The sequence below is a fragment of the Acidovorax sp. GW101-11A03 genome, assembly GCF_059424825.1.
This window is the reverse complement of record NZ_JBWKZU010000027.1, coordinates 1-57,671: the sequence shown is the minus strand read 5'-3', so window position 1 is coordinate 57,671 and position 57,671 is coordinate 1. Positions and strand designations below refer to the sequence as shown.

The window sequence follows — 57,671 nt, the reverse complement described above, 5'->3', positions numbered from 1 at the left end:
ACGCCCAGGCGCTCAATGTGTCTGGCTACTCGCCCGACCTGATCCGAGTGAACTTCTTCCTGCCGCCCGACCTGTTCGGCTGGCGCCAGAAGGGCATTCCGGTGGACCTGCGCTATCGCTACACGCCGCGCCCCAATGCCGACAAGTCCACGCTCAACATCAACGTGAACCAGCAGTTCCTGCGCTCACTGCCCCTGCGGGCCGTGAACCATGAAGAACAAGGCACGCTGGACCGCTGGTTCACCAAGGTGATGCCCGCAGGCGAAACGGTGCCCGAGCGCGAGAAGCTCCACATCCCGCTGTTCAAGCTGCCCGCCCAGTCGCAGCTGCAAATGCACTACTACTACGACGTGGTCAAGCAGGGCGCCTGCAAGGACGTGCCGCTCGACAACGTGCGGGGCTCGGTGGAGGCCGACTCCACCATCGACATCTCTGGCTTCCCCCACTTCATCGCCATGCCGGACCTGGCCGCGTTCGGCAACGCCGGTTTTCCGTTCACGCGCATGGCTGACCTGTCGGAGTCGGCCGTGGTCATGCCCGACAAGGCGGGCGTGCAGGAGCTGGGCACCTACCTGGGGCTCATGGGCCTCATGGGCCGTGTCACTGGGTTCCCCGCATTGGGCGTGACGGTGGCGCAGGCGCAGCAGGTTGATCGCCTGGGTGACAAGGACCTGCTGGTCATCTCCTCGGGCGGTGGCAACCAGCCCCTGCTCAAGCAGTGGGCCAGCGCCATCCCGGCGGCGCTGCAAGGCGATGCCAAGAGCTTCCAGCTCGCGGACCTGGCCCAGCGGATGCTGCGCTGGTGGGGCTTCGAGGATGAATCGGGCACCCGCGCGCACCGCAGCCAGGTGGCGTTTTCCAGCAGCAGCACCGACGCGTTCATTGCGGGGTTTGAATCGCCCCTGCGCAGCGGCCGCAGCGTAGTGCTGGTGGCCAGCAACCAGCCTGCGGGCCTGGCCCAGGTGATGGATGCGCTGCTGGATGCCGACGCGGTCACCAAGGTGCAGGGGAGCACCACGGTGATCCGTGGCAAGCAGGTGGACAGCCTGGTGGCCGAGAAAAACTACCATGTGGGCCAGCTGGGACCGCTGCTGTACGCGCAGTGGTATCTCTCGCGCAATCCGCTGCTGCTGATCCTGCTGGGGGTCTCGGCGGCGGTGCTGGTGGCCATCATCATGTACCTGTCGCTGCGGGCCCGGGCCCGCGCCCGGTTGAAACAGCAAAAGAAGGGCTGAGGCCGTGCGTGGCACGCCCCGCTGATTCGGAATCACGCAACACCCTCCCGGCCCTGGCGGCCGGGAGACTCGCAGGGAGAAGGTAGGCATGTCCTCCAAACGTCGTCGTCACCACCACACACTCGCCATGGGCCTGCTGGCCTCGCTGATGGCACCCACTGCCGCCTGGGCTCAAACTGGGGCCGAGCAGACCTTGCTGGACCAGGGGCAGTATTGGCAGGAACGCGGTGATACCGAACGCGCTGGTGAAGCCTGGCAGAAGCTGCTGCGCCTGAACCCGCAGAACGCCCAGGCGCTGTATGGCATGGCGCTGGTCGAACTGAACGCACAGCGCCCCGAAGGCGCGCAGCGCTACCTGACGCAGCTGCAGGCGGCGCACCCGCGCAGCCCGCTGGTGAGCCGTTTGCAGGAATCCATCCGCACCGGGCGCAGCGCACCCCAGATCGAGACCGCACGCCAGCAGGCCCGCAGCGGCCAGGCCAGCCAGGCGCTGAGCACCTACCAGGCCGCGCTGGGCGAGCGCCCCCCCACCGGGCCGCTGGCGCTGGAGTACTACCAGACCCTGGGCGCTACGGCCGGAGGCTGGGACGAAGCCCGCCGGGGCCTCAGCCGCCTGGCGCAGGAATCCCCCGAAGACCCGCAGATCGCGCTGGCCCTGGCCCAGCACCTGACCTACCGCGAATCCACCCGCCGCGATGGCATCGCGCAGCTGGCACGCCTGGCGGGCCGCCCCGATGTGGGCAAGGCTGCCACCGAGAGCTGGCGCAAGGCGCTGGCCTGGACGGGCAACCGCTCGGCCGACATCCCGCTGTACCAGGAGTTCCTGCGCGCAAACCCCGGCGACTCCGCCGTGCAGACACGCCTGGCCCAGGCCCAGAACCTGCAAAAGCAGAGCCAGGTGGCCAGCCGCCCTGTGGCGACAGACCCGCTGCGCCTGCGCACCACGGCCGGGTTCCAGGCGCTGGAGGATGGCGAGCTGGACGCGGCAGAAGCTGCGTTCCTGCAGGTGCTCGAAACGCGCCCCAGCGACGGCGATGCCCTGGGTGGCCTGGGCATCCTGCGGCTGCGCCAGGAGCGGTTTGCCGATGCCCGGGGGCTGCTGGAGCGCGCCTCGCGCGCCGGCTCGGCCGCGCGCTGGAAGCAGGCGCTGGACAGTGCCACCTACTGGAGCCTGGTCGAACAGGCCACCAGCGAGCGCGAGCGGGGCGACACCGCTGCCGCACGCCGCACGCTGGAACAGGCCGTGCGCCTCAACCCCGCAGAAGTGACGGCCGAGACCGACCTGGCCGACCTGCTGGTGGAAGCTGGTCAGTACGACGCAGCCGAGGCGGCTTATCGCCGGGTGCTGGCGCGGCAGGCCGACAACCCTGATGCCGTGCGGGGCCTGGTGGGCGTGCTCGCCCAGAACAACAAGGCCGTCGAGGCGCTGGCTCTGGTCGAGAAGCTCTCGCCCTCGCAGCAGGAAAAGGTGGGAGCCCTGGGGCGTCTGCGCGCTGCGCAGGCCCTGGGCCAGGCCCGGGCCGCCACGGAGCGTGGTGACCTCGCGGCCGCGCGCGCGGCGCTGGAAGACGCGCTGCTGAATGACCCGGCCAGCCCTTGGGTGCGCCTGGACCTCGCCCGCCTGTACCTGCGGCTGGGCGCCGTGGCCGAGGCCCGGGGCGTGATGGACGGCTTGCTGCTCTCCAACCCCAACATGCCCGAGGCGCTCTATGCCAGCGCGCTGCTGGCGTCCGAAGCCAGCGACTGGCCGGGCGCCCTGGCGCTGCTCGACCGCATTCCTGAAAAACACCGCACCCGCGACATCGCCGCACTGCAAAAGCGCGTCTGGGTCCATGTGCAGGCGGCTGCCGCATCGGCGCTGGCGGCCGAGGGCCGGCAGTCCGAAGCCCTGGCCACCCTGGCCCAGGCCGAATCGTTTGCCACGCAGGACACCGAACTGCTGGGCGCACTGGCCCTGGCCTACGCCGATGCGGGTGAGCCGCAGCGTGCGCTGGGCATGGTGCGCCAGGTGCTGGCGCGCACGCCCCGGCCCGATGTGGGGCTGCGGCTGCAGTACGCGGCCACGCTGCTCAAGACGCAGCAGGACGTGGAGCTGTCAGGCATCCTGCGCCAGCTGCAGAACGCCCCCATGAGCGAGCGCGAGCGCCGCAGTTTCGCCGACATCCGCCGCGCCTACATCGTGCGCCAGGCCGATGGCCTGCGCGAGGCGGGCGACCTGGTGGCCGCCTACGACACCATCGCCCCGCTGCTGGCCGAGCAACCGGACGACCCCCTGGCCATGGCGGCCCTGGCCCGCATGTATGCGGCCAACAACGACTACGCACCTGCCCAGGCGCTGTACGCGCGGCTGCTGGAACGCTCGCCCACCGACGTGCCCCTGCTGCTGCAGACCGCAGCCATGGCCACCGGTGCGAAGGACTACGCCTATGCCGAGTCGCTGCTGTCCGTGGCGCTGGCACGCGCACCGCGCGACCCCGAGGTGCTGACGGCGGCTGGGCGCCTGTACCGTGCGCAGGGCAAGAACACCAAGGCCACCGAATTCTTCACCGCCGCCGTGGCCGCTGAAAACGCCCAGCGCGACGCCGTGCTGGCCGCCAGCGGCGTGGCAGCAGGGCCCGGGCGCTCGGGCAACCCCTTTGCCCAACGTGCCGGGCTGCAGCCACAGCGTGTGGGTGGCGGGCTGACCGTACCGGGCGCTGCCGCCGTGGCGCGCTCCCCGGTGGGCTACACGCCCATGCAGTACGCGCCACAACCCGTGGCACGCAGCAATGCAACGGCGGGGCTCTACATCCCCGATCCGGCCGGGGCCAGCCGGTTTGCTCCCGCTCCGCAGATGGCGGTCGCGCCGCCCCTGACCCCGGCCAACTATTACCCGGAAGTGGCCAGCGAGGCCCCCGCCGCCGAGAAGGCGGCTTCATCTTCGTCCGCGGAAGCGCGGCGCAGTAGCACGGCAGCGACGCCTACGGTTACCCGCGCGGCCGTGGCCCCGACGCGGCGGCAAGCACCTGTGTCATCGGCCTCCTCAGCGACCGCCACGGGCGGCACCGGGGCGGCCATCGTGCCTGCCTATGCGCCTGTGCATACCCCCGGTGCAGTGCCAGCGCAGCAGAATGCCGCTGCAGGCTACATTCCTCCCGCGCAAGGCTATGCGGGCTACCCGGGCATGCAGCCCTCTGCACAACTGCAGATGCAGCGGGCGCCTGCGACGGCCCAGCCGTCCGTGTGGTCCAGCGCAGGCACAGTGAATGCCGTGCCGGACCCCGCGCGCCCGCGTACCGCGCGCGATGAGCTGCGCGAGGTGCAGCAAAGCCAGATCAGCAGCTTCTCCGTGGGGGCTACGGCCCGCGCCCGGCAGGGCGAGGCGGGTATGAGCCAGCTTTCCGAGATCGAAGCGCCGGTACAGCTCAAGATGAGCGTGGGCGATGGACACCTCATCCTGGGTGTGACGCCGACGGGCGCGAGCGCCGGCTCGCCGGGCTCGCCGTACGGGACGATCAGTCGATTCGGGGGCGGGCCAGTCACGGCCCTGGACATGCCCGAGCGCGCTCCAGGCTCTCAGAGCGACAGTGGGATTGGGCTGAGCGTGGGTTATGAATCCGGAAACTTCAAGGCTGACATCGGTACCACGCCGCTGGGCTTTGGCCAGGCGGACGTGACAGGTGGCGTGCGCTATCGCATGCCCATCAACAACGAGTTGACCATGGCCGTGGATCTGTCCCGACGCCCTGTGACCGACAGCCTGCTGTCCTTCGCTGGCGCCCGCGATGCTCGCACCGGCGACCGCTGGGGCGGCGTGTCTGCCACCGGTGGCCGTGTGGACCTGACCTGGGACGACGGCGAACTGGGCGTGTACGGATACGGCTCGTTGCACGGGCTGACTGGTACCCGCGTGCGCAGCAACGCACGCGTAGAAGCCGGCGGTGGCATGTACTGGCACGTGCATCGCACGCCCAACGCAGATCTGACCGCTGGCCTGAGTTTCACGGGGCTGTCGTACCAGCGCAATCTGCGTTACTTCACGGTGGGCCATGGCGGGTACTTCAGTCCGCAACAGTTCCTCTCATTCGGTATCCCCATCGAGTGGGCCCAGCGCAATGGTCGCCTGTCCTACCAGCTCAAGGGTTCAGTAGGCGTGCAGTATTTCAAGGAGGACGCAGCCCCCTACTTCCCCAACAGCCCCTCGCGCCAAGCTGCAGCGGTTGCGGCGGCCAGCGATGCGCTGGCGTTCGGTGAAACCGGCGCCACCGCCATCTACCCTGGCCAGTCCCGCACGGGCCTGGGCTACAACCTGGGGGCTGCCATGGAGTACCAGATGCACCCGCAGGTGTTCCTGGGGGGGCACCTGGCGCTCAACAACGCACGCAACTACCGCGAGTTCGCCGGTGGCCTGTATGTGCGCTATGCCTTCCAGCCCTACAACGGCCTACAGGCTTTCCCGGTGAATCCGCTACGCTCTCCATACGCGAACTGAGCACTAGACGCTGCCCGGGCCGGTCCTGGTGGTGGCCTGTCGGCTGTGCGGACAGATAGGCGCATTGCAAAGCCCCTCAGTGCCAGAGGTATCGGGGGGCTTTTTTTGGTGCTGTGTGCGGCGCAGTGGCCTGGGGCAAGATGTCTCAGCGTCTCCTCCTTCAGCGTGTACCGATGAAGATCGTCTGGAAGCGCTGGCCCGTCAAGGTGCGCGCAGCGGTGAGCACGCGCAGGCCCGTCACAACCTGGCCCGCAGCGTCGAAGCGGGCGGATGCGACACCCGACTGGTTGGGCGAGCTGTTGAACGCGCAGCCGCCACCGGTATAGGCCAGGTTCTGCACGCGGTAGAGGTTGTTGCCGCCGCCTTCGTACGGAACGACCATGCCGGTGAGTGCGCAGCCGCTGCTGGTGGTGCCCTTGATCTCACCCAGCGCGTTGAGCGTGAGGGTCATGCTCGTGCCGCCAAAGCCGATGGATGGGCTGCCGTAGGTGCCTGCCAGGCGTGCGACCGACGAGGACAGCAGCGCGTTGTACGGGAAGGTGGTGTCGGGCACCATCGAGAACGATGTCGCGGCGCTGCCCTGGGTGGGGTTGGCGTAGGTGCCGGCGAAGCTCACGCCAGTGCGCGCGTCACCGCTGAGCACCATCGACTCGGTGTACTGCGTTGCCAGCGGGTTCTGGTGGTTGAAGTAGGCTCCGTCGTTCGAGCTGACGAGACTGCTGCCGGCGGCCACCAGCAGCGTGCCGTACAGGGCGTCGTAGCCAGCGCCGATGGGGCGGTAGAAGAAGTAGCCGCCGTCGGGCAGCACGGCGGCAGACACCGACGTCGCACCCGCACCGCTGACCGTCCCGGTCCAGTTGCCTGCCGCGCTCTGGGCCGTGGGAGCGGGCGTCGGGTTGTTCGGGCCGTCAGCCTTGCCTTCCAGCACGAATGTGTTTGCCGGGCCGGTGGCGTTGCGGGTCATCATCCAGATGCCGCTGCGCTCTGTGGCACTCACGTCGAACTTGAGAACTGCCACGCCCGACTGCGTGGTGCCGGCGCCGGCGCACAGCGTTTCGTTGCCCGAGAGATTCATAGACACGCCGTACACGGCAGAGTCGCTGGCACGCGGAATCACTGTGCCGGTGACCGCGCAGGCGCCGACTGACCCGGTGAGCGCGCCTTGTGCGGTGATGGACAACACCCAGCTGCCCCCGAACACGCCGCCGCCTCGGTAGGTGCCTTCCATGAGTGACAGCCGCGCGGGGTGGTTGTTCAGATCGCTGTAGTTGAGCTTGAAGGTGGTCGTAGACCCGGTGGCTGCAGCCGTCGCGACGGGGTCGCTGTAGTTGCCGCTGATGGCATTGGTGCGTCCCGTGGTTGTGCTGGCCGATGCAGTGCCCCGCAGGGTCACGTTGGTTGCGAATTTGCCGTCCCGCACTGAGAAGTAGGTAACCCCAGTGGCCAGCACCGTGGTGAGGTCCACGTTCAGTCGCCCATAGAGCCCGTCGTATCCCGCAGAACTGGCTGCCTCACGGGCCAGGTAGAACTCGCCACCTGTTCCCTGCGGGCCTGGGTCGATGTAGCCGAACACTTGGCGCTGCAGGGCGCCTGTGCCCACCGTGCCCGACCAGACACCGCCCGGGTACTGCTGTACGCCGGGTGCCGGACCCACGTCCCCGCCATCGGAGGAGCCGCCACCGCAGCTGGCGAGCAAGGCTGCACAGGTCAAGGAAAGCCAGGAGTTTTTGCGCATAGTGGAAAGAACGAAGAAACTGGGAATAACAGGAGTTCGGGAATGGCGCCCTGAAGTGTGGGCGGGCAGGATGCTCGCCGCGCGAGCGCGGCCCGCACGGCTGGCCGCTGAGGAACGCGCCATTCAACCAGAGAGACCACCCGGCCCATGCACGAGTGCATGCACCAAGCCGCTGTATCTAATTGTGCCAGCTATGGGTCGGGAGGCCTTTGGAAAACGCTTCCAGGCATTGCGCGCACGCCTGTTGCGCCTGCTTTGACATACCCGCACCAACACTCCGGGACGGTGCGCCGAAAAGCTATGCAAGTAATGGCTACAAATAGATACACATCCAGCGACGCTGAGCACTTTGGCATGGGCATTGCGGCATGCCAAAGAAAAAGGCCGGACACTTTGCATGTGTCCGGCCTCATGGGGTCTGCAGGCTGCACTACCAAGGGCAGCAGCCTGTCAGATCAATCGTCGTTGGTCGCTAGGCTGATCAGGATGCGCAGCACATACCAGAGCATCAGCGCAATCGAGGCAAACAGGTGCAGCGCGGCACCGGCGGGGCGGTCGGCAGGGTAGTCGTGGATGATGCGCGAGGTGTCGTACAGCACGCAGGCGCCTGCAAACAGTACCATGATCCCCGAGAACCAGATGCCCAGCTTGAAGCCGAAGATGGCGCCCGCAATGATGGTGCCCAGCGCCACCAGGCCACCCACCTTCAGGATGCCGCCCAAAAAGGAAAAGTCCGTCTTGGTGCTGAACGCCGTCCAGGTGAGCGCGCCCACCAGCAGCAGCGTGATGAAGCCCGCCGCACCAATGGCGCCGGGCGCCACCAGCTGGGCGATGCCGAACATGGGCGCGAAGATCAGGCCCTCGGCCAGCACGTAGATGCCCAGGCCCATGAGCTGGGTCTGCGGGTTCTCGGCGTTGTCCGCCAGGTGGGAGGCCAACCAGCCCACCAGCATGAAAGCGCCCATCACGCCCAGCCAGATGAACTTGTTGCCGCTGGCCATCAGCATCTTGGCCGTGGTGTTCGAAAAGCCGCTGGCCATCAGCACGGCCGACAGCACGACAAAAGCCAGCATGGCCACGCCCAGGTGCTTGTAGGTCGAGACGATGAAGTCGCGGCGCTCCATGGGCGCGCCGGACGGGGTCTGCGGTGAAAGTGCATTGGGGTTCATGGTGATGTCCTCCTTTGGATCTGCGTGTGCAAAAAACTCAGGAGGAGCGCCACGTGGGCGCCCCTCCCTCCCTCTCTTTGTTATGGGGTGTGGCCGTCAGGCGGCGGCCAGTTGCTGGGCCTCGTCGGCGGCGCGCAGCTTGCGGTTGGACCAGACACCGGCGGCACCTACCAGCGTCAGCAGGATCGCCAGGACCCAGGTGCCCGCGCCGCTGAAGGACTTGGCCGACGATGTGGCTTCCGCTTGCAGGCGCTGCTTGGTGGTGTCGTAGCTGATCACGGGTGTGCCAGCTGCCGAGATTTCGTAGACCAGGTCGTGGTCGCTGCTGTCCACCAGGGCGGTGACCTTTTCATCGATCAGATTGCCCACCAGCTGCTGTGGCGTGCTGTAGTCGATGCGCAGCTTGCGCACCTCGGCACCGGCGGTGTCGGGCTGCACGCTGATTTCGTAGTACTTCTTGGTGGCGCGGCGCTTGCGCTTGACGGTGACTTCTGCGGCTTGTGTCACGGTGCCCGACACGGTCTGCAGGCTTTCGCGCGCCACATAGGCGTGGTCCCCCTCGGCCTTCCAGCCGCTGTACACCGACAGCCCGATCAGGCCGGGCCCGGCCAGCAGCAGCAGCCAGGCATAGCCGGTGATGAAAATCAGAATCTTGCGGACGAATCCAGGCATGGCAACCCTCTCTCTTCAGTTGGAATATTGATTTTTGGTAACTGCTTGCCGCCGGGCTTTGCGCCTCTTTGCGAGCAAGGCCGCGATGATCTGCGAAATTTCCGTATCGGATGTAAGAAGTTGTTGATCCGTGGCGGCGCTGTCGCACTGGACAAAACGGAGAAGCGGCGCGCCTGCGCCCCGTTGTAAAAGCACGCGGGCGGTGCATGGAGCACGCTGTTTTTCCGTGCCATGCGAAGTGATTCTTGTTGCGAGTTGCTACGTTTTGAAGTGCAGCGCCCAAAGAAAAAGGCCCACACCTTGCGGGTGTGGGCCTGGGAATCGACGCGTTGCCGGGGATCAGAACGGAATGTCGTCGTCCATGTCGTCAAAGCCGGACGCTGCGCGCGGGGCCTGCGCCACCGGTGCGGGGGCGGGGCGTGGCGCGGGCGCTGCCATGGGTCGGGGTGCGGGGGTCGCACGGCGCGGGGCCTGGTCGTAGCCACCCTGGTCGCCACCGTAGCCATCGTCGTAGCCGCCGCCCTGCTGGCCACCGCCACCCTGGCCACCACCGCCCATGCCCTGGCGGCTGCCCAGCATCTGCATCTGGTCGGCGCGGATCTCGGTGCTGTACTTTTCCACGCCGTTCTGGTCGGTCCACTTGCGTGTGCGCAGGCTGCCTTCCACATAGACCTGAGAACCCTTGCGCAGGTACTGACCGGCGATTTCGGCCAGGCGGCCATTGAAGACCACGCGGTGCCACTCGGTGGCTTCTTTCATTTCGCCGGTCTGCTTGTCTTTCCACTTGTCGGTGGTGGCAATCGTCACGTTGGCCACCTGGTCGCCACTGGGAAAAGTGCGCATTTCAGGGTCGCGGCCCAGGTTGCCGACGATGATGACTTTGTTTACGGATGCCATGGTGCTGTCTTTGCCTTAAAAGGAGAAAAGCGCCGGATTTGGAGAGGGATTCCGGGCGCCAAACGCGCCATTGTGCCGCAACCGAGGGGGAAAGGGGCACGCGCTGGCCGGGCGTGGGCGCCGGTGTCAGTGCCCGCCGCGCCCCACCGGGCGCAGCGGCCAGGTCAGCACCAGCCACAGGGCCGTGAGGGCGGCGGTGGCGGCAAACAGCCCCGGGGCCCCGGCCCATTTCACCAAGGCGCCGCCCAGCGCGCCCCCCGCGAACAGGCCCAGGGACTGCAGGGTGTTGTAGGTGCCCAGCGCCGCGCCGCGCAGCTGCTGCGGCGCCATGCGCGACACCAGGCTAGGCTGGCTGGCCTCCAGCGCATTGAAGCCACAGAAGAAAAGGAACAGCAGCGGCCCCAGAACCCACAGCGTGGCCGGCACCCCGCTGGCCGCGAGCAGCCCCAGACCCGCCTGCACCACCAGCACCAGGGCAATCGCCCCGAGCAGCGCAGCGCGCAGGCGCCCCGCGCGCTCCAGTGCAAACAGGCCGCCCATGGCCCCAAACGACAGCACCACTGCAGGCAGATAGACCTGCCAGTGCTGGTCCTTGGCCAGGCCCGCCTGCACCAGCAGCGCGGGCACGGCGACCCACATGGACAGCTGCACGGTGTGCAGCACAAACACGCCCAGGTTCAGGCGCAGCAGGTCGGGCTGGGTCCACACCTCGGCCAGCCGCCCCCGGGGGGCGTTCTGGTGCTGGGCGGGTTCGGGGGGCACCCACCACACCACCACCGCCACACCGGCCAGCGCCAGCGCGCAGGTCAGCCCAAACAGCCCGGCCAGTCCGACCTGGGCCGTGAGCACGGGGGCCAGCACCAGCGCCACGGCAAACATCAGGCCGATGCTGCCGCCCACCAGCGCCATGGCCTTGGTGCGCACGGCATCGCGGGTCTGGTCGGCCAGCAGGGCGGTTACGGCAGCCGACACCGCCCCTGCCCCCTGCAGCGCCCGCCCCACCAGCAGCCCGGTGAGCGAATCGGCCAGCGCGGCCAGCAGGCTGCCCGCCGCAAACACCAGCAGGCCCAGCACGATCACCCGCTTGCGGCCGAAACGGTCCGACGCGATGCCCAGTGGCAGTTGCAGCACTGCCTGCGTGAGGCCGTAGATGCCCATGGCCAGGCCCACCAGCGCCGGGTCGTCACCCCCAGGGTACTTGCGGGCTTCGAGCGCAAACACGGGCAGCACCAGGAACAGGCCCAGCATGCGCAGCGCAAAAATGAGGGCCAGGCTGACGCTGGAGCGGCGCTCCAGCGCGGTCATGGGGGTGGCAGGTGCAGAGGGCTGCGGGGCAGCTGCGGCTGGCAGGGAGGAAGAATCCGGCACGGTGTGCGCTAAGGCCCAAAAAAGCAAAAGCGGGATTTTCGCCCATTGGCCCCCGGGCTGCCTGTCAGAGCCGATCTGAGGGCTCCGGGCTTTCAGGTTTTGTCCCGCCTTGGGAGCGATCCATCCACAACACCCAGGCAGTAAGGACGGCCAGCAGCCCCAGCGCCCATGGGTTGTCGAAGGGGGTGGGAATGTGGGAGCCATCGTGGGATGTGGGGGCGCCGCTGGCATGGGGCCCCTGCGCCGGGGTGGGGCGGGGCTCCGGGGCCGCTTGCCCCCCCGGGGAGGCCAGCAGGGCCACGGTGGTGTTTTCAGGGGGTGGTGGTGGGGCTTCGGCCCGGGCCCCCGCCGACAGGGCCACGCCCAACGCCACCGCCGCAGCCCAGGCCTGGCGGGAGGTCGCGGTGTGGCGCGTGAGGCGTTTGCGGCGTGGCAGTGTAATGGCGGGGGGCATGGAGGCAGGTCAGCGGAGCAGGGCTGGGCCCATGCTAGGGGCGCCCCCCGGCGGTGGCTTGCCTCTGTGTTTGCGTTTTGTTGACCTTGTGTCCCACGCGCCTCCCCCGCCTCGGTGGGCGCGCAAAGGGAAATCAGCCGACCGTGGCGCCCGCCCCCTGCAGGCCGCGCACCCAGGCGGCGTATTCGGCAGAGCTGCCCTGCGCCGTGGGCAGGTGTGGCCCCGCAGCACCCGCGCCACCGGGCGTCCGCACGTCCGAGGGCGCGATGCCAAACGCCGTGCGGAACGCCCGGCTGAAATGCGCATTGCTGGCAAAACCTACCCGGCTGGCCACCTCGGCCACGCGCAGGCGGTGGTTGGCCGGGTTGGCCAGTGCCTGGTAGGCCGCCAGCAGGCGGCGCTGCTGCACGTGGTGGGCCACGCCGCCCAGAGGCTCAAACAGCCGGTACAGCGCACTGCGTGAGAGGCCAAAGGTGCGGCACAGGGCGTCGGCGCTCAGGTCGGCCCCCAGGTGGCGGTGGATGTGCTGCTGGATGCGCTGCAGCGTCACGCCCTCGATGGCACCCCGGGCGCCCTGCAGTGTGCGGGCGCTGGGCAACACGCAGGCCGCCAGCATCTGCACGCTGGCGCGTGCCACGGCGGGGGCGTCGTCCAGCGCAACACCGGGCAGGCGGCGCTGCAGCGACAGCAGGTGGTCACTCAGCAGGCCACCCAGTGCGGAGCCACCGCGCAGCACCGTGCCGTGCAGGTCCGAGTCACGCACCCCCAGGGCCTCGTGGAGCAGCTCGCGCGGCACGATCAGGGTCATCACATGCGAGGCGCGCGCAAAGGTGCGCAGGGTGCGGCCCAGGTCCAGGATGGCGATGTCGCCAGGGCGCACCTCGATGTCGGTGTCCCCGTCGCGCTGGCCCACAAAGCCGCCGGTGCGGTACCACTGCACCAGGTAATGGTCGAGCCCGTCGCGCACCACCCGGGGTTGGGCACGCAGGAACTGCTGCTCGGCAAAGTGCAGGTCGCCCACCAGCAAATGCCCCAGGTGGGTGGCATGCACGGTGGCCTGGAACGCCGCAATGCTTTGGGGCACGAGCGGCGCCACGTCAAACACCACCGAGATGCTCTGGCGCCACGCTTCAAAGCGCGCCTCCCCGGCCTGCTGGTCGGTGGTGAACAGGGTGGATGGCAGGGGCTGCGGGGTGGTCATGGCGCGCCCATTATGTGGGGACTGCGCACAAAGGGCGGGTGACCTATCATGGTGGGTTTTCCTGCACCGAGCCCGCCCGTGACCCCTCCCCCCGTTGCCGACGACCGATCCGCCGATGGTGTGTACCTCGCCCGTGCCCTGCGCGAGCAGCGCATCAGCATCCGGGGGGCGCGCACCCATAACCTCAAGAACATCGACCTGGACATCCCGCGCAACCAGCTGGTGGTGATCACTGGGCTGTCGGGCTCAGGCAAGTCGAGCCTGGCGTTCGACACGCTGTATGCCGAGGGCCAGCGGCGGTATGTGGAGAGCCTGTCAGCCTACGCACGGCAGTTCCTGGGGCGGCTGGACAAGCCCGATGTGGACCTGATCGAGGGCCTGTCGCCCGCCATCAGCATCGAGCAGAAGGCGACCAGCCACAACCCGCGCTCCACCGTGGGCACGGTGACCGAGATCCACGACTACCTGCGCCTGCTCTACGCCCGCGCGGGCACACCGTTCTGCCCGGACCATGGCCTGCCACTGGCGGCGCAGACGGTGAGCCAGATGGTGGACGCGGTGCTGGCGCTGCCCGAAGACACCAAGCTCATGATCCTCGCCCCCGTGGCGCGCGAGAAGAAGGGCGAGTTCACCGAGCTGTTTGCGCAGATGCAGGCGCTGGGCTACATCCGCTTTCGCGTGGACGGGCAGATCTACGAACACGAGAGCCTGCCCGCACTCAAGAAGACCGAGAAGCACGACATCGACGTGGTGATCGACCGCGTGAAGGTGCGCGCCGACCTGCAGCAGCGCCTGGCCGAGAGCATCGAGGCCGCCCTGCGCGTGGGCGGCCACGACGGCAACGGCCGCGTGCTCGCGCTGGAGATGGACACGGGGCAGGAGCACCTGTTCAGCAGCAAGTTCGCGTGCCCGGTGTGCAGCTACTCGCTGGCCGAGCTGGAGCCGCGCCTGTTCTCCTTCAACTCGCCCATGGGTGCGTGCCCGGCGTGTGACGGCATTGGCCAGCGCGAGGTGTTTGATGCGGCGCGTGTGGTGGCCTTCCCCACGCTCAGCCTGGCCAGTGGTGCCATCAAGGGCTGGGACCGGCGCAACGGCTACTACTTTGCGATGCTGGAGAGCCTGGCGCGGCACTACGGCTTTGATGTGGAGGCGCCCTTTGAGACGCTGCCGACCACCGTGCAGCATGCGGTGCTGCACGGCTCGGGCGAGGACGAGATCGCGTTCAGCTACATCCTGGACAGCGGCGCCAACAAGGGCAAGGTCTACACCAAGAAGCACCCGTTCGAAGGCATCCTGCCCAACATGGCGCGGCGCTACCGCGAGACCGACTCGGTGGTGGTGCGCGAAGACCTGGCCCGCTACCGCAGCACCCAGCCCTGCCCCGAATGCCATGGCGTGCGCCTGCGCCGCGAGGCCCGCCACGTGAAGGTGGGCGAAGGCCCACAGGCCCGCGCCATCTACGAAGTGAGCCACGCCACGCTGAGCGACGCCCATGCCTGGTTCAAGGCCCTGCAGCTCACCGGCGCCAAGGCCGAGATCGCCGACAAGGTAGTGCGCGAGATCGCCACGCGCCTGCAGTTCTTGAACGACGTGGGCCTGAGCTACCTGAGTCTGGACCGGAGCGCCGAAACACTCTCGGGCGGCGAGGCGCAGCGCATTCGCCTGGCATCGCAGATCGGCTCGGGCCTGACGGGCGTGATGTATGTGCTGGACGAGCCCAGCATTGGCCTGCACCAGCGCGACAACGACCGGCTGATCGCCACGCTGCAGCACCTGCGCGACATCGGCAACAGCGTGATCGTGGTGGAGCACGACGAGGACATGATGCGCGCCGCCGACCATGTGATCGATATGGGTCCCGGTGCGGGCGTGCACGGCGGGCGCGTGATGGCGCAGGGCACCTACGACGAGGTGCGCGCCAATGCGCAGTCGCTCACGGGCCAGTACCTGTCGGGCACGCGCACGATTGCCGTACCAAAGCGCCGCACGCCCTGGCTGCCGGTGCTGGACCAGCCCGCACCTGTGGTCGAGGCCAAAGCCAAGTCGCGCTTTCCGCAGACCGAGGCCAGCAAGCGCCGCGCCGAACGCATGGCCGAACACCACGCCCGCCAGGGCGCCGTGCAGGCGCTGCGCGTGGTGGGCGCCACGGGCAACAACCTCAAGGGCGTGACGGTGGACTTCCCCGTGGGGCTGCTCACCTGCGTGACGGGGGTGTCAGGCTCAGGCAAGAGCACGCTGGTGAACGACACGCTGTATGCCGCCGTGGCGCGGCAGGTCCACCGCGCGCACGAAGAGCCTGCCGCGCACGAAGAGATCGTGGGCATCGAGTATTTCGACAAGGTCATCAATGTGGACCAGAGCCCCATTGGCCGCACGCCGCGCAGCAACCCGGCCACCTACACCGGTCTGTTCACCCCCATCCGCGAGCTGATGGCCGAGACCAACACCGCCAAGGAGCGTGGCTACGGCCCCGGGCGCTTCAGCTTCAACGTGTCGCAGTCTTCGGGCGGTGGCCGCTGCGAGGCCTGCCAGGGCGACGGCGTGGTGAAGGTGGAGATGCACTTTTTGCCCGACGTGTACGTGCCCTGCGACATCTGCCACGGCCAGCGCTACAACCGCGAGACGCTCGAAGTGTTGTGGAAGGGCAAGAACATCGCCCAAATTTTGGAGCTGACGGTGGAAGACGCTGCGGCCTTCTTCAAGGACGTACCCACCATCGCCCGCAAGCTGCAGACGCTGCTGGATGTGGGCCTGTCGTACATCCGCCTGGGCCAGGCGGCGACCACGCTCTCGGGCGGCGAGGCGCAGCGCGTGAAGCTGGCGCAGGAGCTGAGCAAGCGCGACACGGGCCGCACGCTCTACATCCTGGACGAACCCACCACCGGCCTGCACTTTGCCGACATCGACCTGCTGCTGAAGGTGCTGCACCAGCTGCGTGATGCGGGCAACACCATCGTCATCATCGAGCACAACCTCGACGTGATCAAAACCGCCGACTGGCTCATCGACATGGGGCCCGAGGGCGGTGCGGGCGGTGGCACGGTGGTGGGTGTGGGCACACCCGAGGAGCTGGCGGTCAACCCGGCCAGCCACACAGGGCGGTATCTGGCGCCCTACCTGCAGTCAAAAATGAAGTAAAAAAGGCCGTTTGCGCGCGATGGACTTGCCTTTTAAGCTATCAAATTGGTAGTTATTGCGCAAGCCCTCACGGCAGGCGCCGCGCCACCTCGGCGTCCAGCGATCCCATGAAGGCCTCCACGGCCCGGGTGTAGGGGCTCTCCAGCCCCAGCTGGGCGTTGATTTCACCGTGGCTCAGGTCCTGCGGCAGCACCTCGGCGCGGCCGCCCAGGCTGTGCACATGGCGGGCCAGGGCCTCGGCCTGGTGGCAGGGCTGGTCTGCGCGTTCGGTGGAGCACACCATTTGCACTGGCGGGGCGCCCGCCGTCCACTGGTGCCAGGGCGACAGCAACCGCCAGTAGGCCGGGTCGGCGCCAAACGCGTCGTCGTACAGCGGCATGTGGGGCGCGCGCATATAGACGGGCACATTCATCACCGCGCTGTCGAGCACCACCGTGCCCAGCCAGGGCCAGGCGCCCTCGCGCAGGGCCTGCGGCGCGCGGGCGTTGAGCAGCGCCACCAGGTGGGCGCCGGCCGAGTGGCCCATGAGGATGAAGCGGCTGGGGTCGGCGCCCCAGGTGGTGGCGCGCTGCTGCGCGGCCATCAGCGCGGCCTGCACGTCGCGCTCCTGCTGGTCCGCGGGGGTGTCGGGCAAGAGCCGGTAGTTCACCGAGATCAGCACAAAACCCCGGGGCACCCAGCGCGCCACCTTCTCCTGCACCACGCGGCCCATGGCCTTGTCGCCATGGCGCCAGCCACCGCCATGCACCATGAAGACCACGGGCGCGCGCACGGCGCTGGCGGTGGAGGAGGAAGGGGTGGGCAGGTACACGTCCATGCGCTGGCGCGGGTCGCTGCCGTAAGGCACATCGGCAATGCGCTGCACGCCGGTGGGCAGGGCGGCGGCCTGGGCCTGGGCCTGTTTTTGGGTGATGAGCGCGCGCAGGCGCCCGCCGCCTTGCGCGCCTTCGGACGCAGGGGCCTGGGCCCACGCCGGGGCGGCCAGGGCGAGGGTGGCCACGGCCGTGAGGGTGAGGTGGGTGAAGCGGGTGAAGCGGGTGAAGCGGGTGAGCGTGCGACGGGCGGTGGGCATGGGAAAGACTCCTGCGATCGTGGCGGGGCTGCCGACGACTGACTGTCGCATCCACAGACCCGCCAATGGTTGCAGCACGGCGCCAAGTCATGACAAAGCATGACAAACGCGCAGGGGGTTGTCACAGGCTGTCATCACCGGGGCGCTGGAGTACGGGCGTGGCCCGGGTGGTGTGCGCCGTACCATCGGGACTGGGCCTGCACCTTGCCTGGCCACCAACCTTCGCCCCCATGACCGCCCCCCTCGCCAAGATCCTGGTCGCCGACGACGAGCCCGAGCTGCGCGCCCTGCTGCAGCGCTACCTGAGCGACCAGGGCTACACCGTGCGCACCGTCGAGGGCGCAGGCCCGCTCGATGCGCTGCTGCAGCGCGAGCGCTTTGATGTGCTGGTGCTCGACGTGATGATGCCGGGCGAGGATGGCCTGGCCATCTGTCGCCGCCTGCGTGCGCAGGGCGAGACCATTCCCATCCTGATGCTCACTGCGCGCGGCGACCCGGTGGACCGCATCGTGGGCCTGGAGATGGGCGCGGACGACTACCTGCCCAAGCCCTTCAACCCGCGCGAGCTGCTGGCACGCATCCAGGCCATGGTGCGGCGCCAGCGCCTGCTGGGTGCGCACACCGGGCCGCAGGGCGTGTTGAGCCGCCTGGCGTTTGGCGACTTTGTGCTGTGGCCTTCCGAACGGCGGCTGGAGCGCCGGGGGGAGGACATGCCCCTGACCACCGGCGAATTCGCGCTGCTGCTGGCCCTGGCGCAGAACCCCCACCGCCCCCTGGGCCGCGACCGGCTGCTGGCCCTGGCCTATGGGCCCGACCACGCCGCCACCGACCGCAGCATCGACGTGCAGATCATGCGGCTGCGCAAGATCATCGAGGCCGACCCGGCGCAGCCACGCCACATCCGCACCGTGTGGGGCGTGGGCTATGTGTTTGTGCCCGACGGCGCCGCGCCCGCAGGAGGGGCGCAGCCATGACGGCGCCCATCGCCACCGCCCGCCGGGGGCTCTGGCCGCGCAGCCTGCTCGGGCGCAACCTGCTGCTGATGGCCGCGCTCATCGTGCTGGGCCAACTGGTGGCCGCCGTGCTGGTGCGGCAGATGATCTTCCAGCCCCGCGTGGCGCTGGTGGCCGATGGCGTGGCCCGCAACGTGGCCGCGCTGCGTGCGGGGCTGCAGGCGCTGCCCCCGGCGCAGCGGGCGGCGTTTGTCGATGCGTTCAACCAGCAGGCCGTGGCGGCCACCCCGCCCGTGGCGCCCGAGAGCGCTGCGCGGCGCGCACTGCTCTCGCCCATGGAGCGGCAGTTTGTGCGGGCCGTGGCGCGCCGCCTGGGCGCAGACGATGCCGCCACCGCCCCCCAGCCCCTGTGGCGCCGCGACAGCGCCGGCATGCTGGCCCTGCGTGTGGAACACGCGGGTGCCGATGGCCCCGAGAGCTACTGGCTCAACCTGCCCAGCGTGTTCCCCACGCGCACCTTCACCGGCGCCTGGCTGGCCGCCACGCTGGCCAGCATGCTGCTTGCGCTGCTGGGCGCGTGGTGGCTGCAGCGCCACATCCACCGCCCGCTGGCGCAGGTGGTGGGGGCCGCGCGCCAGCTGGCGCAGGGCCAGCCCCCTGCCGTGCTGCCGGAAGCAGGCCCCGAAGAAATCGCCACCGTGGCCCGCAGCTTCAACCACATGGCGCAGAGCCTGGCCGCCGCCGACCACGAGCGCGCGCTGATGCTGGCGGGCGTGTCGCACGACCTGCGCACCCCGCTGACCAAGCTGCGCCTGGGTGTCGAGATTGCCGGTGCGCAGGTCGATGCGCCGCTGGCCGCCAGCATGGCGCGCAGCATCGACGAGATGGACGGCATCGTGGGCCAGTTCCTGCAGTTCGCGCGAAGCGGTGAGGCCGAGGCGCCCACCCCCGCATCGCTCAACGACCTGGCCCAGGCCGTGGCCGAGGCGCAGGCCGACCATGGGCGCACCGTGCGGCTGGAGCTGGGTGCCTTGCCCGAAGTGCCCGTGCGCCCCCAGGCCCTGCGCCGCGCGCTGGACAACCTGGTGGAAAACGCCTGGCGCCACGGCCAGCCGCCCGTGGTGCTGCGCACCGGGGCCGATGCCAACAGCGTGTGGCTGGAGGTGCAGGACCAGGGCCCCGGCATCGGAGCAGACGACATCGACCGCATGCGCCAGCCTTTTGCACGCGGTGGGGGAACGGCGCGCACCGGCCCGCCAGGTGCAGGCCTGGGCCTGGCCATCGTGGAGCGCGTGGCACGCAGCCATGGCGGGCGGCTGGAGCTGCACAGCGCGCCGGGCGCGGGGCTGCGGGCGCGGCTGGTGTTGCCGTTTCAAGAAAAAATGGCCGCTACCGCCTGATGGTATTGCCTCATTAGCTATCAAATTGGTAGCTAATGTGTGGTGCGCCCACCCAGCTTGCGGTACAGCGTCTGCCGGCTGATGCCCAGCTGGCGCGCCGCCTGCGACATGTTGCCGCGTGCGGCCTGCAGGGCCTGGTCGATGGCGGCCTGGGAGAGTTGCTGCAGGTTCAGTGCGATCGGGGGCGTGGTGGTTTCGGTCTGTGCAGGCGTCGGCGTTGGGGCGGCCGTGAGCGCCTGCACCAGGTCGTCCGGCATGTGCTCCCAGCCCAGGGTGTCTTCGCCCTCGGCCAGCATGGCGCAGGCGGTGCGCAGCACATTGGCCAGCTGGCGCAGGTTGCCAGGCCAGGGGTAGGTGGCCAGGCGGGCGAGCAGGTCGGGCGCCACCTGCACCTCAAAACCCAGCCCCTGTTCCGTCGCCAGGTCGGCCAGCAGGCGCTGCAGCAGCGCCACAAAGTCGCTGCGCTCGCGCAGCGCGGGCAGCTGCACCGTGAGGCCGTTGATGCGGTAGTACAGGTCTTGCCGAAAGCGCCCTTGCTCCGCCGCCTGCATGAGCTGGTTGTGCGTGGCACAGACCAGCGCAAAGTCCACCGGCACAGCCTTGCTGGCGCCCACAGGCGTCACGCTGCGCTCTTGCAGCACACGCAGCAGGCGGGTCTGCAGAGCCAGCGGCATGTCGCCGATTTCGTCGAGGAAGAGCGTGCCGCCATGGGCCTCGCGCAGGCGGCCCAGGTGGCCCTCCTTGCGCGCGCCGGTGAACGCACCGGCCACATGGCCGAAAAGTTCGGATTCGATCAGGTGCTCGGGGATGGCCGCGCAGTTGATGGCCACAAACGGCGCATCGCGGCGCGGGCCGCTGGCGTGCAGCGCGCGCGCAAACACCTCCTTGCCCACGCCCGACTCGCCCTGCACCAGCACCGCAATCGGTTTGCCCACCACACGGCGCGCCTTGTCGGCGGCAGCGCGCCAGCGGGCGTCGCCGGTGTCCAGCTGGGCCAGGGCGTCTTGCTGGGGCGCAGCAGTCGTCGCAACGGCGGGCCGTGTGGGCGTGGCAACCCAGGCGGTGTCCATCTGCACCTGTGCAAACAGCAAGGCGCCTTGCAGTGTGCGCAAGGCCTGCGGCTGCTGGGGGCGGCGCTTGTGGTGCGAGAGCAGGTCGTCCGTCCGCACGTCCAGCACCCGCTCCAGCAAGGTGGCGCCCACGTCGCCCGCAAGCAGGCCCAGCTGCGCCAGGGCCACGCGGTTGGCGCCCACGATCCAGCCGTCGGCCGACACGGCCACGATGCCCTCGGCCACGCTGCCAATGCCCTCGGGCGCGCTGTGCAGGTGCAGGCGGATGTTGCGCTTGCAGGTGGCCGCCAGCAGGCGGTTTTCGATCATGCGGGCGGCCGTGCTCACCAGGCCCAGCGCGTGGGCGTGGCCGTTGCGGTAGTCGCCCGAGATATCCAGGATGCCCAGCAGCTCGCCGGTGGCCGAGAGGATGGGTGAGGCTGCGCAGGTGAGAAAGTTGTTGCGCTCCAGAAAATGCTCGCCGCCGTGCACCTCCACCGCGCAGGACTCGGCCAGCGCCGTGCCGATGGCGTTGGTGCCCCGGTGCGCCTCGTGCCAGGAGGCACCGCTGGTCAGCGCCACGCGCTCGGCCTTGTCCACAAAGTGCGGGTCGCCCAGCGTGTGCATGAGCATGCCGCGCCGGTCGGCCAGCACCACCACGCTCTGGCTGTGGCGCACTTGCTCGAACAGGTATTCCATCACCGGCCGCGAATGCGCGAGCAGCTCGGGGTTGCTGGCCAGCACCTGGCGCAGCGTGCCGCTGCTGGGGTGGTCGATGGCCTGGGGCCGCCCGGTGGGCAGCAGGCCGGCCGCCATGCTGCGCGACCAGGAGCGCGCCAGGCGCTCGTCCACCAGGCCGCTGGGGCACTGGCCAGAGTCCAGCAGGTGCTGGCGGGCCTGTCGCAGGGCGACGGGGGAGGTGTTGGGGCGCACGCTTTGTCTCCGGGCGGGCTCAGGGCGGCCCGCTTGTGGTGTGTGGGCCAGTATGGCGGGCTCGTCGGCGCAGGGCAAGGGTGTGGGCGCAAGCGGTGTGCCAACTGTTCCATTTCGTGACAGGTGTCGCGGCCCGGCACACTGCGATGCGGGTGGCTGCAACAGGTGTACGCCCTGGCCCACCGAAAAAATCCAATGAAATCAACACCTCGCGCGCCGTGGCCTGCTGGCATGTGTTTTGAGTAAGGGGTTGCCATCGGACAGGCTCCACCGAGTCCGCCCGATGCACACAACCACCGCAGGAGACAAACACCATGACCGTTTACGCAGCCCCCGGCGCCGCTGGCGCCAAGATCACCTACAAGCCCCGGTACGACAACTTCATCGGCGGCAAATTCGTGCCCCCCGTCAAGGGCCAGTACTTTGATGTCATCACGCCCGTGAGCGGCAAGGTCTACACCCAGGCCGCGCGGTCCACGGCCGAAGACATTGAACTGGCACTGGACGCCGCCCACGCCGCCGCCGACAGCTGGGGCAAGACCGATGCGGCCACGCGCGCCAACATCCTGCTCAAGATCGCCAACCGCATCGAAGAAAACCTGGAGCGCCTGGCCTACGCCGAAACCGTGGACAACGGCAAGGCCATCCGCGAGACGCTGAACGCCGACATTCCGCTCACCGTGGACCACTTCCGCTACTTTGCGGGCTGCGTGCGTGCGCAAGAAGGCGCCTTGAGCAACATCGACGAGAACACCGTGGCGTACCACATCCAGGAGCCGCTGGGCGTGGTGGGCCAGATCATTCCGTGGAACTTCCCCATCCTGATGGCCGCGTGGAAGCTGGCCCCAGCGCTGGGCGCGGGCAACTGCGTGGTGCTCAAGCCTGCAGAGTCCACCCCCATCTCCATCCTCATCCTGGTGGAGTTGATTGCCGACCTGCTGCCGCCCGGCGTGCTCAACATCGTCAACGGCTACGGCCGTGAGGCGGGCATGCCGTTGGCGCAGAGCAAGCGCATCGCCAAGATTGCCTTCACCGGCTCCACCAGCACCGGCCGCGTGATCGCCCAGGCCGCCGCCAACAACCTGATCCCTGCCACGCTGGAGCTGGGCGGCAAGAGCCCCAACATCTTCTTTGCCGACGTGATGGACAAGGACGATGCGTTTCTGGACAAGGCCATCGAAGGCCTGGTGCTGTTTGCATTCAACCAGGGCGAGGTCTGCACCTGCCCGAGCCGCGCACTCATTCAGGAATCGATCTACGACAAATTCATGGAACGTGTCTTGAAGCGTGTGGCCGCCATCAAGCACCAGAACCCGCTGGATACCGACAGCATGATGGGCGCGCAGGCCAGCAAGGAGCAGCTCACCAAGATCCTGAGCTACCTCGACCTGGGCAAGCAGGAAGGCGCGGAAGTGCTGGCTGGCGGCGGCCAGGCCCACCTGGGCGGCGACCTGGAAGGCGGCTACTACGTGCAGCCCACGCTGTTCAAGGGCCACAACAAGATGCGCATCTTCCAGGAAGAAATCTTCGGCCCCGTGCTGGCCGTGACCACCTTCAAGGACGAGGCCGAGGCCCTCGCGATTGCCAACGACACGCTGTATGGCCTGGGCGCCGGTGTGTGGAGCCGCAACGGCAATGTGGCGTACCGCATGGGTCGCGCGATCAAGGCCGGTCGCGTGTGGACCAACTGCTACCACGCGTACCCTGCGCACGCAGCGTTTGGTGGCTACAAGGAGTCGGGCATCGGGCGCGAGACGCACAAGATGATGCTGGACCACTACCAGCAAACGAAAAATCTGCTGGTTTCGTATTCGGAAAACAAGCTCGGATTCTTCTGATGCAGGTCTGCGCACGTTGAGAGCCCCGAACCGTTCGGGCTGAGCCTGTCGAAGCCCTGCGCAGCGCTTCGACAGGCTCAGCGTGAACGGGCGGGATGATGGAGACAGGAAGGCAAAGGGGGCTGGCGACAGATCCCCTTTTTGACTTCTGCCTAGATAAGGAAACATCCCATGGTCCAAAAAGTCATCGCCACCCCCGCCGCGCTGGAGTTGGTGGCCTTCCTGCAATCCAAACACGGCCCCGACCTGATGTTCCACCAGTCGGGTGGCTGCTGCGACAACAGCGCAGCCAACTGTTACCTGCCGGGTGAAATCACCATGGGCGCGGGCGACGTGTACCTGGGTGACATCGGCGGCTGCCCGTTCTATATCGGGCGCGCGCAGTACGAGACCTGGAAACACACGCAGCTCATCATCGATGTGATCGATGGCACGGGTGGCACGTTCTCGCTCGAAGGGCCCGAGGGCAAGGCCTTCCACACCCGCTCGCGGGTGTTCACGGCGGCGGAGCTGGATGCGCTGGGCATCGCCCCGCCGGAGGCCTGAAAAATTACAAGAAAAATAGCCGTTTGCGCGCGACCAGTATGCCTTGGTAGCTATTGAAGTCGTAGCGTTGCAGCGCCGCCACCGCTGCTGCCGCTGTGGCGGCCATCGCCCCCCAGGCGGAACACCGACACCACCTGCACCAGGTCCTGGGCCTGGTTCTGCAGGCTGCTGGCGGCGGCGGCCATCTCCTCGACCAGGGCGGCGTTCTGCTGCGTGACTTGGTCCATCTGCGTCACGGCCTCGCCCACCTGGGCCACACCCAGGGACTGTTCGTGGCTGGCTGCGCTGATCTCGCCCACGATGTCGGTCACGCGGCGGATGGACGCGACCACCTCGGTCATGGTGCTGCCGGCGCGGTCCACCAGGGCCGTGCCCTGCTCCACGCGCTCCACGCTGGCGCTGATCAGGGCCTTGATCTCGCGCGCGGCCTCGGCACTGCGCCCGGCCAGGCTGCGCACTTCGCTGGCCACCACCGCAAAGCCCCGGCCCTGCTCGCCCGCGCGGGCCGCTTCCACGGCTGCGTTCAGCGCCAGGATGTTGGTCTGGAAGGCGATGGAGTCGATCACGCCGATGATGTCCGAGATCTTCTGCGATGCGGCGTTGATGCCCTGCATGGTGTGGACCACCTGCGCCACCACCTCGCCACCCTGGGTGGCCACGGTGCTGGCGCTGGCCGCGAGCTGGCTGGCCTGCTGGGCGCTGTCGGCGTTCTGGCGCACGGTGGCGTTGAGCTGCTCCATCGACGCAGCGGTTTCTTCGAGTGAACTGGCCTGGCTTTCGGTGCGGGCGGACAGGTCGGTGTTGCCCTGTGCAATCTGCACGCTGGCCGTGGCCACACTCTCCGACCCGCTGCGCACCTGGCGCACCACCTGCGTGAGCTGGCTGCGCATCTGCTGCAGTGCCTGCAGCAGCTGGCCGACTTCGTTGGTGCCATGGGCAATGGGCGCACCGCTCAGGTCGCCCTGCGCCACGGCGCGCGACAGCGCCACGGCCTGCGACAGCGGCCCGGTCATGGAGCGCACAAACACCAGGGCCATGGCGCTGGTGGCCGACAGCGTGAGCACCATGGCCAGCGCCACCCACAGCAGGCCACGTTGCAAGTCGGACACGCGGGCCTGCAGCGCCTGGTCCAGGCTCGCCATCGACAGGTTGTTGAGTGCGTTCAGCGCCTCGATGGTGCGGGTGAAGGCGTCGAAGTAGTCCTTGGACGCGAGCTGCAGCTCGGTGGCGTTGATCACGTCGCGCTCAGCCATCTGCAGCGACTGCTGGATCTGGCCCTGCACCGTCTGCACGCTGCTGCCCAGCGCGCGCTGCAGGTCGGGGTTGCCCTGCAGGGCGCGGTCCAGGCCGCGGAAGGTGTCGGCCTGCAGCTCGGCCACGCGCTGCTGCAGCACCAGCAGCTGGCCCTTGCCCTGGGGCGTCAGTTCGCGTTTGCCCAAAGCGCTGGCGCCCTGGGCGCGCAGCATGCCCAGCTTTTCGCCCAGCATGGGCGCCTGGGCGAGCGATGCCTGGATCAGCGCATGGGTGTCGGCCTCGGGGTCGATCTGCAGGCCATAGGCGTGCACCAGGGCTTCGTTCAGCTGCAGCAGGCTGGCAATCAGCTGCGTGTGCTGCGCCGTGCTCTGCGCCTGCTCGATGCTGCGCGCGCCCACGGCCTGCTCCAGCGTGCGCCAGGTCTGCTGGGCCTGGGTCCAGGTGGCCATCTGGGCGGCGGGCACCTGGGCGGCGGCAAAGCGGGCGGTGACATCGGACAGCGCGGCGTTCACCGCGTCGCGTGCGGCAGGTCGGCGCGCGGCCAGGCTCTCATCGCCCCCCAGCATGCCCACCGACAGGCCCCGGTGCACCTGCATGTGCTGCACCAGGCGGGTGAGCGCCTGGACGGGGGGCACGCCGCGTGCCTCCTGGCGCGCATGGCCGATGGCGTGCAGCGAATCGCTGACGGTGAGGTAGGTGGGCAGGGCGCTCATCATGAGCCCCAGCGTTCCCAGGATCAGGAACTTTTCGAGCAGATTCAACCGGTGCAAAAGTGACATGGCAATGGGCGCACGGGCGGGCCGTGCGGCAATAGGAAACCCTCAGCGGGCGGGGTGTCGGCACCCGCCGACGGGGTGCGGCCTTCGTCGGAACGGGATCTCAGGCCGCGTGGTGTGTAACGCAATGTAGGTTTCTACGGGCAGTAGGGTTTTGACTCAAGTCAATTTCGACCATGTCGTGCCTTCACGGCGGTACACGCGCACCCGGGTGGCTGGGGAATAATTCCAGTTCACCCTTTCCTCGGGAGCTTCGGCATGCAGTCCATCACCCTCCGATTTCTGGCCCCGCAAGGTGCCCAGCCCCAGGCGGGCCGCGTGGCGGGCGGCACCGTGTTGCGCTGGGTGGACGAGGCCGGGTTTGCCTGTGCCAGCGCCTGGGCCCGGGGCGCTTGCGTCACCGAGTTTGTGGGCGGCGCCCACTTTGTGCGGCCCATTCGCCCAGGGGATCTGGTGGAGGTGCATGCGCGCCTGGCCTACACCTCCGACTCCAGCATGTGCCTGGCGGTGGAGGTGCGCAGCGGCGGCGTGCAGGGCGCGCCACTGGAGGATGTGGCGCACTGCGTGGTGGCCTACACCGCCGTGGATGCGCAGGAACTGCCCCGCCCGGTGGACGCCTGGAGCCCCGACACCCCGGGCGACATCGCGCTGGCCCAGCGGGTCAAGGCCCACATCGACGCGGCGCGTGCCGCGCAGTGAGCGCTGTGGCAGCGGCGAGGCACTTTTCTTTGATAAAAAATGGGCCTCTGCGCCCTATGGACATGCCTTTTAAGCTATCAATGTAATAGCATCCGAGGCGCTGCCTTGAACAGGACTTGGGGCCGGGTCTACAGCACCTGGCGGCGCGCAAACCGCACCACCGTCACGCCCGCGCGCGCCTGCCGCACCGAGGGCATGACCAGCACGCACCCGTCGTAGGGCGTGGCCACCGGCACCCCATCGTTGTCACCGATCACTGTGCCAGCCTGCTCAAACAGCTCCAGCCCCGTGTAGGGCGCCACAAAGCGGAAGGCGCTGCTGGTGGCGACCACGGGGCCGGTCACCTCCAGCGCCCATTGGCGGGGGGCGTCGGGCTGGCGCCAGCCGGGCAGCTGCTGCGCGAGGGTGCCAGCGTCCAGCACACCGGACTGTTCGAGGAAACGCACACACTGGTCCTGCGCCACCGTGCGGCTGGCGGGGTCGCCGTGGAAGCCACATTCGATGAGCAGCGAGCGGGTGTCGCCGCCCTCACCTTCGCCGTTTCCATCGGGCAGGCCAAAGCGGCCGTAGTCGCGCATGCGCACGCCGTCCTTGTGGCCCGCGTCCACCACGATGTGTTCGGGCGAGCGCATGGCACGCGCCAGCGCCCGGTTGCGCGGCTGGATGCCGGTGAGCAGCAGCGGCGCCGAGGGCTCGTGCATGGAGTGGATGTCGAGCAGCCAGTCGGCCTGCGTCACCCAGGGGCGCAGCGCGGCGGCGCGGCGGCGTTCGTTGGTATCAAGGGCATCGATGCGCTCATCCAGCCACTGGCGGTTGAGGTCTTCATCGGTGAAGCGCGAGGCATCGTGGTTGGCTGGGTCGAAACGGTCGAACGCGTCAAGGTTGCAGAACGCGAGCGTGAGCGTGCCCTGCTGCGGGCGCACACCGGCGTCGAGCAGGCCCTTGAGCGCCCAGGCGCCGCACAGCTCGTTGCCGTGCACCAGGGCGCTGATCATCACGTGGCGGCCGGGTTGACCCGAGTCGAAATGCCACACGCCCTCGGTGCCGGTGTTGCCCGCGCGCCAGGCGCTGATGTCGGGGGCGGGCAGTTCAAACGCCAGGGGGGGCATGGCGGTGGGGGCGAGGTCGGTGGGGTTCATTCTTCGATCTTGGCGAATTCAACAATCTTCTTGTACTTGGCCACTTCGGTCGCCAGGAACTGGTCGATGTTCACGGTGGGGGCGGCCACGGTGGAGCCGCTGGCTTCCATCTTTTTCTTGAAGTCGGGCGACTGCAGGCTGTCGGCCAGCGCTTTCTTGAGCTTGTCGAACACGGGCTTGGGCAGGTTGGCGGGCGCCATCAGCGCAAACCAGGTGCCGATGTCCACGTTCTTGTACTGCGGCGTTTCGGCCAGTGCGGGGATGTCGGGGGTCACGGCCGAGCGCTTGGCCTCGGTGGTGCCCAGGGCGATCACCTTGCCGCTCTTGATGTGCGGCAGGCCGCTGGAGAGCACGAATACGCCGTATTCGAGGTTGTTGCCCACCAGGTCGTTGGTGAGCGGCGCCACGCCCCGGTAGGGGATGTGCGTCATGAACAGCTTGCCCTGCTCCTTGACCATCTCGCCCGCCAGGTGCAGCGAGGTGCCCACGCCCGAGCTGCCGTAGCTGAACTTGCCGGGGTTCTTGGACACCTTCTGCGTGAACTCGGCCAGGGTCTTCACGCCCGTGCCCGTGGACGCCACCAGCACCAGCGGCTGCGAGGCAATCAGGCCGATGGCGGTGAAGTCCTTGATGTCGTACTTCACCTTCTTGGTCACCAGCTTGTTGATGGCGATCTCGTTGCTGGCGCCCACCAGCAGCGTGTAGCCATCGGGTGCACTGCTGGCCACCTTCTGCGCCCCGATGGCACCGCCCGCGCCGCCCACGTTCTCGATCACCACCGGCACGCCGAGCTTGTTGCCCAGCTCGGTGGCCACGGTGCGGGCGGTCAGGTCGGTGCTGCCGCCGGGCGGGTAGCCCACGACGATGGTGATGGGCTTGCTGGGGTAGGTGTCCTGCGCCAGTGCAGGGGTGGCGCCGAGCAGCGCCAGGCCGCACAGGAGTGCCGCGCGGCGCAGGGGAAGTGTGGGTTGCATGGGGAGGTCCTCGTCGTGGATCGGGGGGTTGTGGCCCGATTGTGCGAAGCCCCAGCCGCTGGCCTGGTGCTGAAGTGGCACCAGTTAGTGCCAATACGGTTCGATGCCCTGATGAAAACCCTGTGCCCGGCTGGGAGCACCCGCCCAGGTTCAGCGCTGCGCCAGTGCCTTCCACAGCGCCTCGGCCAGCGGGCCCAGGCGGCGTTTGGGGCGGTACAGGCGCACGTCAAACCGCACCTCCATGCGCGCATCGCCTGCCAGCGCCATGCGCTGTGCCTGGCAGTCGGCAAACACCATGGACCAGGGCAGCCAGGCCACGCCCAGGCCCTTTTGCACGTATTCGTAGTGCGCGTCGGCCGAGTCGCATTCCACCACGCGCTGCAGTCGGGGCGCGTGCGGGTTCTGGGCCAGGTGGTCTTCCACCAGGCGGCCCAGCGCCAGCTGCGGGGCGTAGGCCAGGTAGGGCACGCGCGTAGCGTCGGGTCCGAAGCGGTGCAGTGCCTGCCCCTGCGCGGTGGCGCGCGACACGGGTACCAGCCGGTCCGAGGCCACGGTCACATGCATGAACTGGCGCGCATCCAGGCGCACGGCGAGTGTGGGGTGGTGGTAGACGAGGGAGAAGTCGGCCTCGCTGCGCTCCAGCATGGCCACGGTGTCGGCCAGTGCCCGCGTGCGGATGCACAGCTCGCCGCCCTGCAGGATGGGCTGCAGGCGCACCAGCCAGTCGGCCACCACGGTGCGCGCCAGCGTGCGGCCCGTGGCCAGTGTCACGGTGCGGGCCTGGCGCCCGGCCAGACTCTGCAGCTCCTCGTGCGACTGCGTGAGGTTGCGCACCATCTGCCCGGCGGTGTCCAGAAAACTCTGCCCCGCAGGCGTGAGGGTGACAGGCCCCCCGCCCCGCTCGACCAGCGGCGTGCCCGCCCAGGCCTCCAGCGCGCGGATGCGGCGGCCAAAGGCGGGGTGTGTCACGTGCCGCAGCTCGGCGGCCCGGGTGAAGCTGCGCTCCTGCGCCAGCACGATGAAGTCCTCCAGCCACTTGAGCTGCATGGGCGTGCGGTGTGGCTGAGGGGCTGGGAGGGCTGCGCGTGGGGCGCTGCTAGCGGCTGCGCGAGGCTTCGAGCACCGCGCGGGTGTGCTGAGCGGCCGTGCGGGCGGCGGCCGCAAAGTCCGCACCCTGGGAGGCGTACAACACGGCGCGCGAGGAGTTCACGATGATGGGGCCGTCGTTGCGCAGCCCGGCGCGCACCGTGGCGGCTGCGTCGCCCCCCTGGGCGCCCACACCGGGGATCAGCAGGGGCAACGTGGGGGCAATGGCACGCACGCGCTCGATCTCTTGTGGGTAGGTTGCGCCCACCACCAGGCCGAGCTGGCCGTTCTTGTTCCAGGGGCCTTGGGCCAGGCGGGCCACATGTTCGTACATGAGCGGCTGGCCTTCGATGCTGGCCAGACGCTGGTTCTGCAGGTCGTCCCCGCCCGGGTTGGAGGTGCGGCACAGCAGGAAGGCGCCCTTGCCGTGGTAGGCCAGGTAGGGCTCGATGGAGTCAAAGCCCATGAAGGGCGACAGCGTGACGGCATCGGCGCCATAGCGCTCGAAGGCCTCCTTGGCGTACTGCTCGGCGGTGGAGCCGATGTCGCCGCGTTTGGCATCCAGGATCACCGGCACCTGGGGGGCATTGGCGCGCATGTGCTGCATCAGGCGCTCCAGCTGGTCTTCGGCGCTGTGGGCGGCAAAGTAGGCGATCTGGGGCTTGAAGGCGCAGACCAGGTCGGCCGTGGCGTCCACGATGGCGGCGCAAAAGTCATAGATCTTGCGCGGGTCGCCCTGCATACCCGCAGGGAAGCGGGTGGGCTCGGGGTCCAGACCCACGCACAGCAGGGAGTTGTTCTGCGCCGTGGCGCCGCGCAGCATGTCGGTGAAGTTCATGGGGCGTGATTTTAGTGGGCGGCCTTTGCCGCCTCCCCCACGGGTTCATCTGGGGGCTGTGGTTCGCGGTGCCCGCAGCGGGGGGCTGCGATTGTGCGGGCACGAAAAAAGGCCGTCGAAACGGCCTTTTGTCGTTGTTGCAGGCGGCGCCTGCGGGCGCATCAAACCAAGCGCTCAGCGTGGCACGGCCAGCAGGCGCTGCACGTCGCGATCGTTGGGCAGAGCGTAGTCGTGGCCACGCACGATGCGGCTGTCTTCGGTGCGCACCAGCTTCAGGCTCACGTAGGTGTAGTTGGCAGCGGCGGAGTAGGTGCCCACCAGCACCAGCGAGGCGTTGTGGTTGCGGGCAATGTCCTTGATCTCGCGCGACAGCAGCAGCTCGCCCTGGCCTTCGCGCACGAACACGTCGCCGCGCAGCTTGATTTCCTTCACGTTGAAACCGCTGGCGGCCATGCTGGTGGCGTACTGCTCGGACAGCGTGCGGCCCAGGGGGGCAGCGCGGCTCAGGTCGTTCACGTTGACCACGGTGGCCACGAGCACCGGGCCTGCGCCCAGGGCGTTCATGTCAAAGCCGGTGGTCAGCTTGGCCACGGCATCGCGGCTGGTCTGGATGAACTGGCTGCTGGCGGCTTCCTGGTAGGTGGGCTCGACGCGCGTGGGCGCAGCGTTGTTGGCACAACCGGCCAGAACCACTCCGGCCAGCACCGTCAGAAGAAGTGCGGGGGTTTTCATTGCGAGACAACCTTCATGTTGACGTTCTTGTACGAGGGACGCGTAAACAGCGGGGTGTCAGCGTTTTCCAGGTAGTACACGTCGGTCTTGCGGGCCAGGTACTGGCCACCGCGCGTGACGGTGGTGGTTAGGATCAGCTCGGTGTTGGTGGGACCACCCGAGTTGATGCTGTTGGCATAGTCGGCGGCGATTGCCAAGCCCAGACCGGCGGCCAGCTGTGCGTCGATGTGTTCATGGCGCAGGCCGTGCGCGGCAAAAAGGCCCGCAGCCAGCATGGTGAAAGCGCCAGGAATGAAATGGGGGCGGTCGCTGTTATGGCGCACCACCTGGATGCCATAGGAGACCTCCAGGGCTTGGCCGGGGCTTTGATGCACCACGGCACCGTTCTGAACCAGTTTGGTGATCAGGAACTCGCGGAACCCGGTTTCAAACTGCGTGGCATTGGCGGGCAAGGTCACGTGCAGCGGGGTATTGGGAGCGACACCGGCCTTGTCCAACGTGCCCAGGGTCTGGCTCACCACATCACGCGACACCAGGTCCCAATGGCCTGCAGAGCGGACCTTGGGTTGCGAGGTGTATTCAAAATTTTCCGCAACGGGAATAGGCGCTTTCTGTGCGCACCCAACCAAGGTTGCTACAGCGCCAGCCAGAACGGCCAAGCTGATTGCCTTTGAAAACGACATGATTCCCTCCTACGGACTAGATTTGCGAGGATCTGGACAGATACAGCCCGCACGATTGAAAAATAATTCTGGGCGGGTTCCTCAACAAAAACAAGAAAAAATTACGCTAACTGCGCTCCGCCGTACACAGTTCGTTGTTTTTGGTCACAGTTGTGTGTTGCTGCAAGGCACGCAGGGCCCAATAGCCCGGTTTGCCTTGCATTTGCTTACACGGCAGCGGCTGCGCGCTGCTCCAGGATGTCGAAAGCGGGCAGTTTTTTGCCTTCCAGCACCTCCAGGAAGGCGCCGCCGCCGGTCGAGATGTAACCCACCTGTTTCTCGATGCCGTACTTGGCGATGGCGGCTAGTGTGTCGCCACCCCCCGCAATGCTGAACGCGGGTGATTCGGCAATGGCAGCGGCGAGGGTGCGGGTGCCGTTTTCGAACGCGGCAAACTCGAACACGCCCACGGGGCCGTTCCAGACGATGGTGCCTGCCGACTTGAGCTGGGCGGCCAGGCGCGCGGCGGTGTCGGGCCCGATGTCCAGGATCAGGTCGTCGGGCGCCACGTCGGTGGCGGCCTTCACAGTGGCGGGGGCATCCGCGGCAAAGGCCTTGGCCACGACCACGTCGGTGGGGATCGGCACTTCGGCGCCGCGCGCCTTCATCGCGGCCATCACGGCCTTGGCGGCGTCCAGCAGGTCGGGCTCGGCCAGGCTTTTGCCGATGGGCAGGCCTGCGGCCAGCATGAAGGTGTTGGCAATGCCGCCGCCCACGATGAGCTGGTCCACCTTGTCGGCCAGGCTTTGCAGGATGGTGAGCTTGGTGGATACCTTGGAGCCCGCCACGATGGCGGCCAGCGGGCGCTGGGGCTGGGCCAGGGCCTTGGTCAGGGCGTCGATCTCGGCCGACAGCAACGGGCCCGCGCAGGCCACAGGGGCAAACTGGGCGATGCCGTAGGTCGTGCCTTCGGCGCGGTGGGCGGTGCCGAACGCATCGTTCACGAAGATGTCGCACAGCGCGGCCAGTTTGCGCGCCAACTCTTCCTTGTTCTTCTTTTCACCCACGTTCAGGCGGCAGTTCTCCAGCAGCACGACCTGGCCGGGGGCCACGGTGACGCCATCCACCCAGTTCGCCACCAATGGCACATCGCGGCCCAGCAGCTCGGACAGACGTTTGGCCACAGGGGCCAGGGAATCCTCAGGCTTGAATTCGCCTTCGGTCGGGCGGCCCAGGTGGCTGGTGACCATCACGGCGGCACCGGCATCCAGTGCCATGCGGATGCAGGGGATCGAGGCGCGGATGCGGGTGTCTTCGGTGATCTGGCCTGCGTCATCCTGCGGGACGTTCATGTCCGCACGGATGAAGACACGCTGGCCTTGGGCCTTGCCTTGGACACACAGATCGGAAAAGCGGAGGATGTTCATGGGGGAGGGCTTCCGGGAATGGCTCGTGGATCAGGGCCGCCATTTTAGGCGGCGCGCACCACGCGCCTGCCCTGGCGCTACCAGCCCCAACCTATGTGCAGCGGCAGGTACACCGCCATGCCCACCAGGATCGTGCCCAGGATACCCCGGCGCCAGAAGTAGTAGGCGCTGGCGCACACCACGGCGGGCAGGCGGGCGTCCATGAAGGTGTCGATGAGTTCGCCCTGGGTCATGAGGATCTCGGGCGCGATCACGGCGGTGAGGGCGGCCAGGGGGGCGTACTTGAGCCCGCGCTTGAGCCAGCCGGGCAGCGGCAGCTCGCGCTCGGGGATCATGAAGAAGGAGCGCGACACCACGGTGATGACCGCCAGGCCCACGATGGCCAGCACCGGTTCGATCCAGGATCCGTTCATCATGGATGGCGCTCCTCGCGCAGCGGCACCACATCGCCCGCCGCGACATGCTCGCGTTCTTCGGGTGGCATCACGCTGTCGGCGGGCACCAGCAGCAGCTCGGGCTTGTGGCGGCGGCGGTCCACCGCTTCCATCAGCAGCCCGGCGGCCACGGCCGCAGCCAGGGCCACCAGAATGTTGAGTTTGAGCGGCAGCGCAAACGCGGCAATCGCCGCCGTGGCCGCCACGCCCGTGGCCAGCCAGGTGGCGCGGTCGAACAGCAGCGACAGCAGCACGCCCAGCAGCGCCAGCACCCCGGCAAACCCCAGCCCCCAGGACAGGGGCACGGCGTTGGCCAGCAGGATGCCCGCGATGGATGGCACCTGCCAGGCCAGCCAGTTGGTGCTGGCGGCGCCCCAGAAATACGGCACCTGCTCGGGCGCGGGGCGGGGTTCAGGGAATCGTTTCATGAAGGCCACGTAGATCACGTCGCCGCTGAAGTACCCCAGCGCCAGCCGCTGGCGCAGCGGCAGGTGGGCGAAGTAGCTGCGCCACATGCTGCTGAAGATCACAAAACGCAGGTTCACGCAGGCGGCGGTGAGCCAGATGACCCACAGTGGCGCGCCCACGGACAGCAGCGGGATGACCGCCAGCTGCGCGCTGCCCGCATAGACCAGCAGCGACATGAACACCGCCATACCTACCGGCATGCCGCTCTTGACCATGGCCACGCCCGTGACCAAGCCCCAGGCGGCAATGCCCAGCGAGGTGCCCGCCATGTCGGTCGCGGCGAGCCGGAACGAAGGGTGGCGCACGGTGCTGCGCAGGGAGGCGAGCACGCTCATGCGGCGGGGGCGCCCAGCACCATGCCGGGTTGCAGGTCGAAGCCGCGCAGGAAATCGGCCGCAGGCAGCCGTTTGCCTCCCGCGCGCTGCAGCGTGGTCAGGCGCAGCGCCGTGCCCGCGCCACAGGCCACCAGCACACCGGTGTCATTTACAGATAAAACAAGGCCTTTGCGCGCGTCTGCGTTGCCTTTTGTGCTATCAATAGCATAGCTCCATACTTTGATGGTCTCGCCGCTGCACTCGGTGCTGGCGCCCGGAAACGGGTCGAACGCGCGGATGCGCTGGCCAATCACGCTGGCTGGTTGGGACCAGTCGATGCTGCTTTCGGCCTTCTCGATCTTGTGGGCGTAAGTGATGCCCTCGGCAGGCTGGGGCACAGGCTGCAGGCCGCCGCAGGCCGCCAGCTCCAGCGCTTCCACGATCATGCGGCCACCCAGGTGGGCCAGCCGGTCGTGCAGCGTCGCCGTGGTGTCGTCGGCGGTGATGGCCAGGCGCTCGGTGAGCAGCATGTCGCCGGTGTCCAGCCCCGCGTCCATCTGCATGATGGTGACGCCGGTGTCGGCGTCACCCGCCTCAATGGCGCGGTGGATGGGGGCCGCGCCGCGCCAGCGTGGCAGCAGGCTGGCGTGGATGTTCAGGCAGCCCAGGCGCGGCATGTCCAGGGTCCACTGCGGCAGGATCAGCCCGTAGGCGGCCACGACCATCACATCGGCCTGGGCGGCCAGCAGTGCATCGCGCGCGGCGGCGGCTTCTTCGGGGTACTTGCCATCCAGGCGCAGGCTGCGCGGTTGCGCCACGGGAATGCCGTGGTCCAGCGCACATTGTTTGACGGGCGATGCCTGCAGCTTCATACCCCGGCCCGCAGGGCGGTCAGGCTGGGTGAGCACCAGCGGGACGGTGAAGCCTGCGGCCAGCAGCTGCTCCAGCGCCACGCGGGCAAATTCGGGGGTGCCGGCAAAAATGACTCTCATGGGAGGCTGCATGCGGATGTCTGGGAGCGCACTCAGTCGCGCGCATTGTCGAAAAAGGGGAGTTCGTCGGTGAACAGCACCTGCCGCACCACGCCCTGCCGGTCCAGGTGCACATGGGCCAAGCGTGGGTCGGAGTTCTGGCGGAAGCGGTAGGTCCAGATGTCGCCATCAAACCGCGCGACGCGCTCCACCCGCAAGGGGGGGCCAAAGCTGCGCTGCACATCGGCGGCGGTCCAGGTGCCGAGCGGAAGGCTCTCGAAACGAGCCTGGGTCAACACCTGTTCGTTGCGCAGCAGCCGACCACTGGCGTCGAAATCGAGGGCGTGGGCCTCAAAGCCTGCGGGCAGTTCGGAATAGAGCCACCGCTCGCCCTGCGCCAGCGCAAAGGTCGCGCTGGGCGGGCCCAGGCGGGTCCGCACGTCGGCGCGCAGTGCGCCGGGCTGCTCGCGGGCAGGCAGCGCGCACCCGGCAAGGTGGATGAGCAGCGCCCCGAGCGCTGCCCGCGCCAGCACTCCGCCGCCCCGCAAGGCGCAGAGCGCTGGAGGCCTCACTCGCGGGCCTCCCGCTGCTGCTTGATCATCTTGGTCTTGATGCGGTTGCGCTTGAGGGGCGAGAGGTATTCCACAAACACCTTGCCCATCAGGTGGTCCATCTCGTGCTGGATGCACACGGCCAGCAGGCCGCCTGCCTCGATGACACGCGACTCGCCCTGGGCGTCGAGCGCCTTTACGTGCACAGCGTCAAAACGTTCCACGCCATCGTAGATGCCGGGGACGGACAGGCAGCCTTCGTCGTTCACATGCTTTTCTGCACTGGTCCAGACGAGTTCGGGGTTGATCAGCACCAGGGGCTGGTCGCGTTCTTCGGACACGTCGATCACCACCAGCCGTTCGTGCACGTCCACCTGGGTGGCGGCCAGGCCGATCCCATGGGCGTCGTACATGGTGGCCAGCATGTCGGCCACCAGCGCACGGATGCGGTCGTCCACCACCGCTATGGGGCGTGCGACCTTGTGGAGCCGGGGGTCCGGGTAACAGAGAATGGGAAGGATTGCCATGGCTGCAGGTAAAAGATGTCGCTATTTTCGCCACTTTTGCCGCCTGCCGCAGGGTTGCAGGCCAATAATCGTTGCCGAATCAAGGGCTTGAGCAGAGAATCTAAGAAGGTTTGTAACGTAGTTACCCGGGCGCCCGCATGCTGCAGGTGCCGGGTTGCCAGTGAGGGGGCGTTTCACAATGCATGAGAAAAGGAACAACATGACGGCATTCACCAGCGTGCGGCGGACCGCCCTGGGCGCGCTCACCATCATCGCTGGCGCCCTGCTGGTCATGCCGGCTCAGGCGCAAAACTACCCCATTTCCAGCGGCCAGCGCGCCACCGCGCAGCAGGTGTCCGAGCGGGGCGTGCCCCTGGAGGAGCTGGCGCCCAACGCGCCCGACAGCTACACCGTCAAGCGCGGTGACACGCTCTGGGGCATTTCGGGCATGTACCTCAAGCGCCCCTGGCGCTGGCCCGAGCTGTGGGGCATGAACCTCAAGGCCATTCCCAATCCGCACCTGATCTTCCCGGGCCAGACCCTGTATCTGGAAAAAGACGGTGGCTACGCCCGCCTGCGCACCAGCCGCCCCGGCACCACGGGCGAGCCCGAAACCGTGCGCGTGTCGCCGCGCACACGCAGCGACAGTCTGGTGGATTCCGCACTGCCGACCCTCAAGCCCCACCTGATCGAACCCTTCCTGGTCGAGCCCCTGGTGGTGGACGAGCAAACGCTGCTGCGCGCCCCGCGGGTGATCGCCACGACCGACGAGCGCGTGTTGATGGGCGCGGGCGACCGCGTCTATGTGCGCGGTGACACCGCCTCGCCCATGCTGGCCGAGGCCGGGGAGCCGCGCTTCTACCGTGTTTTCCGCAACGCAGTGGCCCTCAAGGATCCGATGACGGGCGAGGTGCTGGGCTACGAGGCCCAGTACGTGGGCAAGGCCGAACTGGTGCGCGGTGAATCCTTCGAGGAAACGCCCAATGGCAAGGGCGGCTACAACGCCGAGTACGTGCCCGCCACCGTGGACCTGTCGGCCACCAAGGAAGAAGTCCAGGCCGGTGACCGTCTGCTGCCCGCACCTGCGCGCGCATTCATGAGCTACACGCCGCGCGCCCCTGAGGTCGAGGTCGATGCGCGCGTGGTCTCCATCTACGGCAGCTCGGCCGTGGCCTATGGCGCCCAGAACCAGGTAGTGGCCATCAACATGGGTTCGGAAGACGGCGTGGAGCCCGGCCATGTGCTCAGCCTGATGACCAAGGGTGACCGCATCAAGGACACGACCGATAAGGCCAAGGCCATGGTCAAGCTGCCCAGCGAAATCAATGGCACGGCCATGGTGTTCCGCACCTTTGAGCGCGTGTCCTATGCGCTGCTCCTTGAAATCCGCAACGGCGTGCGCGTAGGCGATCGCCTCGTCAACCCCAAGTAAGTCGCGCACGCCTGCGTACGGAGGGGCCGCTGCTCTCGGCAGGAGGCGGCACCAGACTGTGCGTGGGCGGCCTGAAACCCATGGACCATGAAGAGCTGGGGGCTTGGCTGCGTTTGACGCTGTCCCCTGGCGTGGGCAACGGCGCTGCGCGGCGGCTGCTGTCCCGCTTCGGGCTTCCGCAGGCGATTTTTCAGCAGCCCGAGGCGGCGTTGCAGCAATGTGTGACCAATGCCCAGGCGCGGGCTTTGTGTGAGATTCCTGCCGCCTGGCAGGCCTTGTGGGACACCACTGCCCAGTGGCTGTCCGGAGCGGGGCCCGAGGGCCCGGCACGCACCATCGTCACGCTGGGCGACGTCCGCTACCCGCAGTCCTTGCTGGACACGGAAGATCCTCCGTTGCTGCTGTACCTCACCGGCCCAGCACAGCTGCTCGCGCACCAGCCTTTTCCCAGCGACCGGTGTCTGGCGGTGGTCGGCAGCCGCAACCCGACCGCCCAGGGCGCAGAGAACGCCCGCTTGTTCTCGCGGGCATTGCACGGCGCTGGGCTGACCATCGTGTCGGGGCTGGCACTGGGCGTGGATGCAGCGGCGCATGAAGGTGCACTGGATGCCTCTGTAGCAGACGCTTCGGCGGCGGCCACCATTGCCGTGGTGGGGACTGGCCTGGACCGGGTGTACCCCCGCAAGAACCTGGATCTGGCGCGCCGCATTGCAGCCCGGGGGCTGCTGGTCAGCGAGTACCCACTGGGAACGCCCCCGCTCGCGGCCAACTTCCCCAAGCGAAACCGCATCATCTCGGGCCTGTCCCAGGGGACATTGGTTGTTGAGGCCGCGCTCGCTTCGGGTTCCCTGATCACGGCCCGGATGGCGGTCGAGCAGGGTCGGGAGGTTTTTGCGATCCCGGGGTCCATCCATGCTCCCCAGTCGCGGGGCTGCCATGCACTGATCCGCCAGGGGGCCAAACTGGTCGAGTCGGCGCAAGATGTGCTGGAGGAGTTGCGGCTCCCGGCCACCACGGTACCGGGCTTGCCGGAGTCGCCCGCCGAAGAGGGGGCAGCGCTGGAGGAGCGCGCAGAAGCCGGGTCGGAAAACAACCCCGTGCTCACCGCGCTGGGGTTTGATCCTTTGGGCCTGGACGCCCTGGTGGCACGCACCGGCGTGGACACGGCCTCCTTGCAGGTGATGCTGCTGGAGCTGGAACTGGATGGCCGCGTGGCGCGCCTGCCCGGGGGGCTGTTCCAGCGTCTGGGGCGCGGCTGAAGCCGAAATCTTCAGGCCAGAGCGACGACGCCCCGGGCCCTTTGCCCGGGTGGCCAGAAACTGCTCTGATGTCAGTCGAGCAAGCGTTCGGGGTTGGCGTCCAGCTTGGCCAGGGCGTCGCGCGTGGCGCGCAGGGTCAGGCCCTCTTCGTCCTGGGCCACGAGCAGGCCCGCCTGGAGGTAAGCGGCCAGGCGGCGCAGCTGGATCAGGTAGCTGCTGCCATCGACTGCTGCGAACAGGTGCAGCTGCTTGCGCTGGCTCTGCCAGGCGTACTGCACCTGGGTCGACGCGCCGTTGTGGTCCAGCGTGTACCAGTTGCCGGGCTGCAGCTCCTGCGCCCACACCACCATGGCGTCGTCCACCGGCGCGCCATTGTCGGCCACCACATGGATGGACGAGGCATCAATGCCCAGCATCATCTCTATGTTGTCGGCATTGAGCGGCATGTCGCCCAATGCTGCGTCGCTCATGAAGTCCTCAAGGTTGGCCAGACGTTTGGCCATGGCCTCGATGTGTGCCTGCGGGATCGAGGCGGTTTTGGACAGGAAGGCATCTGCCAGGGTGTCGGTCAAAGTCTTGACCTGCGCGTCCTGCTCGGGCCCATTGACGCCGAGCAGCGCCAGGCCCTGGCGCAGGCGCTGCAGCAAGCCCGGCAGGTTCTGGATCACCTGGGCCCGGTCGCTGCGGTTGGGTTTGGCGCTGGCCGCCCAGACCAGGTCGGCTGCCGTGCGTTTGAACGCCACCGTGTCGGCATGCTGTGGGCCATCGCGCACGGCCGACAGGGCCAGCACCTCGGCCCAGGTCTTGAACAGGAACTCGCGGATTTCGTCGCGCACCGGCATGTCGCGCAGCATGGTGCGCAGCTCGATGGTGTACTGGATGGCCAGGGTTTCCCGCTGCTCCACCTGCTGGGCCACGCTGACAAGGCGGGAGGTGGCCTGCTTTTCGGTGAGGAACTTGGACAGAAATTTCTCGAACTCGTCGTACACGAGCTGGAACACCCGTCGGCCGGTTTCAGGGTACTGCTCGATCACCTGCACCACGCGGCGGATCTCCGTTTCCAGGGCGCTGCCGTTGATGCTGGTGGAGTCAAAGCCCAGCACACAGGCGCCCATGCGGTCGATCAGCTTGCGGGCGGGATGGTCGAGGTTGCTGAAAAACTCGGGTTCTGCGAGCGCCACGCGCAGCACAGGCACCTGTAGGCGCGCAAACCACACGCGCACCGCCGGGGGAATACGGTCTTCGGCGAGGATGCTCTGGAACATCAGCGCCACCACCTCGATGATGGCCTTCTCGCCCGTGGTAGTGGCCTTTTTCTTGAGTTCCGTGGACCGCTCCCGCACCGTGCCCGCCAGCTGCACCACAGCGGCCGGGCTGTAGTCTTCTATCAGCGTGGCGACATTGGTGTAGAAGGTATCGGCATGCACGCGGTGGGCGGTGAGTGCATGGGCCAGCGCCGCTGACGCCGGCGGGGCGTTGACCATATCGAACCCGGTAGCGGGCTGGGTGAGCAGGCGGCGCAGTTGGCCCATGACCCCTTGCGCCCGCTGGCGGGCACGTGCGAGCGGGGTCATGCCCGTCGCGAAGGCGGTATGCATGCCATGCCCATGCCGGGGGTAGCCGGGCGGATATTGGGGCATGCGCGGCATCTGCGCCGGAAAGGGCGGGTTGCCGCGCGCTGCAGCCATGGCTTCACGGGTCTGCGCAAGGGCCTGCGATGCGAGGCCACCGGCGCCTGAATCGCTGCCGCCTGTGGCTGTCCCTCCGCTGGTGCGCCGCACCCGGGACTTCAGGTCCGTCTGCGGGGTGATGCCCTGCTCCACATAGAACACATTGACGGCCTGGTAATGCTTCTGGAGCAGATTGGCCAGGTCGCGCTGCAGAGGGTCCACCACGGTCTGCAGGTCGGTGCGGGAGAGGCCGGATTCCACCCACTGCTCCACCAGCAGCAGGCACACGGTATCGGGCCGAAGGATGTCGTTGCTGTCGAGTTCCTGGCCCTCCAGGGACTGGGTGCGCTGGCGCAGGGTGTCGAACTGGGGGCCGACCTGCTCGGTGATCGTCAGGGCCATGCGCGAGGCCAGGATCTTGTTTTCCACCACGTCGTCGCTGAGCAGCTCGAACTGGTTGCCGACAACCCCTCCGGCAAGGGGCCCCCGGGCGCTGATGGCATGGGGTGCCAGGGCTTCCTGCCAGGCCTTGGCCGTGCGCTGGGTCCAGGTGGCATGCAGCTGCTGGTACTGCATCCACGCATCCCGGCGCGATTGCATTTCGCGCGCCGTGCCCGTCTGGGCCATCAAGGTGGCCAGGAACTCCTGGACTGTCTTGCCCAACTCCGGGAGTCCGGAGCACAGGCCCTCTACGAACTTCTGGCGCGCCTGGCGGGCCAGGCGACGCTGTGGAACGGAAGAGGGCGTGGGCTGCATAAGCAGATATTAGCGGGTCAAACGGTCGCTCCGGCGTGGGGATCGTTGGGATCCCCTTCCTTTTTGGCAGGCTTGACAAGATCCTCGCGCTTGACCCCGAGCCACATGGCGATGGCGGCCGCCACAAACACCGAGGAATAGATGCCGAACAGAATCCCGATGGTCAGCGCCATCGCGAAGTAGTGCAGGCTGGGCCCCCCAAAAAAGAGCATCGACAGCACCATTGCTTCTGTCGAGGCGTGGGTGATGATCGTGCGGCTCATCGTGCTGGTGATGGCGTGGTCGATCACCTCGTGGGTGGTCATTTTGCGGTACCTGCGGAAAGCCTCGCGGATCCGGTCGAAGATCACCACCGACTCGTTGACCGAGTAGCCCAGCACCGCCAGCACGCCCGCCAGCACGGCCAGCGAAAACTCCCACTGGAAGAACGCGAAGAAGCCCAGGATGATCACCACGTCGTGCAGGTTGGCAATGATGGCCGCGACGCCGAACTTCCACTCGAAGCGGAAGGCCAGGTAGATCACGATGCCCACGACCACCATGGCCAGCGCCATGAGGCCGCCATGCACCAGTTCCTCGCCCACCTGCGGTCCCACAAATTCGGTGCGGCGCAGCGTGACTTCGGGGTCTGCCGCCTTCAGGGCACCCAGAACCTGCTCGCTTTGCTGCGCAGAGGTCACGCCCTTCTGCACGGGCAGGCGGATCATCACGTCGCGCGCCGTGCCGAAGTTCTGCACCTGCACGTCGGTGTAGCCCAGGCCGGAGACGGTCTCGCGGACCTTGGCCAGCTCGGCGGGCTGGCTGTAGGCCACTTCCATCACGGTGCCGCCCGTGAACTCCACCGACAGGTGCAGTCCGCGCGTGACCAGGAAGAACACGGCCAGCGCGAAGGTAATGAAGGAAATCGCGTTGAAGACCAACGCGTGCTTCATGAAGGGGATGTCTTTTCGGATGCGGAAGAATTCCATGGTCTTCCTCCTTTAGTTCGTCTTGGTCACGGAGGTACCGGCGTCGGGCTTCCACACCTGGCCGATCGACACGCTCTTGAGCTTCTTCTGGCGGCCGTACCACAGGTTCACCAGGCCGCGCGAGAAGAACACGGCCGAGAACATGCTGGTCAGGATGCCGATGCAGTGCACCACGGCAAAGCCGCGCACCGGGCCGGAGCCGAAAGCCAGCAGCGCCAGGCCCGCGATCAGCGTGGTCACGTTCGAGTCCAGGATGGTGGCCCAGGCGCGTTCATAACCCGCGTGGATGGCCGCCTGCGGCGAGACCCCGTCGCGCAGCTCCTCGCGGATGCGTTCGTTGATCAGCACGTTGGAGTCGATGGCCACCCCCAGTGCCAGCGCCATGGCGGCAATGCCGGGCAAGGTCAGCGTGGCCTGCAGCATGGACAGGATGGCCAGCAGCAGCAGCACGTTTACGGCCAGTGCCACGGTAGAGAACACGCCGAACAGTGCGTAGTAGATGCACATGAAGACGGCAATCGCCACCATGCCCCAGACCACACTGTGGATGCCGCGCTCGATGTTGTCGGCGCCCAGGCTGGGGCCGATGGTGTATTCCTCGATGATTTCCATGGGCGCGGCCAGCGAACCGGCGCGCAGCAGCAGGGCTGTGTCATTGGCCTCGGCCGTGGTCATGCGGCCGGAGATCTGCACGCGGCCACCGCCGATTTCGCTGCGGATCACGGGGGCCGTGACCACTTCGCCCTTGCCCTTTTCGAACAGCACGATGGCCATGCGCTTGCCGATGTTCTCGCGCGTGATGTCCTTGAAGATGCGCGAGCCCTTGGCGTCCAGCGTGAGGTTCACCGTGGGTTCCTGCGTCTGGCCGTCAAAGCCGGGCTGGGCGTCGGTCAGGTTCTCGCCGGTCAGGATGACCTGCTTCTTCACGATCACGGGCTGGCCGCTGCGTTCCAGATAGCGCTCGGAGCCAAACGGCACCGGGCCGCGGCCGGTTTCTGCAGCACGGGCTTCGGTGCCCTCGTCCACCAGGCGCACTTCCAGCGTGGCGGTGCGGCCCAGAATGTCCTTGGCCTTGGCAGTGTCCTGCACGCCGGGCAGCTGCACCACGATGCGGTCCAGGCCCTGCTGCTGGATCACCGGCTCGGCCACGCCCAGTTCGTTGATCCGGTTGTGCAGCGTGACGATGTTCTGCTTGAGGGCCTGCTCCTGCACTCGGCGTGTGGCCTCGGGCTTGATGGAGGCGCGCAGCTTGAACTCGGTGCCTTCGGGCGTGCTGGTGACCTGCAGGTCGGTGAACTGGTCGGCAATCAGGTTGCGGGTGGCTGTGAGCGTGGCTTCGTCGCGCACCTTGATGTCGATGTTCTGGCCTTCGCGGCTGATGCCACCGTGGCGGATGCTCTTGTCGCGCAGCGCGGTGCGGATGTCACCGGCATACGACTCGGCCTTCTTGGTCAGCGCGGCCTGCATGTCCACCTGCAACATGAAGTGCACACCGCCGCGCAGGTCCAGGCCCAGGTACATGGGGTTGGCGTGCAGGGCCTTGAGCCACACCGGCGAGCGCGACACCAGGTTCAGCGCCACGATGTAGGACGGGTCGTTGGCATCGGGCACCAGGGCCTTCTGGATGGCGTCCTTGGCCTTGAGCTGGGTGTCGGGCGTGTCAAAGCGCGCACGCACCGAGTTGCCTTCCAGCGCCACGAAATCGGGCGTGACGCCAGCGGCCTTGAGGGCCTCTTCCACCCGCTGCTGCACGGCGGTGTCCACCTTGACGGTGGCTTTGGCCGATGACACCTGTACGGCAGGGGCTTCGCCAAAGAAATTGGGCAGGGTGTACAAGGCCCCCACCAGCAGCACGATCACCAGGATCGCGTACTTCCAGACCGGATAACGGTTCATGTTTACGCCTTTTCCACGCCCTGCCAGCCAATGCCGTGCAAGGGCCGCCCCGCTGCGCTGGCCCCGCCGTCACCCGGTCTGCACGCAGCGCGAGCGACGGGAGGCGGTGTGCAGCGCCCGCAGGGGCTGTTCATTGATTACTTGACGGAGCCCTTGGGCAGGACCTGCACCACGGCGCTGCGCTGGATCTGCACTTCCACGTTGCTGGCGATCTCGATGTGCAGGAAGCCCTCGGACAGGCGCGTCACCTTGCCCAGAATGCCCCCGGCGGTGGCCACTTCATCGCCCTTGGCGATGGCGTCGATCATGGCGCGGTGTTCCTTCTGGCGCTTCATCTGGGGGCGGATCATGACGAAGTACAGCACCACGAACATGAGCACCAGGGGCAGCATGCCCGTGAGCGTGGACATCATGTCACCGCCACCAGCGGCTGCGGCAGGTGCGGTTTGGGCAAAAGCGGAAGAAATAAACACGGACTGGACTCCACAACGGATGGTCAAAATACACAAAAACCGCCAACGGCCAGCGCCAAAGCGCCCGCCAGGGCGGAACAGGACATTGTATGCGGCGCCCTGCCCGCGCCCCAAGGGGTAAGACCCAGGCCTGCGGCGGGTGTTTGCCCAGGCACACAGGTGCGGCAGACAGGGGGCGAAAAATCCATCAAAAATCGGCTTCTGCGCACATTTGATGAGCGCAGGTAGCTATGTTTTTGATAGTAAAAAGCCCGCGCAAGCGCGGGCTTTCTCCTTCAAGGTGCTGCTGGTTTGCAGAACTTCAAGCCGCCTGGCGCTGGCCGGGCGCCGCCTTGCCGCTGCGCCACTGGGCCATCAGGCCGTCCCATTTGGGACGCGCCGCTTTCAGGTGGCGCTCCTTCACATGGCCGTAGCCACGGATCTCTTCGGGGATGCGCGCGATCTCCACGGCCAGGGCCAGGTTGTCGGCGTTCAGGCGGGCCAGCAGCTCGTCGATGCAGGCGCGGTACTCGACGATCAGCGCGCGCTCCATGCGGCGCTCCTCGGTCTTACCGAAGATGTCCAGTGCCGTGCCGCGCAAGCCCTTCATCTTGGCCAGCAGGCCGAACGCGCTGCGCATCCATGGGCCGAATGGCTGCTTGACCAGCTCACCCTTGTCGTTCTTCTTGGCCGTCATGGGCGGCGCGAGGTGGTGCACCAGCTTGTAGTCGCCTTCGAACATGTTGGCGATCTTGTCGGTGAAGGCCTTGTCGGTGTGCAGGCGCGCCACCTCGTACTCGTCCTTGTAGGCCATGAGCTTGAACAGGTAGCGGGCCACGGCCTCGGAGAGCTTGGTGCTGGTCCCCAGCTTGGCTTCTGCCGCCTTCACCTTCTCGACAAAGGCCTGGTACTCGGCGGCATAAGCCGTGTTCTGGTAACCGGTGAGGAACTCCACGCGCTTGGCGACCATTTCGGTCAGCGAAGGTTTCTTCACGAACTGGATCACCTGCGCCGCCTGGAACAAGGCCTGCACGGCCGCCAGGTCGTGCGCGCAGCGACGGCCCCATTCAAACGCCGCCTTGTTGTTCTCGACCTGCACGCCGTTCAATTCCATGGCGCGCATCAGCGATGCGTGGGTGAGCGGCACGCGGCCCTTTTGCCAGGCGTAGCCCAGCATCAGCGGGTTGGTATAGATGCTGTCGCCCAGGAGCTGCGTGGCGACCTGTTCGGCATCGAAGCTGCCGACGCCACCCGCGCCCACGGCGGTGGCAATGGCTGCATCGCAGTTGCCGCCAGGGAACTGCCAGTCCGGGTTGTTCACAAACGCGGCCGTGGGCGTGCTGTGGGTGTTGAGCGCCACAAAGGTGCGGCCGGGCTGCATCACGGCCAGCGTGTACTTGTGTGCGGCCACGATGGCGTCGCAGCCGATCACCAGGTCGGCCTTGGCGGTATCGACCTTGGTGGTGTAGATGGCGTCGGGCCGGTTGGCGATCTGGATGTGGCTCCAGGTGGCGCCGCCCTTCTGGGCCAGGCCCCCGGCGTCCTGCGTGATGACGCCCTTGCCGTCCAGGTGCGCGGCCATGCCCAGCAGCGAGCCGATGGTGATCACGCCCGTTCCGCCCACGCCGCCGACCACGATGCCCCAGGCGCTTTCGGCCACGGGCAGCACGGGCTCGGGGATGTTGGGCAGCGACGAGAGGTCGCCCTTCTTCTCCTTCTTGGGCTTCTTGAGCTTGCCGCCTTCCACCGTCACAAAGCTCGGGCAGAAGCCGTTGACGCAGGAATAATCCTTGTTGCAGGTGCTCTGGTTGATGCGGCGCTTGCGGCCGAACTCCGTCTCCACCGGCTCCACGGAGAGGCAGTTGGACTTGGTCGAGCAGTCGCCGCAGCCCTCGCACACCAGCTCGTTGATGACCACGGTCTTGTCGGGCGTGGCCAGGGTGCCGCGCTTGCGGCGGCGGCGCTTTTCTGTCGCGCAGGTCTGGTCGTAGATGATGACCGTGCAGCCCTTGATCTCACGGAACTGGCGCTGCAGCGTGTCGAGTTCGTCGCGGTGGTGCACCGTCACGCCCTCGGCCAGCGCCACGCCGTCGTACTTGTGCGGCTCATCGGTCACGATGATCAGCTTGGCCACGCCTTCGGACTTCAGGCTGTTCATGATTTGCAGCACCGAGTGGCCCTCGGGCCGCTCACCCACGGTCTGGCCGCCGGTCATCGCCACCGCATCGTTGTAGAGCACCTTGTAGGTGATGTTCACGCCCGCCGCGATGCTCTGGCGGATGGCCAGCAGGCCGCTGTGGAAGTAGGTGCCATCGCCCAGGTTGGCAAAGATGTGCGCGTCGGTGGTGAAGGGCTGCTGGCCCACCCAGGTCACGCCCTCGCCGCCCATCTGCGTGAAGGTGCTGGTCTTGCGGTCCGGCATCCAGTTCACCATGTAGTGGCAGCCAATGCCGGCCACGGCGCGCGAGCCTTCGGGCACGCGGGTGCTGGTGTTGTGCGGGCAGCCGCTGCAGAACCAGGGCGTGCGGTCGCCGGTTTCCACCTTCAGCTCGGCCATGCCGCGCTCGGCGGCCTCGATGACGGCCAGGCGTGCGTCCATGCGGGCCACCACGTCGTCCGGCACGCCCAGCTTCTTCAGGCGCTTGGCGATGGCCTTGGCGATGATGGCCGGCGTCAGGTCGGCCTTGGCGCGCAGCAGCCAGTTCTGGCTGGGGTTGGGCATGCTCCACTCGCCGCCCGTCGCATCGCCCTCGGGCTCGTCGAACTTGCCCAGCACATTGGGGCGCACATCGGGGCGCCAGTTGTACAGCTCTTCCTTGAGCTGGTATTCGATGACCTGGCGTTTTTCTTCCACCACCAGAATCTCTTGCAGGCCCTGCGCAAAGTCGCGCGTGATGGTGGCTTCGAGCGGCCACACCACGTTGACCTTGTGCACGCGGATGCCCAGCTGGCGGCAGGTGTCGTCGTCGAGGCCCAGGTCCACCAGCGCCTGGCGCATGTCGTTGTAGGCCTTGCCGCTGGCGATGATGCCGAAGCGGTCCTGCGGGCCTTGCACCACGTTGTAGTTGAGCTTGTTGGCGCGGATGTACGCCAGGGCCGCGTACCACTTGTAGTCCATCAGGCGCGCTTCCTGCTCCAGCGGCGCGTCGGGCCAGCGGATGTGCAGGCCGCCGGGCGGCATCACGAAGTCCTCGGGCAGGATGATCTTCACGCGGTCGGGGTCGATGTTGATGCTGCTCGACGACTCCACCACCTCCTGAATGGTCTTCATGCCCGACCACACGCCCGAGAAGCGGCTCATGGCAAACGCGTGCAGGCCCATGTCCAGAATCTCCTGCACGCTGCTCGGGAAGAACACCGGCGTGCCGCAGGCCTTGAAGATGTGGTCGCTCTGGTGCGCGGCCGTGCTGCTCTTGCTGATGTGGTCGTCGCCCGCAATGGCGATCACGCCGCCGTGCTTGGCGGTGCCCGCCATGTTGGCGTGCTTGAACACGTCCGAGCAGCGGTCCACGCCCGGGCCCTTGCCGTACCAGATGCCGAAGACGCCGTCGAACTTCTTGCTTTGCGGGTACAGGTCCAGCTGCTGCGTGCCCCACACGGCGGTGGCGCCCAGCTCTTCGTTCACACCGGGTTGGAAGACGATGTTGTTGGCCGCCAGGTGCTTTTTGGCCGCCCACAGCGCCTGGTCATACGTGCCCAGCGGGGAGCCCCGGTAGCCGCTGATGAAACCCGCCGTGTTCAGCCCGGCCACGGCATCGCGCTGGCGCTGCAGCATGGGCAGGCGCACCAGGGCCTGTACCCCGCTCATGAAGGCCCGGCCGTGGTCCAGGGAGTATTTGTCGTCGAGCGTGACGGTTTCCAGCGCCTTGCGGACGGATTCGGGCAACGGGGCATTCATGGCTATGTCTCCAATGGCTTCTTTGTGGGGCCGGGCCTTGTGGGCCGGTGGGGCAGGAGCCATCCGCCCGTTTAGGGCAGCGGCTCCAATGTGGAGGTAAGTGTATGTCTGTGCCGCTGATATGTCTTTGCTTTGTGTGCCGTGTTTAGGCTATTCTGAGAAAGGATCTTTCTCTTTTCCGCCATTTTGTGAACACTCTCGACAAATTCGATATCGCCATCCTCAACGAGCTGCAGGCTGACGCGCGCCTGACGAATGCCGAGCTGGCCCAGCGCGTGGGCCTGTCGGCCGCGCCCTGCTGGCGCCGCGTGCGGGCGCTGGAAGAGCAGGGCTTCATCAAGGGCTACCGCGCCGAGATCGACCGGCACAAGATCGGCCTGGGGGTGCTGGCCTTTGTGCGGCTCGATGCCGACCGCAGCACCGGCAACCTCACACGCAAGATGGAGGAAGCCATTCGCCAGATCCCCGAGGTCGTGTCCTGCCACTACATCAGCGGCACCGGCACCTTCGAACTGCAGGTGGTGGCGCGCGACCTGGACAGCTTTTCGCAGTTCGCGCGCGACGTGCTGCTGAACTTGCCCAATGTGAAAGACATGCACACCAGCTTCTCGCTGGGCGAGGTGAAGGCCAGTGGGGCGCTGCCACTCACGCACCTGGCGCGGGTTAAAGGATAATTGCTACTAATTTAATAGCTATTATGGCTTGATGGACGGGCGCAGAGGCTTGTTTTGGCCTCAAATCCGGGCAGCACAAGCCCCTCCCGGGGCAAGGGGCGCGATGTGGCAGGGCGCCCTGCAGCAAGGTAACAAGGCGTTAGGGCATGGTTCCTGCGCAGGGTGTGCTGTATAAGCCTGCGGAACCACAGCGGGGCTGCCAAGCTGCCGCACGCACCCACTCCGTCACCCGCCTGCAAGGCCCTGCACCTCGTGTCCCTGACCGGGGTGTTGGTTCGCAAGGCGGCTGCGCGAGCGGTTGCCGGTGGGTCTACCAATACGACGGCTTCCTTCGCGCAAAGCCCCAGGGCCTGCCGACCGGAGCCTAGAAAAGAGGGCGAGGGCGGCATGATCATCTGGGGCATTTTCTGGGGCGCTGTGCTGGGCTCGTGGTTCGGCGGCTACGGCGACTTCGGACCGTTTGTGGGCGGCATTCTGGGCTTCTTCGCCGGGCTGTCGCTGCGCTGGGCGATCCGCTCGGCCATCCGCACCGAGCTGCAGGCGCATGCCGCCAAGGCCACCGTCCAGCCCACGCGGGCCCCCCAGGCAGCGCCGGTTGCCGAAGACCGGCCTGTGGCGGCAGCGCCCGTGGCGCAAGGATCCGTGCTACAGGCACCCCCTCCACCGCCCACCACCAGCGACACCCCTCGGGATGCGGACGACGCTTTTTGGACCGGCGAGCTCACGCCGCAAGGCCTGCCGCGTATCCCTGCGTTGACTCCGGCGGCGGCCCCGGTAGCCGCCCGCACGGATGCGCCCGCCGCGCCCTTCGAGCCCCGCAAGATTGCCCAGCCCGCCTCACCCAACCCCATCGAGCTGGCCGTGCTCGTAGCCAAGAACTGGCTCCTGGGCGGCAACACCATCGTGCGCGTGGGCCTGGTGATCCTGTTCATCGGCCTGTCTTTCCTCGCACGCTACGCCGCCTCCGCCGGGCTGCTGCCGGTTGAATTCCGCCTGGCGGCGGTTGCAGCGGTGGGCATTGCGCTGCTGGGGGTGGGTTTCCGCAAGCGCACCGACAAGCCCGGCTTTGCGCTGGCCCTGCAGGGCGGCGGCGTGGCGGTGATGTACCTCACCGTGTTTGCGGCCTTCCGGCTCTATGGGCTGCTGCCGCCGCTCTGGGCCTTCGGGCTGATGATCGCGGTCTGCGCCGCCAGTTGTGCGCTGGCGCTGCTGCAGGATTCGCGGGCGCTGGCGGTGGCGGCGTTCGCCGGGGGCTTTGCGGCACCCATCCTGCTGTCCACAGGCCAGGGCAGCCACGTGGGCCTGTTCAGCTACTACACCCTGCTCAACCTGGCGATTCTCTTCATCGCCCACAAGCGCTCCTGGCGCGTGCTCAACGTGGTGGGTTTTGTCGCCACCTTTGGCGTGGCCACGGCCTGGGGGGCGCTCAAATATGTGCCCGACTACTACGCCAGCACGCAGCCCTTCCTCGCGGGCTTTGTGCTGATCTACCTCGCCACCGCCATCCTCTATGCGCGCAACACGCCGACCAAGCTGGGCAAGACGGTGGACAGCATGCTGGTCTTCGGCACGCCACTCGTGGGCTTTGGCCTGCAGGCCGGGCTGGTGCAGCCGTTTGAGCTGGGCGCGGCCTTCTCGGCACTGGCCTTTGCTGCGGTCTACCTGCTGACCGCGACCATGCTGGCGCGCCGCGCGCAAGCCAGCTGGCGCCTGCTCACCGAGTGTTTCATCGCCATCGGCGTGGGTTTTGCCACGCTGGCCGTGCCGCTGGCGCTGGATGCGCAGTGGACCTCGGCGGTGTGGGCGCTCGAAGGCGCGGGCGCCTTCTGGGTCGGCATGCGCCAGGCGCGCTGGATGCCGCGTGCCTTTGGCCTGGTGCTGCAGGTCGTGGCCATGCTGGCGTTCATGGGTGGCGTGGACAGCGGGGGCCTGCAGGTCTCGCCCCTGCCGCTGGCCAACCCGGCCTTCCTGGGCGCGATGCTGATTGCGTTGCCCGCGCTGCTGCTGGCCTGGTGGCTGCGCCAGCCGCTGCCCCACAGCGGTTCGGCCTGGGCCCAGGGCTATGCCAGGGTGGAGGTGCTGCTGCCCAACCCGGCCTACCTCTACGGCTTTGTCTTCTGGTGCCTGGCCTGGTGGCTGGAGATCACGCGCAGCGTGCCCGCCACCGAGGCGAATCAGTGGCCCGTCCCGGTGTTCTCGGGCCGCGTTGCCGAACTGCTGGGCATGCTGGCCGTGGTGCTGAGCGCCGCGCTGTCGATGGTGCTGGGCCTGCGCACGCGCTGGGCCGTGGCCACCTGGCCCGCGCGCGCCACCATCGGCGTGCTGGCGCTGGGGTTCGTGGCGCAGGTGGTGGACGGCCACCGTGTGTTGAGCACCCCCGCCTGGGCCGTGTGGCCCATCGTGCTGGCGCTGCATGGGTGGATGCTGTGGCAGACCGACGGCTTGCAGGCAACGGGCACTGAAGGCACGTCCGCCCACAGCGCGTCGCGCTTCGGCTGGTTCCACGCCGCCACGGCCTGGCTGGTGACCTTGCTGCTGGCCGACTGCCTGTGGTCCGGCATCGGCAAGGCCGAGCTGTGGCGCACCTCGTGGGCCGGTGTGGTCCTGCTGGTCAGCGCGATTGCGGTGCTGATGCTGCTCGCGCTGTGGGCGGGCCGTGGCAACCAGCCTGCGGCACGCGCGGCGCTGCCCTGGCCGTTGAACCCCCATGCCGAGGCCTACTACTGGTTGGCGGCCCTGCCCCTGGCGGTGCTGGTGTTCGGGGGCGCGCTGCTGGCCGCCGTGCATTCGTCCGGCCACACGGCGCCGCTGCCTTACATCCCGCTGCTCAACCCCACCGACCTGACCCTGGCGCTTGCGCTGGGCGGCCTGGTGTTCTGGCGGCGCGTGCTGCTCGCAGCGCTGCCGCCCCCGGCCCGTTCGGGCGGGGTCACCGGGCGCCATGCGCTGGTGGCCTTGGCGCTGCTCGCGTTCATCGTGATCAACACCGTGTGGCTGCGCGTGGCCCACCACTTCTTTGGCGTACGCTGGGACGCCTCGGCGCTGTTCAACAGCTTCGTGGTGCAGACCGGCTACGCCATCCTGTGGACGCTGCTGGCGCTCAGCCTGATGGTGCTGGCACACCGCCGCGTGCAGCGGCCGCTGTGGCTGGTGGGCGCGGGCCTGCTGGGTGTGGTGGTGGTCAAGCTGCTGCTGATCGATCTGTCCAACGCGGGGGGCGCCGAACGCATCATTGCCTTCATCGCCGTGGGTGTGCTGATGCTGGTGGTGGGCTACTTTGCGCCTTTACCGCCCAAGTTAACTCCCAAGTCGCCACCCAAGGCAGCCACCCCTGCGGAGCCTGCCGCGCCACCGCTGGCGCCATCGCAACCAGAAACACTGCCATGAAGAAGCCTGTCGCCCTGAAACTGCCCCTGGTGCTGGCCGCCGCCTTGTCCCTGTGCGCCAGCGTGGCCCAGGCGGCGGCCGATGCCAACAGCCCTGCGGCCTACGCCATCCGCGTTCCTGTCACGCTCGCGGCCGATGCGCCGCTGCAGCGCGTGATGCTGCCCGCCGAGGTGCTGGTGCGCCTGCAAAGCCCGGGCTATGCCGATGTGCGCCTCTTCAACGGCGCGGGCCAGCCCGTGCCCATGGCACTGGCCGGTGTGGCGGCGGCCAGCGCGCCCGAGGAGTCGGTGACCCTGCCCGCCTATCCCATCCTGGGCGCCGCGAGCACAGGCACGGCCGGGCTGGAAGGCCTGTCGCTGCGCATCGAGGAGCGCCAGGGCCAGCGTGTGGTGCAGATCGACACGGCCGGCACAGCAGGTGCTACTGCCACTGCCACACAAGCCGTGCGCGGCGCGCTGCTCGACGCGCGCAATGTGCAGCTGCCCGTGGCCCGCATGGCCCTGGACGTGGATCTGCCAGCGGGCCAACCCGTGACGTTCCGGGTGCAGGCCAGCAAGGACCTCAAACATTGGCAGCCGCTGGCCGAGACCGTGCTCTACCGCGCCGACGCTGCGGCGGCGCCCACGGTGTCCACTGCGCCAGGCCGCCTGGGCAACGAGCAGATCGACCTGCAGCGCGCCGACCTGAAGGGCCACTACCTGCGCGTGACCTGGGGCGACGCAGCAGTCACCCTGCGTGGCGCCACGCTGGCCACCTCGTCCAAAACGGGCCCGCGCGAGCGCGTCAGCGCCAGCATGGCCACGCCCGCCCTGGCCAACCCGCGCGAGCTGGTGTTTGCGCTGCCGTTTGCCACGCCGGTCGCCGCGCTCGCCATCACGCCGCCCGGCAGCAATGTGCTGATTCCTGTGCGCGTGCTGGGCCGTAATCACCGCGAGCAGCCCTGGTCGCCACTGGCCAGTGCCGTGGTCTACAAGATGGCAACCGGCGGCAAGGAACAGGCCAGCGGACCCGTGGAGCTGGGCGGCGCCTCGGTGCGCGAGATCAAGATCGAAGCCGACCCCAAGACCCCCGGTTTTGCCGCTGCACCCGCTTTGGCGCTGCAGTTCGAGCCCGCGCAGCTGGTGTTCCTGGCCAGCGGACAGGGACCCTTCACGCTGGCGGCCGGGCTGCCCGGGGCCACGGCGGCGGCCAGCGCCTTCCTGCCCCTGGCCAGCCTGGTGCCGGGCTACCAGCCCGCGCAAGAGAACCAGCTGCCCGTGGCGCTTGCCGATGTGGCCCGGGCCGACATCACCGGCGGCAAGCCCGCAGACGGCGCGCTGGTGCCCGCTGCGGCGGCCAGCGGCGGCATCTCCACGCGCAGCGCCGTGCTGTGGGGCGTGCTGCTGGCGGGCGTGGCGGCACTCGGGCTCATGGCCTGGCTGCTGCTGCGGCAAACCAAACAGGCGGGCCACCAGGCCTCGGCTGCGCCGACCGATGCGGCGTGACGAGACGCGCGGGGCATGCTTGCAGTCGGCTATTTAGCGCGGAACCACCACGTCCACGCCAACCGTCGCACAATGCGCAGACATGCCGCCATTGCCGTCCCACGAAAGCACGCGCAGCGTTGCGCCCCCGCCCTCCCCTGATGCCCCGGACCTGAGCCCGGGCGCCCCGCCGCAAAGCGATGCGGCTGCAGACCGTGCCGCGCGTGCGGATCTGGCGCATGGCACCGAAGAGTCCGTCGCCGCCCAGTTGGGGGACAGCGCGGCGCTGAACCAGGCGGCTTCGCTCTCACCGTTTGCGCCCTTGTCGGTGCCCGTGTTCCGCATGCTCTGGCTCACCTGGGTGGCGGCCAACACCTGCATGTGGATGAACGACGTGGCGGCCGCCTGGCTCATGACCACGCTCACCACCTCGCCCGTGCTGGTGGCGCTGGTGCAGACCGCTTCCACGCTGCCGGTGTTCCTGCTGGGCCTGCCCAGCGGCGCGCTGGCCGACATCCTGGACCGGCGCCGTTACTTCATCGCCACGCAGTTCTGGGTGGCGGCCGTGGCGCTGGTGCTGTGTGTGGCCATCCTGGCCGGGGGCATGACGGCGCCGCTGCTGCTGGCGCTGACCTTTGCCAACGGCATTGGCCTGGCCATGCGCTGGCCGGTGTTTGCGGCCATCGTGCCCGAGCTGGTCAGCCGCCCGCAGCTGCCCGCCGCACTGGCGCTCAACGGCGTGGCCATGAACGCCTCGCGCATCATCGGCCCGCTGCTGGCGGGCGCCATCATCGCCAGCGCGGGCAGTGCCTGGGTGTTTGTGCTCAACGCCGTGCTGTCCCTCATTTCCGGCTTCACCATCATGCGCTGGAAGCGGGTGCACACGCCCAGCCCGCTGGGGCGCGAAAAGCTGACCAGCGCCATGCGCGTGGGCCTGCAGTTTGTGCGCCAGTCGCCGCGCATGCGCGCCGTGCTGTGGCGCATCTCCATCTTCTTTCTGCACGCCACCGCGCTGCTGGCCCTGCTGCCGCTGCTCGCCAAGGGGCTCGAAGGCGGCGGCGCGGGCACCTTCACGCTGCTGCTGGCCAGCATGGGCGCGGGCGCCATCACGGCGGCCATGTTCTTGCCGCGCCTGCGCCAGGCCATGGCGCGCGATGTGCTGGTGATACGTGGCACGGCGCTGCAGGCCGCCGCCACGGGCGTGATGGCCGTGGCGCCCAATGTGTACGTGGCCGTGCCCGCGATGTTCGTGGCGGGCATGGCGTGGATCACCACGGCCAACTCGCTCAGCGTGTCGGCCCAGCTTGCCCTGCCCAACTGGGTGCGCGCGCGCGGCATGTCCATCTACCAGATGTCCATCATGGGCGCCACCGCGCTGGGCGCCGCCGTGTGGGGCCAGGTGGCCACGGTCACCGACGTGCATGTGAGCCTGGGCATTGCCGCCGCTACCGGCGTGCTGGCCATGTGGGTGGTGCAGCGCCTGGTGGCCGACCGCAGCATGGAAGAGGACCTGAGCCCCTCGCGCGCCTTCAAGGCCCCGGTGGCCGACACACCGCCCGGATCAGGGCACCTGGTGGTCACCATCGAATACTTCATCGACCCCGCCCGCGCCGCCGAATTCCGCGCCGTGATGCAGGAAAGCCGCCGCAGCCGTCTGCGCCAGGGCGCGCTGGGCTGGCAGCTGCTGCACGACATCAGCCAGCCCGCGCGGTATGTGGAGCGCATCGAAGATGAGTCGTGGACCGAGCACCTGCGGCGGTTTGACCGCGTGACGGCCTCGGACGTGGCGCTGCGCGACCGCAAGCTGGCCTTCCATGTGGGCGATGCGCCGCCGCGCGTGACGCGGTGGACGGTGGAATAGGCGCCTGCCTGTAGGGGGCCTCCCCGGCTTCGCCTACCATGGCGGCCTTCCCAGCCTGACCGCGTGCCCTTGGCGGGCCCGCCCCTTCCGCATGCCGAGCTATCTGCGTTCTGTCCTCTGGACCCTGGCCCTTGGGGCCCCTGCCATCCATGCCGCCGCCCCCGACCCCGCCCTGCTCGGCTGCTGGCGCGCCACCAAGATCGTGCTGCACACGCCGGATGGCGAGAAGGCTGAAGACAGCTCGGGCCGCTGCTCGCTGCAGTTCAAGGACGACCAGTTCGACTCCGTCTGCAAGACCACCAGCGGCGTGTCCACCACCACCTACCGCTACCAGGTGGTGCGGCCCCAGGTGTATGCGGCCACCATGGCCAGCAGCAGTTTTCGCACCGAGATGGTGGGCTCGACGCGTGAATACGAATACCGCATCGACGGCGACCGGCTGCGCACCGTGACCGTGCCCCCGGCCATGGCGTTTGCGGCGGCGGCTGCAGCCCCCCGCGTGGAGACCGAGGCGGCCCGGGTGGCCTGCCCGTAAAGGCAGTGGATAACTCCTGTTTTGATAGCTAACAAGGCAGTACCAACAGGCGGTAGCGGCCAAAAAGGTCATTAGTCAAACCACCGGTGGGCTTGCGGGGGCGGCGCCAGCCCCCTCTGCCGCACAACTGCGTTGCAGGATCCCCATCAGCACCGTGCGCAACAGCGGCGTCAGGGCCTCAGCGTTTGCTCCGTCCTGCAGCGCGGCAGCCAGCGCCGCGCCATGGGCGGCCACCGTGCCGGTGACCTCGGCGTGCCAGCGCGCGGCCCTGGGGGCAGCATCGCCCGGCGGCATGCGCTGCTGGTGGGCGATGGCGAGGTAGTGGCTGCAGGCCGCTTCGGCGGCGTGTTGCAGCAGGTCCTGCCGCCCTTCGTCTTTCTTCTGCAGCGATCGCACCACCCAGGCCGTGGTGCCGCCCAGCAGCGCGCCCAGGGCTGTGCCTGCGCCCAGGGTCAGGC

42 protein-coding genes and 1 pseudogene (1 of these 43 running past the window's edge) are annotated in these 57,671 nt (G+C 67.9%); 15 read left to right on the top strand and 28 right to left on the bottom strand.

From position 1 onward, the window contains the following. Nucleotides 1-1,235, top strand: partial view of a cellulose biosynthesis cyclic di-GMP-binding regulatory protein BcsB gene (gene bcsB / locus AC07Z7_RS13130; protein ID WP_494766476.1) — the 3' portion only. It extends 1,090 nt beyond the left edge of the window; only the last 1,235 of its 2,325 coding nucleotides appear in the window; the start codon falls outside the window, past its left edge; the stop codon is at nucleotides 1,233-1,235. 88 nt (nucleotides 1,236-1,323) lie between these two features. After that, entirely contained in the window at nucleotides 1,324-5,706 is a 4,383-nt protein-coding gene (locus tag AC07Z7_RS13125) for a cellulose biosynthesis protein BcsC (RefSeq protein ID WP_494766475.1), read from the top strand. Between the two features lie 160 nt (nucleotides 5,707-5,866). On the opposite strand, the gene AC07Z7_RS13120 is transcribed toward AC07Z7_RS13125, so the two are convergent. The 7 genes from AC07Z7_RS13120 to AC07Z7_RS13090 all read right to left on the bottom strand — a co-directional run bounded on the left by AC07Z7_RS13120 (nucleotide 5,867) and on the right by AC07Z7_RS13090 (nucleotide 13,202). Next, nucleotides 5,867-7,441: a hypothetical protein gene (locus AC07Z7_RS13120; protein WP_494766474.1), complete on the bottom strand. Its 1,575-nt coding sequence runs from the start codon at nucleotides 7,439-7,441 to the stop codon at nucleotides 5,867-5,869. 455 nt (nucleotides 7,442-7,896) lie between these two features. Continuing rightward, on the bottom strand, nucleotides 7,897-8,610 hold the full coding sequence (locus AC07Z7_RS13115) for a Bax inhibitor-1/YccA family protein (protein WP_094289703.1): 714 nt from the start codon (nucleotides 8,608-8,610) through the stop codon (nucleotides 7,897-7,899). A 96-nt stretch (nucleotides 8,611-8,706) separates the two neighbouring features. After that, nucleotides 8,707-9,282 carry a hypothetical protein gene (locus tag AC07Z7_RS13110; protein WP_494766473.1) on the bottom strand — a complete coding sequence of 192 codons (576 nt, stop codon included), beginning with the start codon at nucleotides 9,280-9,282 and terminating at the stop codon, nucleotides 8,707-8,709. Nucleotides 9,283-9,621: 339 nt separating this feature from the next. Next, nucleotides 9,622-10,179 carry a single-stranded DNA-binding protein gene (gene ssb, locus AC07Z7_RS13105; RefSeq protein WP_494766472.1) on the bottom strand — a complete coding sequence of 186 codons (558 nt, stop codon included), beginning with the start codon at nucleotides 10,177-10,179 and terminating at the stop codon, nucleotides 9,622-9,624. A 126-nt stretch (nucleotides 10,180-10,305) separates the two neighbouring features. Beyond that, nucleotides 10,306-11,484, bottom strand: coding sequence for an MFS transporter (locus tag AC07Z7_RS13100; RefSeq protein WP_494766471.1), 1,179 nt, complete (start codon nucleotides 11,482-11,484; stop codon nucleotides 10,306-10,308). Between the two features lie 127 nt (nucleotides 11,485-11,611). Next, nucleotides 11,612-12,001, bottom strand: a complete 390-nt coding sequence (locus tag AC07Z7_RS13095; protein WP_494766470.1) for a hypothetical protein — start codon at nucleotides 11,999-12,001, stop codon at nucleotides 11,612-11,614. A 133-nt stretch (nucleotides 12,002-12,134) separates the two neighbouring features. Then, entirely contained in the window at nucleotides 12,135-13,202 is a 1,068-nt protein-coding gene (locus AC07Z7_RS13090) for a helix-turn-helix domain-containing protein (protein ID WP_494766469.1), read from the bottom strand. 48 nt (nucleotides 13,203-13,250) lie between these two features. Between AC07Z7_RS13090 and uvrA the strand changes: the two genes are divergently transcribed. Beyond that, nucleotides 13,251-16,340, top strand: coding sequence for an excinuclease ABC subunit UvrA (gene uvrA, locus AC07Z7_RS13085; RefSeq protein WP_494766468.1), 3,090 nt, complete (start codon nucleotides 13,251-13,253; stop codon nucleotides 16,338-16,340). Between the two features lie 67 nt (nucleotides 16,341-16,407). Here the strand turns inward: uvrA and AC07Z7_RS13080 are convergent, their stop codons facing one another. Beyond that, the gene (locus AC07Z7_RS13080; RefSeq protein WP_494766467.1) at nucleotides 16,408-17,412 is read right to left on the bottom strand and encodes an alpha/beta hydrolase; all 1,005 of its coding nucleotides are present in this window, start codon (nucleotides 17,410-17,412) and stop codon (nucleotides 16,408-16,410) included. A 230-nt stretch (nucleotides 17,413-17,642) separates the two neighbouring features. Between AC07Z7_RS13080 and ompR the strand changes: the two genes are divergently transcribed. Then, on the top strand, nucleotides 17,643-18,386 hold the full coding sequence (gene ompR, locus AC07Z7_RS13075; RefSeq protein ID WP_094289691.1) for an osmolarity response regulator transcription factor OmpR: 744 nt from the start codon (nucleotides 17,643-17,645) through the stop codon (nucleotides 18,384-18,386). Further along, nucleotides 18,383-19,765: an ATP-binding protein gene (locus AC07Z7_RS13070; protein WP_494766466.1), complete on the top strand. Its 1,383-nt coding sequence runs from the start codon at nucleotides 18,383-18,385 to the stop codon at nucleotides 19,763-19,765. The genes ompR and AC07Z7_RS13070 overlap by 4 nt, the downstream gene beginning before the upstream one ends. Before the next feature lie 32 nt (nucleotides 19,766-19,797). Here the strand turns inward: AC07Z7_RS13070 and AC07Z7_RS13065 are convergent, their stop codons facing one another. Continuing rightward, nucleotides 19,798-21,747 carry a sigma-54-dependent Fis family transcriptional regulator gene (locus AC07Z7_RS13065; protein WP_494766465.1) on the bottom strand — a complete coding sequence of 650 codons (1,950 nt, stop codon included), beginning with the start codon at nucleotides 21,745-21,747 and terminating at the stop codon, nucleotides 19,798-19,800. A 314-nt stretch (nucleotides 21,748-22,061) separates the two neighbouring features. Here AC07Z7_RS13065 and exaC point away from each other — a divergent pair, with 314 nt between their 5' ends. Together exaC and AC07Z7_RS13055 are read left to right on the top strand one after the other, a co-directional pair. After that, complete coding sequence (exaC, locus tag AC07Z7_RS13060; RefSeq protein WP_015016223.1) at nucleotides 22,062-23,585, top strand: acetaldehyde dehydrogenase ExaC; 1,524 nt, start codon at nucleotides 22,062-22,064, stop codon at nucleotides 23,583-23,585. Nucleotides 23,586-23,756: 171 nt separating this feature from the next. Next, entirely contained in the window at nucleotides 23,757-24,131 is a 375-nt protein-coding gene (locus AC07Z7_RS13055; RefSeq protein WP_494766464.1) for a DUF779 domain-containing protein, read from the top strand. A 50-nt stretch (nucleotides 24,132-24,181) separates the two neighbouring features. Here AC07Z7_RS13055 and AC07Z7_RS13050 read toward each other — a convergent pair whose 3' ends face one another. Continuing rightward, the gene (locus tag AC07Z7_RS13050; protein ID WP_494766463.1) at nucleotides 24,182-26,164 is read right to left on the bottom strand and encodes a methyl-accepting chemotaxis protein; all 1,983 of its coding nucleotides are present in this window, start codon (nucleotides 26,162-26,164) and stop codon (nucleotides 24,182-24,184) included. A gap of 255 nt (nucleotides 26,165-26,419) precedes the next feature. On the opposite strand from AC07Z7_RS13050, the gene AC07Z7_RS13045 reads away from it, so the two are divergent. Continuing rightward, nucleotides 26,420-26,860, top strand: a complete 441-nt coding sequence (locus AC07Z7_RS13045; RefSeq protein WP_094289681.1) for an acyl-CoA thioesterase — start codon at nucleotides 26,420-26,422, stop codon at nucleotides 26,858-26,860. Between the two features lie 128 nt (nucleotides 26,861-26,988). Here the strand turns inward: AC07Z7_RS13045 and AC07Z7_RS13040 are convergent, their stop codons facing one another. From AC07Z7_RS13040 to def, 12 genes are all read right to left on the bottom strand, one after another. After that, nucleotides 26,989-27,999, bottom strand: a complete 1,011-nt coding sequence (locus AC07Z7_RS13040; protein ID WP_494766462.1) for a M14 family metallopeptidase — start codon at nucleotides 27,997-27,999, stop codon at nucleotides 26,989-26,991. Further along, nucleotides 27,996-28,973: a Bug family tripartite tricarboxylate transporter substrate binding protein gene (locus tag AC07Z7_RS13035; RefSeq protein ID WP_094290185.1), complete on the bottom strand. Its 978-nt coding sequence runs from the start codon at nucleotides 28,971-28,973 to the stop codon at nucleotides 27,996-27,998. Before AC07Z7_RS13035 ends, AC07Z7_RS13040 begins: the two co-directional genes overlap by 4 nt. Nucleotides 28,974-29,123: 150 nt before the next feature. Then, entirely contained in the window at nucleotides 29,124-30,020 is an 897-nt protein-coding gene (locus AC07Z7_RS13030; protein ID WP_252658008.1) for a LysR family transcriptional regulator, read from the bottom strand. Nucleotides 30,021-30,069: 49 nt separating this feature from the next. Further along, nucleotides 30,070-30,897, bottom strand: coding sequence for an orotidine-5'-phosphate decarboxylase (gene pyrF / locus AC07Z7_RS13025; RefSeq protein WP_094289675.1), 828 nt, complete (start codon nucleotides 30,895-30,897; stop codon nucleotides 30,070-30,072). Nucleotides 30,898-31,071: 174 nt separating this feature from the next. After that, nucleotides 31,072-31,629 carry a FlgO family outer membrane protein gene (locus tag AC07Z7_RS13020; protein WP_252658010.1) on the bottom strand — a complete coding sequence of 186 codons (558 nt, stop codon included), beginning with the start codon at nucleotides 31,627-31,629 and terminating at the stop codon, nucleotides 31,072-31,074. Further along, nucleotides 31,626-32,312, bottom strand: coding sequence for a hypothetical protein (locus tag AC07Z7_RS13015; protein WP_094289671.1), 687 nt, complete (start codon nucleotides 32,310-32,312; stop codon nucleotides 31,626-31,628). Before AC07Z7_RS13015 ends, AC07Z7_RS13020 begins: the two co-directional genes overlap by 4 nt. 206 nt (nucleotides 32,313-32,518) lie before the next feature. Continuing rightward, a complete protein-coding gene (locus tag AC07Z7_RS13010; RefSeq protein WP_494766461.1) occupies nucleotides 32,519-33,718 on the bottom strand; it encodes a phosphoglycerate kinase in 1,200 nt (399 codons plus the stop codon). A 77-nt stretch (nucleotides 33,719-33,795) separates the two neighbouring features. Then, the gene (locus AC07Z7_RS13005; RefSeq protein WP_063461553.1) at nucleotides 33,796-34,131 is read right to left on the bottom strand and encodes an AzlD domain-containing protein; all 336 of its coding nucleotides are present in this window, start codon (nucleotides 34,129-34,131) and stop codon (nucleotides 33,796-33,798) included. Then, nucleotides 34,131-34,955 (bottom strand): AzlC family ABC transporter permease, encoded by an 825-nt coding sequence (locus AC07Z7_RS13000; protein ID WP_094289667.1) that lies wholly within the window; start codon nucleotides 34,953-34,955, stop codon nucleotides 34,131-34,133. The genes AC07Z7_RS13005 and AC07Z7_RS13000 overlap by 1 nt, the downstream gene beginning before the upstream one ends. Beyond that, on the bottom strand, nucleotides 34,952-35,926 hold the full coding sequence (gene fmt / locus AC07Z7_RS12995) for a methionyl-tRNA formyltransferase (protein WP_494766460.1): 975 nt from the start codon (nucleotides 35,924-35,926) through the stop codon (nucleotides 34,952-34,954). Before fmt ends, AC07Z7_RS13000 begins: the two co-directional genes overlap by 4 nt. A gap of 32 nt (nucleotides 35,927-35,958) precedes the next feature. After that, nucleotides 35,959-36,453, bottom strand: coding sequence for a hypothetical protein (locus AC07Z7_RS12990; protein ID WP_494766459.1), 495 nt, complete (start codon nucleotides 36,451-36,453; stop codon nucleotides 35,959-35,961). 20 nt (nucleotides 36,454-36,473) lie between these two features. After that, complete coding sequence (gene def / locus AC07Z7_RS12985; RefSeq protein WP_494766458.1) at nucleotides 36,474-36,983, bottom strand: peptide deformylase; 510 nt, start codon at nucleotides 36,981-36,983, stop codon at nucleotides 36,474-36,476. A 199-nt stretch (nucleotides 36,984-37,182) separates the two neighbouring features. On the opposite strand from def, the gene AC07Z7_RS12980 reads away from it, so the two are divergent. Continuing rightward, nucleotides 37,183-38,394, top strand: a complete 1,212-nt coding sequence (locus tag AC07Z7_RS12980; RefSeq protein WP_094289661.1) for a LysM peptidoglycan-binding domain-containing protein — start codon at nucleotides 37,183-37,185, stop codon at nucleotides 38,392-38,394. An 80-nt stretch (nucleotides 38,395-38,474) separates the two neighbouring features. After that, entirely contained in the window at nucleotides 38,475-39,653 is a 1,179-nt protein-coding gene (dprA, locus tag AC07Z7_RS12975; protein WP_494766457.1) for a DNA-processing protein DprA, read from the top strand. Between the two features lie 71 nt (nucleotides 39,654-39,724). On the opposite strand, the gene AC07Z7_RS12970 is transcribed toward dprA, so the two are convergent. The 5 genes from AC07Z7_RS12970 to AC07Z7_RS12950 all read right to left on the bottom strand — a co-directional run bounded on the left by AC07Z7_RS12970 (nucleotide 39,725) and on the right by AC07Z7_RS12950 (nucleotide 49,293). After that, entirely contained in the window at nucleotides 39,725-42,079 is a 2,355-nt protein-coding gene (locus AC07Z7_RS12970; protein ID WP_494766456.1) for a DUF1631 domain-containing protein, read from the bottom strand. 17 nt (nucleotides 42,080-42,096) lie between these two features. After that, nucleotides 42,097-43,047: a protein translocase subunit SecF gene (gene secF, locus AC07Z7_RS12965; protein ID WP_094289655.1), complete on the bottom strand. Its 951-nt coding sequence runs from the start codon at nucleotides 43,045-43,047 to the stop codon at nucleotides 42,097-42,099. A 12-nt stretch (nucleotides 43,048-43,059) separates the two neighbouring features. Continuing rightward, nucleotides 43,060-44,943, bottom strand: a complete 1,884-nt coding sequence (gene secD / locus AC07Z7_RS12960) for a protein translocase subunit SecD (protein WP_494766455.1) — start codon at nucleotides 44,941-44,943, stop codon at nucleotides 43,060-43,062. 137 nt (nucleotides 44,944-45,080) lie between these two features. Further along, on the bottom strand, nucleotides 45,081-45,416 hold the full coding sequence (gene yajC, locus AC07Z7_RS12955) for a preprotein translocase subunit YajC (protein WP_094289651.1): 336 nt from the start codon (nucleotides 45,414-45,416) through the stop codon (nucleotides 45,081-45,083). Between the two features lie 301 nt (nucleotides 45,417-45,717). Then, on the bottom strand, nucleotides 45,718-49,293 hold the full coding sequence (locus tag AC07Z7_RS12950; protein WP_494766454.1) for an indolepyruvate ferredoxin oxidoreductase family protein: 3,576 nt from the start codon (nucleotides 49,291-49,293) through the stop codon (nucleotides 45,718-45,720). A gap of 188 nt (nucleotides 49,294-49,481) precedes the next feature. On the opposite strand from AC07Z7_RS12950, the gene AC07Z7_RS12945 reads away from it, so the two are divergent. The 5 genes from AC07Z7_RS12945 (at nucleotide 49,482) to AC07Z7_RS12925 (ending at nucleotide 57,213) form a co-directional block, all read left to right on the top strand. Further along, nucleotides 49,482-49,967: an Lrp/AsnC family transcriptional regulator gene (locus AC07Z7_RS12945; protein WP_094289647.1), complete on the top strand. Its 486-nt coding sequence runs from the start codon at nucleotides 49,482-49,484 to the stop codon at nucleotides 49,965-49,967. Nucleotides 49,968-50,354: 387 nt separating this feature from the next. Further along, a complete protein-coding gene (locus tag AC07Z7_RS12940; RefSeq protein WP_494766453.1) occupies nucleotides 50,355-53,354 on the top strand; it encodes a DUF2339 domain-containing protein in 3,000 nt (999 codons plus the stop codon). Then, nucleotides 53,351-54,838, top strand: a complete 1,488-nt coding sequence (locus AC07Z7_RS12935) for a DUF3999 domain-containing protein (RefSeq protein WP_494766452.1) — start codon at nucleotides 53,351-53,353, stop codon at nucleotides 54,836-54,838. Before AC07Z7_RS12940 ends, AC07Z7_RS12935 begins: the two co-directional genes overlap by 4 nt. 82 nt (nucleotides 54,839-54,920) lie before the next feature. Then, nucleotides 54,921-56,678 carry an MFS transporter gene (locus AC07Z7_RS12930; RefSeq protein WP_494766451.1) on the top strand — a complete coding sequence of 586 codons (1,758 nt, stop codon included), beginning with the start codon at nucleotides 54,921-54,923 and terminating at the stop codon, nucleotides 56,676-56,678. A gap of 91 nt (nucleotides 56,679-56,769) precedes the next feature. Beyond that, nucleotides 56,770-57,213 carry a hypothetical protein gene (locus AC07Z7_RS12925; protein ID WP_494766450.1) on the top strand — a complete coding sequence of 148 codons (444 nt, stop codon included), beginning with the start codon at nucleotides 56,770-56,772 and terminating at the stop codon, nucleotides 57,211-57,213. 75 nt (nucleotides 57,214-57,288) lie between these two features. Here AC07Z7_RS12925 and AC07Z7_RS12920 read toward each other — a convergent pair. Continuing rightward, nucleotides 57,289-57,671, bottom strand: a pseudogene (locus tag AC07Z7_RS12920) (hypothetical protein); the annotation flags it as partial.

Coding starts and splice junctions, on each gene's coding strand:
- AC07Z7_RS13100 (WP_494766471.1), bottom strand. CDS start 11,484: ATGACCGCGCTGGAGCGCCGCTCCAGCGTCAGCCTGGCCCTCATTTTT.
- AC07Z7_RS12935 (WP_494766452.1), top strand. CDS start 53,351: ATGAAGAAGCCTGTCGCCCTGAAACTGCCCCTGGTGCTGGCCGCCGCC.
- def (WP_494766458.1), bottom strand. CDS start 36,983: ATGGCAATCCTTCCCATTCTCTGTTACCCGGACCCCCGGCTCCACAAG.
- AC07Z7_RS13035 (WP_094290185.1), bottom strand. CDS start 28,973: ATGCAACCCACACTTCCCCTGCGCCGCGCGGCACTCCTGTGCGGCCTG.
- fmt (WP_494766460.1), bottom strand. CDS start 35,926: ATGAGAGTCATTTTTGCCGGCACCCCCGAATTTGCCCGCGTGGCGCTG.
- AC07Z7_RS13115 (WP_094289703.1), bottom strand. CDS start 8,610: ATGAACCCCAATGCACTTTCACCGCAGACCCCGTCCGGCGCGCCCATG.
- AC07Z7_RS13050 (WP_494766463.1), bottom strand. CDS start 26,164: ATGTCACTTTTGCACCGGTTGAATCTGCTCGAAAAGTTCCTGATCCTG.
- AC07Z7_RS13095 (WP_494766470.1), bottom strand. CDS start 12,001: ATGCCCCCCGCCATTACACTGCCACGCCGCAAACGCCTCACGCGCCAC.
- exaC (WP_015016223.1), top strand. CDS start 22,062: ATGACCGTTTACGCAGCCCCCGGCGCCGCTGGCGCCAAGATCACCTAC.
- uvrA (WP_494766468.1), top strand. CDS start 13,251: ATGGTGGGTTTTCCTGCACCGAGCCCGCCCGTGACCCCTCCCCCCGTT.
- AC07Z7_RS12950 (WP_494766454.1), bottom strand. CDS start 49,293: ATGAATGCCCCGTTGCCCGAATCCGTCCGCAAGGCGCTGGAAACCGTC.
- AC07Z7_RS13090 (WP_494766469.1), bottom strand. CDS start 13,202: ATGACCACCCCGCAGCCCCTGCCATCCACCCTGTTCACCACCGACCAG.
- pyrF (WP_094289675.1), bottom strand. CDS start 30,897: ATGAACTTCACCGACATGCTGCGCGGCGCCACGGCGCAGAACAACTCC.
- AC07Z7_RS12980 (WP_094289661.1), top strand. CDS start 37,183: ATGACGGCATTCACCAGCGTGCGGCGGACCGCCCTGGGCGCGCTCACC.
- AC07Z7_RS12940 (WP_494766453.1), top strand. CDS start 50,355: ATGATCATCTGGGGCATTTTCTGGGGCGCTGTGCTGGGCTCGTGGTTC.
- secF (WP_094289655.1), bottom strand. CDS start 43,047: ATGGAATTCTTCCGCATCCGAAAAGACATCCCCTTCATGAAGCACGCG.
- AC07Z7_RS13120 (WP_494766474.1), bottom strand. CDS start 7,441: ATGCGCAAAAACTCCTGGCTTTCCTTGACCTGTGCAGCCTTGCTCGCC.
- dprA (WP_494766457.1), top strand. CDS start 38,475: ATGGACCATGAAGAGCTGGGGGCTTGGCTGCGTTTGACGCTGTCCCCT.
- AC07Z7_RS13000 (WP_094289667.1), bottom strand. CDS start 34,955: ATGAGCGTGCTCGCCTCCCTGCGCAGCACCGTGCGCCACCCTTCGTTC.
- AC07Z7_RS12970 (WP_494766456.1), bottom strand. CDS start 42,079: ATGCAGCCCACGCCCTCTTCCGTTCCACAGCGTCGCCTGGCCCGCCAG.
- AC07Z7_RS12925 (WP_494766450.1), top strand. CDS start 56,770: ATGCCGAGCTATCTGCGTTCTGTCCTCTGGACCCTGGCCCTTGGGGCC.
- AC07Z7_RS13045 (WP_094289681.1), top strand. CDS start 26,420: ATGCAGTCCATCACCCTCCGATTTCTGGCCCCGCAAGGTGCCCAGCCC.
- AC07Z7_RS13030 (WP_252658008.1), bottom strand. CDS start 30,020: ATGCAGCTCAAGTGGCTGGAGGACTTCATCGTGCTGGCGCAGGAGCGC.
- AC07Z7_RS13005 (WP_063461553.1), bottom strand. CDS start 34,131: ATGAACGGATCCTGGATCGAACCGGTGCTGGCCATCGTGGGCCTGGCG.
- AC07Z7_RS13055 (WP_494766464.1), top strand. CDS start 23,757: ATGGTCCAAAAAGTCATCGCCACCCCCGCCGCGCTGGAGTTGGTGGCC.
- AC07Z7_RS13125 (WP_494766475.1), top strand. CDS start 1,324: ATGTCCTCCAAACGTCGTCGTCACCACCACACACTCGCCATGGGCCTG.
- secD (WP_494766455.1), bottom strand. CDS start 44,943: ATGAACCGTTATCCGGTCTGGAAGTACGCGATCCTGGTGATCGTGCTG.
- AC07Z7_RS13080 (WP_494766467.1), bottom strand. CDS start 17,412: ATGCCCACCGCCCGTCGCACGCTCACCCGCTTCACCCGCTTCACCCGC.
- AC07Z7_RS13110 (WP_494766473.1), bottom strand. CDS start 9,282: ATGCCTGGATTCGTCCGCAAGATTCTGATTTTCATCACCGGCTATGCC.
- AC07Z7_RS13020 (WP_252658010.1), bottom strand. CDS start 31,629: ATGAAAACCCCCGCACTTCTTCTGACGGTGCTGGCCGGAGTGGTTCTG.
- AC07Z7_RS13010 (WP_494766461.1), bottom strand. CDS start 33,718: ATGAACATCCTCCGCTTTTCCGATCTGTGTGTCCAAGGCAAGGCCCAA.
- AC07Z7_RS13015 (WP_094289671.1), bottom strand. CDS start 32,312: ATGTCGTTTTCAAAGGCAATCAGCTTGGCCGTTCTGGCTGGCGCTGTA.
- AC07Z7_RS12930 (WP_494766451.1), top strand. CDS start 54,921: ATGCCGCCATTGCCGTCCCACGAAAGCACGCGCAGCGTTGCGCCCCCG.
- ompR (WP_094289691.1), top strand. CDS start 17,643: ATGACCGCCCCCCTCGCCAAGATCCTGGTCGCCGACGACGAGCCCGAG.
- AC07Z7_RS13040 (WP_494766462.1), bottom strand. CDS start 27,999: ATGAACCCCACCGACCTCGCCCCCACCGCCATGCCCCCCCTGGCGTTT.
- AC07Z7_RS13070 (WP_494766466.1), top strand. CDS start 18,383: ATGACGGCGCCCATCGCCACCGCCCGCCGGGGGCTCTGGCCGCGCAGC.
- ssb (WP_494766472.1), bottom strand. CDS start 10,179: ATGGCATCCGTAAACAAAGTCATCATCGTCGGCAACCTGGGCCGCGAC.